Origin of the sequence: Enorma burkinafasonensis (assembly GCF_902150035.1) — a bacterium.
Lineage (GTDB): Bacteria > Actinomycetota > Coriobacteriia > Coriobacteriales > Coriobacteriaceae > Enorma > Enorma burkinafasonensis.
The window spans coordinates 1-48,480 of the sequence record NZ_LR597512.1; the positions used below are offsets into that span (position 1 = coordinate 1).

At 68.0% G+C, this 48,480-nt stretch carries 48 protein-coding genes, 3 tRNA genes and 1 riboswitch; of the genes, 28 read left to right on the forward strand and 23 right to left on the reverse strand.

Translation table 11 applies throughout. The features are described from left to right. Positions 1-74: 74 nt before the first annotated feature. Complete coding sequence (locus tag FS885_RS10045; protein WP_222419897.1) at positions 75-260, reverse strand: hypothetical protein; 186 nt, start codon at positions 258-260, stop codon at positions 75-77. A gap of 19 nt (positions 261-279) precedes the next feature. After that, positions 280-633 (reverse strand): hypothetical protein, encoded by a 354-nt coding sequence (locus FS885_RS07360; RefSeq protein WP_144744417.1) that lies wholly within the window; start codon positions 631-633, stop codon positions 280-282. Positions 634-1,085: 452 nt separating this feature from the next. Between FS885_RS07360 and FS885_RS07365 the strand changes: the two genes are divergently transcribed. The 8 genes from FS885_RS07365 to FS885_RS07400 all read left to right on the forward strand — a co-directional run bounded on the left by FS885_RS07365 (position 1,086) and on the right by FS885_RS07400 (position 9,966). Continuing rightward, on the forward strand, positions 1,086-1,448 hold the full coding sequence (locus tag FS885_RS07365; protein ID WP_144744418.1) for a desulfoferrodoxin family protein: 363 nt from the start codon (positions 1,086-1,088) through the stop codon (positions 1,446-1,448). Positions 1,449-1,580: 132 nt separating this feature from the next. Beyond that, complete coding sequence (locus FS885_RS07370; RefSeq protein WP_186365818.1) at positions 1,581-3,569, forward strand: hypothetical protein; 1,989 nt, start codon at positions 1,581-1,583, stop codon at positions 3,567-3,569. Between the two features lie 100 nt (positions 3,570-3,669). Then, positions 3,670-4,194, forward strand: coding sequence for a crossover junction endodeoxyribonuclease RuvC (gene ruvC, locus FS885_RS07375; protein ID WP_144744419.1), 525 nt, complete (start codon positions 3,670-3,672; stop codon positions 4,192-4,194). Continuing rightward, positions 4,191-4,808, forward strand: coding sequence for a Holliday junction branch migration protein RuvA (gene ruvA / locus FS885_RS07380; RefSeq protein WP_144744420.1), 618 nt, complete (start codon positions 4,191-4,193; stop codon positions 4,806-4,808). Before ruvC ends, ruvA begins: the two co-directional genes overlap by 4 nt. Then, positions 4,808-5,899: a Holliday junction branch migration DNA helicase RuvB gene (gene ruvB / locus FS885_RS07385; protein ID WP_144744457.1), complete on the forward strand. Its 1,092-nt coding sequence runs from the start codon at positions 4,808-4,810 to the stop codon at positions 5,897-5,899. The genes ruvA and ruvB overlap by 1 nt, the downstream gene beginning before the upstream one ends. A 142-nt stretch (positions 5,900-6,041) precedes the next feature. Continuing rightward, positions 6,042-7,562, forward strand: a complete 1,521-nt coding sequence (locus tag FS885_RS07390; protein ID WP_144744421.1) for a C69 family dipeptidase — start codon at positions 6,042-6,044, stop codon at positions 7,560-7,562. Between the two features lie 163 nt (positions 7,563-7,725). Further along, positions 7,726-8,172, forward strand: coding sequence for a hypothetical protein (locus tag FS885_RS07395; protein ID WP_144744422.1), 447 nt, complete (start codon positions 7,726-7,728; stop codon positions 8,170-8,172). A 24-nt stretch (positions 8,173-8,196) separates the two neighbouring features. Next, complete coding sequence (locus tag FS885_RS07400) at positions 8,197-9,966, forward strand: ABC1 kinase family protein (protein ID WP_144744423.1); 1,770 nt, start codon at positions 8,197-8,199, stop codon at positions 9,964-9,966. A 48-nt stretch (positions 9,967-10,014) separates the two neighbouring features. Here the strand turns inward: FS885_RS07400 and FS885_RS07405 are convergent, their stop codons facing one another. From FS885_RS07405 to FS885_RS07415, 3 genes are all read right to left on the reverse strand, one after another. After that, complete coding sequence (locus FS885_RS07405) at positions 10,015-10,605, reverse strand: histidine phosphatase family protein (protein ID WP_144744424.1); 591 nt, start codon at positions 10,603-10,605, stop codon at positions 10,015-10,017. Positions 10,606-10,685: 80 nt separating this feature from the next. Then, a complete protein-coding gene (locus tag FS885_RS07410; protein WP_246060857.1) occupies positions 10,686-11,231 on the reverse strand; it encodes a GNAT family N-acetyltransferase in 546 nt (181 codons plus the stop codon). A gap of 11 nt (positions 11,232-11,242) precedes the next feature. Continuing rightward, positions 11,243-13,309 (reverse strand): class I tRNA ligase family protein, encoded by a 2,067-nt coding sequence (locus tag FS885_RS07415; protein ID WP_144744425.1) that lies wholly within the window; start codon positions 13,307-13,309, stop codon positions 11,243-11,245. A 165-nt stretch (positions 13,310-13,474) separates the two neighbouring features. Between FS885_RS07415 and FS885_RS07420 the strand changes: the two genes are divergently transcribed. The 3 genes from FS885_RS07420 (at position 13,475) to queA (ending at position 16,603) form a co-directional block, all read left to right on the forward strand. After that, positions 13,475-14,131 (forward strand): DUF3267 domain-containing protein, encoded by a 657-nt coding sequence (locus tag FS885_RS07420; RefSeq protein ID WP_144744426.1) that lies wholly within the window; start codon positions 13,475-13,477, stop codon positions 14,129-14,131. Next, the gene (locus FS885_RS07425; RefSeq protein WP_144744427.1) at positions 14,128-14,712 is read left to right on the forward strand and encodes an epoxyqueuosine reductase QueH; all 585 of its coding nucleotides are present in this window, start codon (positions 14,128-14,130) and stop codon (positions 14,710-14,712) included. Before FS885_RS07420 ends, FS885_RS07425 begins: the two co-directional genes overlap by 4 nt. 667 nt (positions 14,713-15,379) lie before the next feature. Then, positions 15,380-16,603, forward strand: coding sequence for a tRNA preQ1(34) S-adenosylmethionine ribosyltransferase-isomerase QueA (gene queA / locus FS885_RS07430; RefSeq protein ID WP_144744428.1), 1,224 nt, complete (start codon positions 15,380-15,382; stop codon positions 16,601-16,603). Between the two features lie 79 nt (positions 16,604-16,682). Here the strand turns inward: queA and FS885_RS07435 are convergent, their stop codons facing one another. Continuing rightward, positions 16,683-18,023 (reverse strand): coiled-coil domain-containing protein, encoded by a 1,341-nt coding sequence (locus tag FS885_RS07435; RefSeq protein WP_144744429.1) that lies wholly within the window; start codon positions 18,021-18,023, stop codon positions 16,683-16,685. Positions 18,024-18,748: 725 nt separating this feature from the next. Next, complete coding sequence (locus FS885_RS07440; RefSeq protein WP_144744430.1) at positions 18,749-19,399, reverse strand: lactate utilization protein; 651 nt, start codon at positions 19,397-19,399, stop codon at positions 18,749-18,751. 258 nt (positions 19,400-19,657) lie between these two features. On the opposite strand from FS885_RS07440, the gene tgt reads away from it, so the two are divergent. Next, positions 19,658-20,797 (forward strand): tRNA guanosine(34) transglycosylase Tgt, encoded by a 1,140-nt coding sequence (gene tgt / locus FS885_RS07445; RefSeq protein WP_144744431.1) that lies wholly within the window; start codon positions 19,658-19,660, stop codon positions 20,795-20,797. Positions 20,798-20,934: 137 nt separating this feature from the next. On the opposite strand, the gene nox is transcribed toward tgt, so the two are convergent. After that, the gene (gene nox / locus FS885_RS07450; protein ID WP_144744432.1) at positions 20,935-22,269 is read right to left on the reverse strand and encodes a H2O-forming NADH oxidase; all 1,335 of its coding nucleotides are present in this window, start codon (positions 22,267-22,269) and stop codon (positions 20,935-20,937) included. Positions 22,270-22,488: 219 nt separating this feature from the next. Here nox and FS885_RS07455 point away from each other — a divergent pair, with 219 nt between their 5' ends. Next, the gene (locus FS885_RS07455; RefSeq protein ID WP_144744433.1) at positions 22,489-23,436 is read left to right on the forward strand and encodes a TIGR02452 family protein; all 948 of its coding nucleotides are present in this window, start codon (positions 22,489-22,491) and stop codon (positions 23,434-23,436) included. Positions 23,437-23,559: 123 nt separating this feature from the next. On the opposite strand, the gene FS885_RS07460 is transcribed toward FS885_RS07455, so the two are convergent. Further along, positions 23,560-24,150, reverse strand: coding sequence for an HdeD family acid-resistance protein (locus FS885_RS07460; protein WP_144744434.1), 591 nt, complete (start codon positions 24,148-24,150; stop codon positions 23,560-23,562). A gap of 145 nt (positions 24,151-24,295) precedes the next feature. Here FS885_RS07460 and FS885_RS07465 point away from each other — a divergent pair, with 145 nt between their 5' ends. Then, positions 24,296-24,802 (forward strand): hypothetical protein, encoded by a 507-nt coding sequence (locus FS885_RS07465; protein WP_144744435.1) that lies wholly within the window; start codon positions 24,296-24,298, stop codon positions 24,800-24,802. A gap of 8 nt (positions 24,803-24,810) precedes the next feature. Here the strand turns inward: FS885_RS07465 and thiD are convergent, their stop codons facing one another. Further along, positions 24,811-25,626 (reverse strand): bifunctional hydroxymethylpyrimidine kinase/phosphomethylpyrimidine kinase, encoded by an 816-nt coding sequence (gene thiD / locus FS885_RS07470; protein ID WP_144744436.1) that lies wholly within the window; start codon positions 25,624-25,626, stop codon positions 24,811-24,813. Positions 25,627-26,001: 375 nt separating this feature from the next. Here thiD and FS885_RS07475 point away from each other — a divergent pair, with 375 nt between their 5' ends. Next, a complete protein-coding gene (locus FS885_RS07475) occupies positions 26,002-27,513 on the forward strand; it encodes a YfcC family protein (protein WP_144744437.1) in 1,512 nt (503 codons plus the stop codon). 196 nt (positions 27,514-27,709) lie between these two features. Here the strand turns inward: FS885_RS07475 and thiE are convergent, their stop codons facing one another. From thiE to FS885_RS09945, 7 genes are all read right to left on the reverse strand, one after another. Further along, entirely contained in the window at positions 27,710-28,402 is a 693-nt protein-coding gene (thiE, locus tag FS885_RS07480; RefSeq protein ID WP_144744438.1) for a thiamine phosphate synthase, read from the reverse strand. 1 nt (position 28,403) lies between these two features. After that, the gene (thiM, locus tag FS885_RS07485) at positions 28,404-29,237 is read right to left on the reverse strand and encodes a hydroxyethylthiazole kinase (protein ID WP_144744439.1); all 834 of its coding nucleotides are present in this window, start codon (positions 29,235-29,237) and stop codon (positions 28,404-28,406) included. A gap of 70 nt (positions 29,238-29,307) precedes the next feature. Beyond that, complete coding sequence (gene thiC, locus FS885_RS07490) at positions 29,308-30,687, reverse strand: phosphomethylpyrimidine synthase ThiC (protein ID WP_144744440.1); 1,380 nt, start codon at positions 30,685-30,687, stop codon at positions 29,308-29,310. After that, positions 30,678-30,795: riboswitch (TPP riboswitch) on the reverse strand. (Overlaps the previous gene by 10 nt.) 416 nt (positions 30,796-31,211) lie before the next feature. Beyond that, positions 31,212-32,171 carry a hypothetical protein gene (locus FS885_RS07495; RefSeq protein WP_144744441.1) on the reverse strand — a complete coding sequence of 320 codons (960 nt, stop codon included), beginning with the start codon at positions 32,169-32,171 and terminating at the stop codon, positions 31,212-31,214. Then, positions 32,161-32,634 (reverse strand): Panacea domain-containing protein, encoded by a 474-nt coding sequence (locus FS885_RS07500; RefSeq protein ID WP_144744442.1) that lies wholly within the window; start codon positions 32,632-32,634, stop codon positions 32,161-32,163. Before FS885_RS07500 ends, FS885_RS07495 begins: the two co-directional genes overlap by 11 nt. A 368-nt stretch (positions 32,635-33,002) precedes the next feature. Continuing rightward, on the reverse strand, positions 33,003-33,140 hold the full coding sequence (locus FS885_RS09940; RefSeq protein WP_186365819.1) for a hypothetical protein: 138 nt from the start codon (positions 33,138-33,140) through the stop codon (positions 33,003-33,005). A gap of 853 nt (positions 33,141-33,993) precedes the next feature. Continuing rightward, complete coding sequence (locus FS885_RS09945; protein ID WP_186365820.1) at positions 33,994-34,158, reverse strand: hypothetical protein; 165 nt, start codon at positions 34,156-34,158, stop codon at positions 33,994-33,996. A gap of 327 nt (positions 34,159-34,485) precedes the next feature. Here FS885_RS09945 and FS885_RS07505 point away from each other — a divergent pair, with 327 nt between their 5' ends. The 6 genes from FS885_RS07505 (at position 34,486) to FS885_RS07530 (ending at position 36,531) form a co-directional block, all read left to right on the forward strand. Further along, positions 34,486-34,671: a hypothetical protein gene (locus tag FS885_RS07505; RefSeq protein WP_144744443.1), complete on the forward strand. Its 186-nt coding sequence runs from the start codon at positions 34,486-34,488 to the stop codon at positions 34,669-34,671. Positions 34,672-34,789: 118 nt separating this feature from the next. Continuing rightward, positions 34,790-35,041, forward strand: a complete 252-nt coding sequence (locus FS885_RS07510; RefSeq protein ID WP_144744444.1) for a hypothetical protein — start codon at positions 34,790-34,792, stop codon at positions 35,039-35,041. Between the two features lie 353 nt (positions 35,042-35,394). Further along, complete coding sequence (relB, locus tag FS885_RS07515) at positions 35,395-35,610, forward strand: type II toxin-antitoxin system RelB family antitoxin (protein ID WP_144744445.1); 216 nt, start codon at positions 35,395-35,397, stop codon at positions 35,608-35,610. Then, a complete protein-coding gene (locus FS885_RS07520) occupies positions 35,607-35,876 on the forward strand; it encodes a type II toxin-antitoxin system RelE family toxin (protein ID WP_144744446.1) in 270 nt (89 codons plus the stop codon). The genes relB and FS885_RS07520 overlap by 4 nt, the downstream gene beginning before the upstream one ends. A 30-nt stretch (positions 35,877-35,906) precedes the next feature. Then, positions 35,907-36,284 carry a fluoride efflux transporter CrcB gene (gene crcB / locus FS885_RS07525; RefSeq protein WP_144744447.1) on the forward strand — a complete coding sequence of 126 codons (378 nt, stop codon included), beginning with the start codon at positions 35,907-35,909 and terminating at the stop codon, positions 36,282-36,284. 52 nt (positions 36,285-36,336) lie between these two features. After that, complete coding sequence (locus tag FS885_RS07530) at positions 36,337-36,531, forward strand: hypothetical protein (RefSeq protein WP_144744448.1); 195 nt, start codon at positions 36,337-36,339, stop codon at positions 36,529-36,531. Positions 36,532-36,680: 149 nt separating this feature from the next. Here FS885_RS07530 and FS885_RS07535 read toward each other — a convergent pair. Next, a tRNA-Val gene (locus FS885_RS07535) sits at positions 36,681-36,755 on the reverse strand. A 74-nt stretch (positions 36,756-36,829) separates the two neighbouring features. Next, positions 36,830-37,756, reverse strand: coding sequence for a putative ABC transporter permease (locus tag FS885_RS07540; RefSeq protein ID WP_246060858.1), 927 nt, complete (start codon positions 37,754-37,756; stop codon positions 36,830-36,832). 177 nt (positions 37,757-37,933) lie between these two features. Here FS885_RS07540 and FS885_RS07545 point away from each other — a divergent pair. Both FS885_RS07545 and FS885_RS07550 read left to right on the forward strand, forming a co-directional pair. Continuing rightward, positions 37,934-38,009: transfer RNA gene (locus FS885_RS07545), tRNA-Gly, on the forward strand. 41 nt (positions 38,010-38,050) lie between these two features. Beyond that, positions 38,051-38,124: transfer RNA gene (locus FS885_RS07550), tRNA-Cys, on the forward strand. Between the two features lie 101 nt (positions 38,125-38,225). Here FS885_RS07550 and FS885_RS07555 read toward each other — a convergent pair. Together FS885_RS07555 and FS885_RS07560 are read right to left on the reverse strand one after the other, a co-directional pair. After that, on the reverse strand, positions 38,226-39,548 hold the full coding sequence (locus tag FS885_RS07555; RefSeq protein ID WP_144744449.1) for an L-cysteine desulfidase family protein: 1,323 nt from the start codon (positions 39,546-39,548) through the stop codon (positions 38,226-38,228). Between the two features lie 117 nt (positions 39,549-39,665). Continuing rightward, on the reverse strand, positions 39,666-40,451 hold the full coding sequence (locus FS885_RS07560) for an HAD family hydrolase (RefSeq protein WP_144744450.1): 786 nt from the start codon (positions 40,449-40,451) through the stop codon (positions 39,666-39,668). Positions 40,452-40,803: 352 nt separating this feature from the next. On the opposite strand from FS885_RS07560, the gene rpsA reads away from it, so the two are divergent. The 4 genes from rpsA (at position 40,804) to FS885_RS09950 (ending at position 44,487) form a co-directional block, all read left to right on the forward strand. After that, on the forward strand, positions 40,804-41,967 hold the full coding sequence (rpsA, locus tag FS885_RS07565; RefSeq protein WP_144744451.1) for a 30S ribosomal protein S1: 1,164 nt from the start codon (positions 40,804-40,806) through the stop codon (positions 41,965-41,967). A 116-nt stretch (positions 41,968-42,083) separates the two neighbouring features. Then, positions 42,084-42,782, forward strand: coding sequence for an HAD family hydrolase (locus FS885_RS07570; RefSeq protein ID WP_144744452.1), 699 nt, complete (start codon positions 42,084-42,086; stop codon positions 42,780-42,782). Between the two features lie 37 nt (positions 42,783-42,819). Beyond that, complete coding sequence (locus FS885_RS07575; protein ID WP_144744453.1) at positions 42,820-44,247, forward strand: Sapep family Mn(2+)-dependent dipeptidase; 1,428 nt, start codon at positions 42,820-42,822, stop codon at positions 44,245-44,247. 78 nt (positions 44,248-44,325) lie between these two features. Then, positions 44,326-44,487: a hypothetical protein gene (locus FS885_RS09950; protein WP_186365821.1), complete on the forward strand. Its 162-nt coding sequence runs from the start codon at positions 44,326-44,328 to the stop codon at positions 44,485-44,487. 96 nt (positions 44,488-44,583) lie between these two features. Here FS885_RS09950 and FS885_RS07580 read toward each other — a convergent pair whose 3' ends face one another. Continuing rightward, positions 44,584-46,413 carry an ABC-F family ATP-binding cassette domain-containing protein gene (locus tag FS885_RS07580; protein ID WP_144744454.1) on the reverse strand — a complete coding sequence of 610 codons (1,830 nt, stop codon included), beginning with the start codon at positions 46,411-46,413 and terminating at the stop codon, positions 44,584-44,586. Between the two features lie 320 nt (positions 46,414-46,733). Here FS885_RS07580 and FS885_RS07585 point away from each other — a divergent pair, with 320 nt between their 5' ends. Continuing rightward, complete coding sequence (locus FS885_RS07585) at positions 46,734-47,501, forward strand: Cof-type HAD-IIB family hydrolase (RefSeq protein ID WP_144744455.1); 768 nt, start codon at positions 46,734-46,736, stop codon at positions 47,499-47,501. 103 nt (positions 47,502-47,604) lie between these two features. On the opposite strand, the gene FS885_RS07590 is transcribed toward FS885_RS07585, so the two are convergent. Further along, positions 47,605-48,234, reverse strand: coding sequence for a DedA family protein (locus FS885_RS07590; RefSeq protein ID WP_144744456.1), 630 nt, complete (start codon positions 48,232-48,234; stop codon positions 47,605-47,607). Positions 48,235-48,480: the final 246 nt, after the last annotated feature.

Here is a 48,480-nt window from a genome sequence, read left to right on the forward strand (position 1 = left end):
TACATGTACTTCACCCCGGCTGAGCTCGCCGCCGTCCAGCTCACCATCGGCGGGGTCGCCGTCGACCCCGCGCTCTACCGGATCGAGCCGGCGGGGGGCGCGCCGGGCGGGGGGGACCCCTCGGTCACCGGCACGGTCACGGGCAGGGGCGCCGGGGCGGGCGCGGCCACCACCGGTGCGGGGCCGGCGGGTGCGCCGACCTCCTCCATCTCCACGAGGTACTGGGTTCCGTCGATCGAGATCTTGAATTTACGCAGCATGGTTCCCCTCCATTGGTTGCTACTTCTTGCGGTAGATGCGCTTCACGGTGAACGAGCTCTTCTCCAGGGCGCCTGCGCCCAGCGCCGTGGCGATGGCGGCGACGCGCCGGTGCTCGGGGTTGGCCGCGAGCACGCGCTTCACCGTGAGCTTGCTTTCAGCCTGCGCGCCGGCAGCGATCGCCGATGCGATGACGCAGGCGGTGAGGTGCTTGTACGGGTCCACCGGCAGGTAGGCGGGCACCTCGTCCCATTCGTCGGCAGGGCAGCCGGGCGCCAGCTCGGTGCGCGCCGGTGCGTCGGCACGGGGCCGCTCGCCTTCCCGCTGCCGGGCCGCACGGGAGGTGCGCCCGCGCAGCCAAGAGCGAAATCCCATATGACCGTCCTTTCTAGCACGCCGCCTGGACTTGCGGAAACGGCGCGGCGTGCACGCATGTGTAGATATTGTATAGGGAGCGTGGCGCGCCTGCGGGGGCGGAGCGCGCCTTATCGGCGGTCGGAGGGCCGGCTACGTCGCGTTTCCCCTGTGTGCAACCGGGAAATGCGCGGGACATGGTCCGGAGACGCTAATCGGCGAACGGTAGGCGGCCCCGCTGCGCAGTGAGGGGTTTTCGGCGAACGGTTTCGCGCCTCACGGCGACGCCGCGCCCTCGAGCGAGGCGGCGGGCGCGCCCGCCTACCCGCCGGCGCCCTCGGCGCACCGTGCCTGCGCGGGCGGCGTCGGGCGCGGGCGCTGTGTGCTCTCGGTGGTCATGATTAGCGTCCACGCCCCCCGGGCATAATCCCCAAGACTCAAGAGCCGTAAAGCGTATTCGTTGGAGGTATGACATGGCGACGTTTTTCAAGGATGCCGATGGCAACATCATCACCGCGCTCAAGGCGGGCACGCCCGTGCCGGCCGGCTTCGAGGCGCTCGAGGCCAACACCACCGACGCCGCGACGGAGAAGCACGTCCCGGTCGTCGAGTCGCAGCGTGACGGCCACGTGCTCTGCGTGACCGTCGGCGAGGTCGAGCACCCCATGGAGGAGAAGCACTACATCGAGTGGATCGCGCTCGAGGCCGACGACCGCCTGGAGGTCCACCACCTCAAGCCCGGCCAGACCCCGCGCGTGTTCTTCCCCGCCGGCCCCAAGAACGGGACGGTCTACGCCTACTGCAACCTGCACGGCCTGTGGAAGGCGGATTTCTAGCCGGCAGCCGCGCACAGCCGATGTCGGGGGCCGTCGCATGACGGCCCCTTTTGCCATACGGGGCGGCGGCGTGCAGGTAAACTGTTTCGTTAAGGTAAGTCAGGGGAACCGAGCGGGGAGGGAAGGCGTTCCATGAAGATCGCGCTCGCGCAGATCGATTGCCGGCTCGGGGATATCGAGCGCATCTGCTCGCGTATCGAGAGCCAGGCCTCGCTCGCCCACGACCAGGGCGCGCGGGTCCTGTGCGTCCCGGCCCCGCTTCTGGGCGGCACCGCGCCCGGCACGCTCGCGGAGTCTGCCGACTACATCCACGACGTGCTCACGGCCCTGACCGACCTCTCCGCGCACTGCGCGCGCCTGGGCGTCGTCGCGCTCGTGCCCGCGGTCGTCGCGCACGAGGGCGCGCCCATCCTCGAGCTCTTCATGCTCAAGAAGGGGCGCGTGATCCCGGTGCGCACCCTTCTGGCCCTGCGCCGCGCCCAGGCCCAGGAGGAGCTCTGGCAGCCACCCGTGTTCGATGTCGACGGGGTGCGCCTGGCGGTCACGTTCGACGCCCACCGCGACCTCGAGGAGCTCCCCCAGGGGGTCGACGCGCTCATCTACTTCCAGATGGACGCGCTCAACCTCGCGGACGAGTCGACGGCGGCGGTCGCGGCGGTCGCCGACGGCCATTTCCGCGAGCAGGTCGCCCGGCGGAGCCTGTGGTTCGCGTGCATGGCGCCCGTCGGCGGGTTCGACGACGCCGTCTTCTGCGGCGGGTCGTTCGTGATGGACGACGGCGGCCGCGTGGTCGCCTGCGCGCCCTGCTTCGAGGAGGCGCTGCTTATCCAGGAGATCTCCCGCGGGGTCGCCGTGCCGTGCATGGAGGACCACGAGCTGCCGCACTTCGAGCGCAACGAATGGCTCTGGGAGGCCCTGAGGCTCGGGCTCGCCGACGCCGTCGCCGCCCAGGCGCGCGGGCGCGCGGTGCTCGTGCTCGCCGGCGACCTCCCCAGCTCGCTGCTCGCGGCGCTCGCCGTGGACGCGCTGGGTCCGCGCAACGTGGTGGGGCTCTTCGTGGCCCGCCAGGGCATTGCCACGCCCGCCCAGGAGGCGGCCGAGGAGGCGCGCGCGTCACGGGCCCGCGAGCTCGCCCGCCATCTGGGCATCCGCCTGGTGGAGCGCACCGAGCCTGACCAGGGCCTCGTGCTCGACGCCGACGGGGCCGTCGCCTCCCGGGCGGGGCGCGCCGCGGGCATCGAGCGGCTGCTTCTGGCCGACCTGGCCCATGCCGAGGCCGCGGTGCCCCTGAGCGCGATCACCAAGACGCACGCGGCCCTCGCCCCCTCCATGGCGGAGGGGGCCCTCGCCGGCCAGATCGCGCCGTTCGGGGACGTGTACCTCACCGCGCTGGAGTTCCTCGCCCGTTCGCGCAACCGCGCCGGCGAGGTCGTGCCCGCCGAGCTGGTCTCGCTCAAGGCGGTCGCCTCGACCATGGGCGATATCGTCGCCCATGCCGTGTGGGCCGAGCGCGCCGACGCCGCCTACGCCGGCAAGATGGCGGCGCTTCTGGCGGAGCTCGAGCCCAACCAGATCGACGGCGTGCTCGAGGCGCACGTCGACCGCGGGCTCTCGCTCGACGAGCTGCCCCTGGCGCCGTCCGCGCCCGAGGCGTGCGCGCTGCTGCTCATGATCGTGCGCCAGGGCGAGACGGCCCGGCGTGCGCTGCCCATGGCGTTCTCGGTCTCGGCCCGCACGTTCGAGGAGCGCGCCTGGCCGCGCGGCCTCGCCTGGTCCGACCTGGGGCTGCGCGACGCCGAGCGCCTGACGCTCGCCGACGTGGCGCAGAAGGAGATCGAGCGCGCCGAGTCGCGTGGCGCCGAGATGGGCGAGCGCATGCGCGGCGAGCTCATGGGCCTCATCAGCGGGCTTTTGGGCATCAGTCCCGAGCAGCTGGAGGAGCTCGGCTCTGAGGAGGGCCAGCGCCGGCTGGGCGAGGGCATCGCGCGCTTCGAGAGCCAGATGCGCGAGGCGTTCGAGCAGATGGCCGAGCAGGATGGGCCGGATGCCGGAGGCGGCCATCCCGGCCAGGCGGGCGGCGCGCCCGGAATGCGCGGCCTGCCGTTCTTCTCCCTCAACTGATGCCCGAGGTGCGTTCGCGCTAGCGCGCTCGGGGCCGCTGTGCTAATCTAGAACAGATGTTCGAAGCGTTAGGGCGCGCGGGCGCCGGGGAAGGGGCCGCATGGTCATCCTGGGGATCGATCCCGGTCTGGCGAACACCGGCTGGGGTGTCGTCGAGGAGCGGCGCGGGTCGTGCCGGTGCCGCGCCTACGGCTGCATCCATACCACGCCCGACGACGACCTCGCGTCGCGCCTGAGGGCCATCGTCGACGACCTCGCCCGCGCCATCGGGCGCTACCGGCCCGATGCCGCCGCGATCGAGGGCATCTACTTCGGCGCGAACGTGCGCTCGGCCATCCCCACGGCGCATGCCCGCGGCGCGGCGCTCGTCGCCTGCAGCCTCGCGGACATCGCGGTGGGGGAGTACACCCCCATGCAGATCAAGCAGGCCGTGGTGGGCACCGGCGCCGCCGACAAGCGGCAGGTCACCTACATGGTGCGCAGCCTCCTCGCGCTCGATCACGACCCCAAGCCCGACCATGCGGCGGACGCGCTCGCCTGCGCCATCTGCCATGCCAACCTCGTCCGTACCGAGGCGCTTACCAGCGGCGCCTACATCCAGGAGAAGGGAAACCCGTACTCATGATCGCTCAGTTGCGCGGAACGCTCGTGGAGGCGACGCTCTCCCAGGCGGTGATCGATGTCTCGGGCATCGGGTTCGAGGTGGGCATCTCGGGCCTCACGGCGGCGGCCCTGCCGGCGCTCGGCGAGGAGGTCCGGCTCTTCACGCGCATGCGCGTGGGCCAGGACGCCGTGGCGGTCTTCGGCTTCGCCACGCGCGAGGAGCGCACGGTCTTCGACCGGCTCGTCGCCGTGGCCACGGTGGGCCCGCGTCTCGCGCTCGCGGTGCTCTCGAAGTACTCCGCCTCGCAGCTCTACTCCATCGTCATGGCCGAGGACGCGGCGGCGATGGCTGCGGTGCCCGGCGTGGGCAAGAAGAAGGCGCAGCGCCTCATCCTGGAGCTCAAGGGGTCGCTCGCCCAGGATACCGAGCTCGCGGGCGCGGCCGCGCCGCTTCCGGGCCAGGCGCCGCTCTCGCTCTCGAGCTCCTCGCCCGCAGACGACGCGCGACAGGCGCTGCTCTCGATGGGCTTCAGCCCGCAGGAGGCCGACCTCGCGCTCGAAGGGTATGATGGTCGGGACATGCGGGTCGAGGACCTCCTCGCCGCAGCGCTCAAGCGACTCGGGATGGATGCATGATGTGGGAAGACACCTCTGAGGACCTCTGGGCGGGTGACGCCGCGCGCAGCCCGCATGCCCCCGCGCCGGCCGCGCCCGCGCCCGGCCAGCACGGCGACCGCTTCGTGACGGGCAACCTCACGGGCGAGGACCTGGATGTCGAGCGGTCGCTGCGCCCGCAGAAGCTCGATGACTACTGCGGTCAGGAGCACATCAAGCAGAGCCTGCGCATCCTCATCGAGGCCGCCCAGAGCCGCGGGGAGACCTTGGACCACGTGATCTTCTCGGGCCCCCCGGGGCTCGGCAAGACCACGCTCGCCGCCGTGGTCGCCAACGAGCTGGGCGCCCAGATCAAGACCACCTCGGGCCCCGCCATCGAGCGCACGGGCGACCTCGCGGCGATCCTCACCAACCTCCAGCCCGGCGACGTGCTCTTCATCGACGAGATCCATCGCCTCAACCGCTCCGTCGAGGAGATCCTCTATCCCGCGATGGAGGATTTCGCGCTCGACATCGTGATCGGCAAGGGGCCCGCCGCCCGCTCGATCCGCCTCGACATCCCGCGCTTCACGCTCGTGGGCGCCACCACGCGCTCCGGCATGCTCACTGGCCCTCTGCGCGACCGCTTCGGCATCTCGTTCAGGCTCGACTACTACAGCGTCGACGACCTCGCTCAGATCGTGCTGCGCTCCGCGGCGATCCTCGGCGTGGAGGTCGACCGCGCCTCGGCGCTCGAGATCGCTTCGCGCTCGCGCGGCACGCCGCGCCTGGCGAACCGCCTGCTCAAGCGCGTGCGCGACTACGCGCAGGTGCGGGGGAGCGGCCCTGTGGACCTGCCGATCGCCCGCGAGGCGCTCGAGTTCTTCGAGATCGACGAGCTCGGTCTGGACTGGATGGACATCCGCATCCTGGAGACGCTCGCCAAGACGTTCCGCGGCCGCGCTGTGGGCCTCACCACGCTCGCGAGCGCCGTGGGCGAGGACCCCTCCACCCTCGAGGACGTCTACGAGCCCTACCTGCTGCAGCGCGGTCTCATCGTGCGCACCCCGCAGGGCCGCATGGCGACCCTGGCGGCCTTCGACCACCTGGGCATGGAGCCGCCGGCACGGTAGGGGCACGTCCCGCCGGGCGCGGGCGAGGCGGTGCCTACCGGGCGCCCTCGGGCGCGCATGCGCCTACGCCGCCCGCCTCGCGCCCCGAGCTTCCCCGCGCTGCTACACTGGGGAGGACCGACGGCGTATCGAGGAGGCCCCCATGCCCTGCACCACCATCCTGATCGGCAAGAACGCGAGCTATGACGGCTCGACCATCGTCGCCCGCAACGAGGACTCGCCCAACGGGCAGTTCGAGCCCAAACGGCTCTGCGTCGTGAAGTCCGAGGACCAGCCGCGCGTCTACACGGCGACGACCTCGAAGGTCACCATCGAGCTGCCCGGCGACCCCATGCGCTACACCGCCGTGCCGGATGCCGTGCCGGGTCACGGGCCGTGGGCGGCCGCCGGCGTGAACGAGCTCAACGTCGCGATGAGCGCGACCGAGACCATCACCTCGAACCCGCGCGTGCTGGGGGCCGACCCGCTCGTCATCTACCGCCCGGCCGAGGGCGCGGAGGGCGAGCCCGGCTACGTGCCCGCCCGGCCGGGCGGCATCGGCGAGGAGGACATGGTGACGCTCGTGCTGCCCTACATCACGAGCGCCCGCGACGGCGTGCGGCGCCTGGGCGCGCTCCTCGAGCGCTACGGCACCTACGAGATGAACGGCATCGCCTTCTCAGACGTCGACGAGATCTGGTGGCTGGAGACCGTGGGCGGCCACCATTGGATCGCCCGGCGCGTGCCCGACGACGCCTACGTGACCATGCCCAACCAGCTGGGCATCGACCGCTTCGACCTCGCAGACGCCGAGGGCGCCGAGGCCGAGCACATGGCGAGCGCCGACCTGCGCGCGTGGATGGCCGAGCACCACCTCGACCTCACGCTCCGCGGCGACGGCGACGCGACGGACGTCTTCAACCCGCGCGAGGCCTTCGGCTCGCACACTGATTCGGACCACGTGTACAACACGCCGCGGGCCTGGTACATGCAGCGCTGCCTGAACCCGCACGACAGCTGGGACGGCCCGGCCGCGCGCCACACGCCCGAGTCCGACGACATCCCCTGGGCGCGCGTCCCCGAGCGCAAGCTCACCGTCGAGGACGTGAAGGACGTGCTCTCGGCGCACTACCAGGGCACCCCGTTCGACCCGTACGGCACCCTGGGCACGCCGGGCTCGCGGGCGCGCTACCGCCCCATCGGTATCAACCGCAGCGGCCAGCTCGCCGTGCTGCAGCTGCGCGACCGGGTGCCCGCGGCCTGGCGCGCCGTGCAGTGGATGGCCTTCGGCTCGAACCCCTTCAACGCGCTCGTGCCCTTCTACACCAATGTGGACGCGCTGCCGGAGTACCTCGGCAACACGACCGCGCGCGTGACGAGCGAGAGCTTCTACTGGGCGAACCGCCTCATCGCGGCCCTGGCGGACGCGCGCTTCCACGAGAACGCAGCCGCGATCGAGGGCTACCAGGAGGCCATGGCCGCCGCGGGCCACGCGATGCTCGGCCGCACCGACGCCGAGGCCGCCGCAGCCTCCGAGGACGAGGTTCCGGCCCTGCTCGCCCGCGCGAACGACGATATGGCCCGCAAGCTCAAGCGCGCCACCGAGGAGCTTCTGGGCAAGGTGCTCTACATCACGAGCTGCGCGATGCGAAACGGCTTCTCGATGTCGGACAACGAGCGGTAGCGTCCCGCGGGCGGACGCCGGGCGCTCGCCGCGCGTCTGCGTCCACCGGCGGCTCGCTCGCCGCGCACCAGCGTCCACCGGCGGCTGCGCCGCCGCGCCCGGCCGTTACGCGCGGGCCGCTTAGGGTACAACAGATGAAATGGACCCGGATGAGGGAGGAAACATGGCCAAGACCTTCGAGGAGCTCGTCACCGACATGCTCGACATGAGCCTGGGCGCCGCCGCCATGGCGGCCGACAAGGGCAAGGAGTTTTTGGACGACCTCACCGCACGCGGCGCGCAGGCGCGCGACGAGGCCGCGCAGAGCGATTTCGGCCGCTCGATGGCCGAGGTCTTCAAGCAGGCCGGCGACGCCGTCGAGGACGCTACCGATCGCCTGAGCGAGCGCGGCGCGACCGTCGCCGAGCGCATCTTGGACGAGCTCATCGCGGCGCGCGTGCGGCCGCTCTCCGCGACCGAGCGCACGGCCTTCATCGCGCACGTGAACGAGCTCGTGGCCTCCGTGCCGGAGGCCGCCGTCTCCGTGCCGGTCGAGTCCGTGGAGGACGAGACCGCACCCGCCGAGGACGCCCCGGCGGACGGCGACGCCACCGCGGCCGACGGGGAGTAGGGGCCCGCGCGTCCCTAGAGCACCATGGATGCCAAGTCGAAGGAGCGGCCCCCTGCGGAACCGCTGATCCCCGAGGAGCCCCTATACGGCGAGGAGCCGCCGCCGGAGCCGGAGCCCGCCGGCCGCCGCCGCGAGCGCGCGGTCGATGAGTTCCCCGACGAGCCTGAGGTCATGGCCGAGACCGAGAAGTACCAGCTCACCATGACCGGCAGGCGGCGCCGTATCGCGCAGATCTTCGATATCGCGCACAAGTACGAGGTGTGGCGCGCGATCACGCCCGTGCGCCTGCGCCGCATGCTCGAGGAGCTCGGCCCCATGTTCGTCAAGATGGGGCAGATTCTCGCCAACCGCTCGGAGATCCTGCCGCAGCGCTACTGCGACGAGCTCAGGCGCCTGCGCACGGAGGTCGACCCCGTCCCCTACAAGGTGGTGCTCGAGTGCCTCGAGGCCGAGTACGGCAAGAAGCTCGGCGAGGTCTTCGACGCCATCGACCCCAAACCGCTCGGCAGCGCCTCGCTCGCGCAGGTGCACCGCGCGCGCCTTGTCACGGGCGAGGACGTCGCCGTGAAGGTGCAGCGCCCCGGCGCGCAGCAGGTCATGGCCCAGGACATCGACATCATGCGCTCGCTCGCGCGCCATATCTCGCGCTTCATCAAGAGCGAGCAGTTCATCGACTTGCGCGACGTGGTCGAGGAGCTGTGGCAGTCGTTCCGCGAGGAGACCAACTTCCTCGCCGAGGCCCGCAACCTCGACGAGTTCTACGCGTTCCACAAGGGCTCCGCCACCATCTCGTGCCCACGCTCGTACATGGACCTCTGCACCGAGCACGTCGTCGTGATGGACTACATCGAGGGCATCTCGATCGCCGAGCCCGATGCGCTCAAGGCCGCGGGCTACGACCTCGAGCAGGTGGGGGAGCGCATCGTCGACGACTACGCCACCCAGGTGCTCGACGACGGCTTCTTCCACGCCGACCCGCATGCCGGCAACATCATCCTCGCGGACGGCGTCATCTACTTCATCGACCTCGGCATGGTGGGCCGCATGTCGGCGCACGACCGCGGCGTGGTGAAGGACATCATCTTCGCGGTCGCCGAGGGCGATGTTCCCAAGCTCAAGGACGCCTTCATGCGCTTCGCGATCTCGCGCGGGGAGACCTCGCAGATCGATCACACGGCGTTTCTCACCGACCTCGACTACATCGTCGAGGACTTCGGCGGGCGCGACCTGCGCGACCTCGACATCGGGCGGTTCCTCACCTCGCTCATCAACCTCGCGCGCAAGAACGACATCGAGCTGCCGAGCGTGGTGACGATGTTCGCCCGCGGCATGGTGACGCTCGAGGGGCTCCTCACCGAGTACATGCCCGACGTGAACATGATCGAGATCATCCAGCTGCACATCGCGCACGAGAAGAGCGGCTACCAGCGCGCCCGCGAGGCCGCCGAGGAGCTCGCGCTGGGCACGGGTCGTGCCGTGAAGGGCGGGCTCGAGGCGATGGAGTACCTGGGGCTCGCGTCGCGCATGCTCACGCGCGGCCAGCTCAAGATCAACGCCGAGGTGCTGGGATCGGAGGAGGTCCTGCGCCGCGTGGGCGGCATCGTGGACCGCATGTCGATGGCCATCGTGATCGCGGGTCTGTTCATCGGGTCCTCGGTGGTCTACTACGCCAAGATCGAGCCGGTCATCTTCGGCATCCCCATCATCGGCTTTCTGGGGTACCTCTCGGCGCTCGTGCTCGCGCTCATGCTCGGGCGCGAAATCTGGCGCAACAGCCGCGGCCGCCATCGCTGACGCGGGGCGCACGGCCCCGGACCCGCCTCGCCGCGCGCCGCTTCGGCGCTACTGGTTGAAGATCTCGATGTTCGCGAAGGTGCGCGCGGCGCGGTCGTACTCGAACACGAGGACGCAGCAGTTGCCGAGCGCGACGTCCTGCTCGCAGCGGGCGGTGTGCGCCCAGATGGTCTTGAAGAGCCGCGTGATGGAGCCGTGGCTCACGGCGAGCACGTCGCCTTCCGCTTTCTGCATGAGGTCGTCGAGGGCGTGCGCGATGCGGTAGCGCGCGCACGCCTGGGTCTCGCCGCCGCCCCTGACGTAGGCGTCGCCGGGGTCCCAGGGGTCCACGGGCAACACGGTCGTCGGTTTGGTCTCGTATGCGCCGAAGTCGCGCTCCATGAGGCCACGGTCCGCGACGCGCGGCAGGTCCTCGAGCCCGGGCACCTCGGCGCACACGATGTCGAGGGTCGTCTGCGCGCGGCCGGACGGGGAGGCCGCGACGAGCGTGAGCTTCGGGTCTTGCTCCCGGAGCCACGCCGCGGTGCGCCGCGCCTGCTCGACGCCCTCGTCGGTGAGGGGCGAGTCCGAGCGCCCCTGGAGGATGTGCTGCGTGTTGAAGACCGTCTGCCCATGGCGCATGAGGTAGAGCTTCTGCATGGTCGCCTCGATTTCCGTCTCTGGTGGTTCGGTCGCGCTGCGAGCTGCCGCCTAGCGCGTTCCTGTGCGGCAGGGTGGCGCTAGATGAGCTTCTCGTAGGCGATGCGCGTGCGGGAGCCCTCCGCCCCGGCGCGGGGCTCGAGCTCGATGACGCCGACCTCGGTATACCCCTGCTTGGCGATAAAGCCGCGCATGGCCCGGTTGCCCGGATGGGTGTCGATGCGGATGCCGCTGCGGCCGGCCGCGCGGGCGATGGTCGCCGCCTGCTCGAACATGGACCCCATCACGCCGCGCCCGAGGGCCTGGCTCGCGGTCGCGCAGCGGTGGATCGCCGCATAGGCGGGCGTCCCGGCACCGCTCGCGGTAAGCCACGGCACGCGCGCCTGCTCGTAGGACGCATCCGCGTCGAAGATGAGCGCGAGCGTGCCCACCGCCGCGCCGTCCGCGTCCTCGGCGACCCAGCAGGTGCCGGCACGGATGTCCTCCTCGACGGCGGCGCGGTCGGGATAGCCGCCCTGCCACTGGTCGATCCCGAGTCCGGCGATCTGGCGCTTGCCGTCCTCCAGGATGGCAAGCACGCGGTCCGTGTCTGCCGCCTCGGCGCGGCGCATGGTGATTCCCTCCACCGCCGTCGCCCCTAGAGCGAGAAGAAGTCGAAGCGCGGGGGCAGCGCCTTCACGCGGTGGCCGCCCGGCTTCTCGCCGAGCGCGCGGGCGAGGTCGTCCATCGTGTCGAAGATGTGCTCCCACGAGAAGAACGTCTCCGGCGCGATGGCGAAGTGCTCGCAGATGAGCTCGCAGCCCTCGGGCACGATGCCGTGCATGAGCACGGTCGCGACGTGCAGCTCGTGGAAGGCGTCCACGAGCGCCCGGTGCATGAGCTCGTCGCCGCGCGCGGCATCCTCGGCACCCGCCGCCTTCGCGGCCTTGCTCGCGTCGCTCCAGCGCTTGTTGGCGGCACGCAGGTACGCGTCGCAGATGCCCAGCGCGCGATGGAGCTCGAAGCGGTGCATGGCGTCCTCGAAGGAGAGGATAGCGGCCTCGGCGGCCTCGATCACCGCGGGCGCAGGCGTGCCGGCGGGGATGCAGCCGCAGCGCACGCGGCTCTCGTCGCCCTCCTTCTCGGCGACACCGTAGAAGCAGGAGCGGGCGAGGCGGTTGAACACGCCCGTGAGGAGCGCGCCCTCCTTGAGCACGGGGTCGATGACGCGCTTGTCGTCGCGGGCCAGAAGCGGCGTTCCGTCCGGGTTCTTGCCGGTCTCGCGCGTGTCGTAGGCTTTGGGGCTGAAGCTCACCGGCTTCTCGCCGAGGCCGAGCGACAGGAAGTGGGCGCGCAGCTGCTCGGGGCGGTAGTGCTCGAGGAGCTCCGAGGCGGGCGGGGGCGGGGTCTTGCTGCTCGAGCTCGCCTTCTTGCCCATGTAGAGCACGTGGTAGTTGGCCACGAGCGTCGACTGCTGCATGCCGCAGCCGAGCGCCTCCCACAGCGCCGTCTGCGCGACGCCGTAGAAGTAGATGTTGTCCTGGCCGATGAACTGGTAGGCGTGCGCGTCGGGCGAGCACCACCAGTCGTGCCAGTCGAGGCTGCTGTAGCGCTCGGGGGCGCCTGCGCGCTCCGCCTCGGCGAGTGCCGTGCGCGTGAAGCTGATGGGCGCCCAGAGGCTCTCGGGCCACACCCAGCAGGTGAGGCCGGAGCAGCCGCAGGAATCGTCCACCGGCACGCCCCACTCGATGTTGCCCGTGATGCGGAACGGCACGAGCGCCTTGCCCGAGCGGAAGCGCACGCCGCCGCGGTTCAGGACCTCGTGGGCCTCGTCGCGCTCGCGCCAGGAGGGGAACTGGACCGTGAAGGAGCTCTTGTTGCCCTCGGCCTCGATGACGGTGTGCTCGGGCAGCTCGGTCTCGATGGCGTCGAAGGCCTCGCGGAATTTCGTCTGGATGTAGAGCTGCGGCGCGCCGAGCCACTCCTCCATGGTCTTCACCACGACGGAGCGGGTGACGCCGTCGTGCGCGAGCTCGGCGGTGTAGCGTTTGAGGTAGTCGAGGTAGGCGGGCAGGTCGAAGTAGAGGTTGTCGACCGGGCGCAGCTCCGGCGTGGTGCCGGTGAGCTGCGAGATAGGCGCGATGAGCTCCTCGGGCTCGAACTGGTGCCCCAGGTCGCACTCGTCCGCATAGGCCTTCTCGGACTTGCAGCCCTGGATGGGGCAGCGGCCGATCACCTGGCGGCCGTTCAGGAACTGCCCGGCCTGCGTGTCGAAGAACTGGAGCGTCGAGCGCTTGTGGAGCACGCCCGCGTCCTTCAGGCGGTGGAGGATCTTGTCGGTCACGCGCTCGTGCACGCCCGCCGCGGGCGCAAGGGCGCTGCCGCCGAAGAAATCGGGCTCAACGCCGTAGCCCGCGAGCGTCGCCGCCTGCTTGTCATGGTTCTCCTGCACGTAGTCCGCGATGCTCGCGGTGTAGCCCTGCTCGTCGCACAGCTTGCGGTAGCTCTCCATGATGGGCGAGCCGTAGCAGTCGGTGCCCGAGACGAAGAGCACGTTCTCGGCGCCCAGGCGGTCGCGGAGGAAGCGCGCGTAGAAGTCCGCGGGGATGAACACGCCCCCCACGTGGCCGAAATGCAGGTTCTTGTTGCCGTAGGGCATGCCCGCCGTCACGACGGCGCGGCGGGGCCACGCGGGGCGGGATGCTTTGCTGAGATGAGCGGCCATGGCGCTCCTTCGGTCTCGATCGGTCGGGTCGCCGCGGGGTGCGCGGCAGCCATCCATTATCGCACATGATGGCTGCATCGCCCGCACGCGGCGGGGTCGCGACAATTAGGACAGGTTTCGCGTGCGGTGCGCTCGGCCGCGGGGCGTTCGAGTATGATGGGTGCCATGAGGAAGATCGCAGACATCCGCACGTTCGACGACCGGGCGTTCCAGCGGCGCATGATGCGCCTTTCGGCCGCCGTGGCCGTGGTGGGCGCCGTTGCCGGCGCGCTGTGGTTCACGGTGGGGGCGCCCCGGCTGGGGCTTTCGGGCAGCGAGTTCGCCGCCGTGGTGCTCGAGGGCTCGGGCCCCCGTCTGGGGTTTCTAGGGCCCGGCGCCCTGTGGTTCGCTGCGGGCGCCGTCGCCGTGCTCGCGTCGCTCGGGGTGCACGAGCTCGTGCATGCCCTCTTCTTCAAGCTGTTCGCCCCGGCGGGCGCGCGCGTGACCTTCGGTGCCAACTGGGATGCGGGCATGCTCTACGCTTGCGCCGAGGGCATCGTGTACACGCGCCGGCAGTACCTGGCCATCGCGCTCGCGCCGACGCTCGCGGTGACGGTCCTCGTGCTCGCGGCGGGGGCTGCCTGCGGGTGGCCGCTTCTGGGCTACATCGTGGCCGTGGCGCACCTCACCGGGTGCACGGGCGACTGGTGCTACGCCGCCACCATCGTCCGTGACGCGCGCATCACGCATTGCGAGGACTGCACCTGGGGGGTCAGGTTCTACGGCGCGGGCGAAGAGGTGCCGGGGCCCGATACGACCGCGGAGGGGGATGGTTCCCGATGACCCGCCTGCTGCTGCACGCCTGCTGCGCCCCGTGCTCGCTTGAGCCGGTGCGCATCCTCGTCGAGGAGGGCTTTGCGCCCACCATCTGCTGGACGAATCCCAACATCCAGCCGCCCGAGGAGCACGACCGCCGCCTCGCGGAGCTTCGCCGCTGGTGCGCCGACGAGGGGATCCCCCTCATCGAGGCCGAGGAGGACCCCACCGCCTGGGAGGCCAAGGTGGCACCCATCGGCGCGCTCCGGCGTGAGACGCGCTGCCGCGCCTGCTACGCGCTGCGGCTCGCCGAGGCCTGCCGCGTCGCGCGGGCGGAGGGGTTCACGCACGTCGCCACGACGCTCGCCGTCTCGCCCTACCAGCTCTTCGACACCTGCAACGACGTGCTCGAGTGTCTCGCCGGCGCGTACGGCCTCACGCCTGTGGTGCGCGACTTCCGCCCCTGGTACCCCGAGGCCACGCGCCGCTCGCGCGAGCTCGGCATGTACCGACAGAACTACTGCGGCTGCCGCTTCTCCGCCGCCGAGGCCGCGCTCGACCGCGCCCGGCTACGCGACGAGCGCAAGGCAGGCCGCGCAAGCGGGTAGCCTTCTGCCTGCGGGCGGGCGCGCGCTGGCCGATCGGGGGCGGCGGGCCTGCCGTGCAGCTCGAAGCGTACGGGGCTGCGCGGTCTCTTCCACGGAATCAAGGCGAGCGACCGCCGAATGACGACCATGCTCGATCCAGGCCCATGGTCCCGGAATGCCGCCGATACAGAAATCGATCGGATGGCATCCGAAGGCAACTCGATTGATTTCTGTACAAATCAGGGCGTTCATTAATCATTCGGATTGCATGGGCCCGGCGCTTCCGCAGGATAACGATGTGGTGCTCAGCGCCATGTTCCTTTGTTTTTATTCATTTTTCAATCGGATGGCTACTAGGAATCATTTCGAGTTCATTGATCAATCGGATGGCAAGATTTGTGCAACTCGGTGTTCAAATGAATGGCGAGTTGCAGCTGCGGTCCACTCGGCAATCAAATGAATGGCGAGTTGCATCTGCAGTCCACTCGGCAATCAAATGAACGGCGAACGGCATCTCACCCCATGCGCCATCCGCCTGGGCGACGGGCGATGAGGTGGCGGCGTCTGGCGAAGCGCGGCTGCCGGGACGCTTCCGCGCTTGTGCTGCGTGTGTTCCGTCCCGCCGGCCGCGTCCGCCTGGCGCATCCGTGCTAAGCTTGACCGTCGGAACACAGAAAGCGAGGCCGCCATGCGCACCGATGATTTCGACTACAACCTGCCCGAGGAACTGATCGCCCAGGCCCCCGCGGAGCCGCGCGACTCGTGCCGCCTGCTCGTCTTGCACCGGGCCGAGCCGCTCGCGACCACGGGTGATGTCGTCCCGCTCGCGGCGGGCGGCAGCGTGGAGCACCGGCATTTCTTCGACATCATCGACTACCTGGAGCCGGGCGACCTACTCGTCGCGAACGAGACCCGCGTCATGCCGGCGCGCCTCATCGGCCGCAAGGCCAGAACCGGCGGCGTGGCCGAGACGCTGCTGCTCAACCGCCGCGAGGACGTGGATCCCTTGGGGCACGTGTGGGAGTGCCTCGTGAACCCAGGCAAGCGGCTCAAGCCGGGCGCCGTGATCGAGTACCGCGCGGGCGGCCCGCACGCCCCCGAGAGCGCGCCCGTGGTGCTCACGGGCGAGGTCATCGACTTCGTGACCGACAGCCGCGGCGGCCGCCTCGTGCGCTTCACGCCCGCGGGCGAGAACGCCGCGGGGGCGCCGCGCACGCTCGACGAGGCGATCCATGCGGCCGGCCACGTGCCGCTGCCACCCTACATCACCGACTACGAGGGCGATCCCGAGAAGTACCAGACCGTCTACGCCATGCGCGAGGAGCACTCGGCGGCGGCCCCTACGGCGGGCCTGCACTTCACGCCCGAGCTCATCGAGCGCATCAAGCAGAAAGGGGTCGGCTGGGCGACGGTCGAGCTCGAGGTGGGCATCGACACGTTCCGCCTCGTGGAGGAGGACGACCCCACCGAGCACGTTATGCACACCGAGCGCTACCACGTGCCGCGCTCGGTCGTCGACGCCGTGCACGCGACGAAGGCCGCGGGCCACCGCGTGATCGCCGTGGGCACCACGGCCGTGCGCTCGCTCGAGAGCGCCTGGGAGGCGGGCGACCCGGCCGGCGAGCCCGCGGTCACGGCGCGCCGCTTCGAGGGTGCCGCCGATTCCGCCGCTGTCACGGGGACGGGTGACATCGTCGAGCGCGCCGATGCGACGACGAACCTCTACCTCATGCCCGGCTCGACCTACCACGTGGTCGACGCGCTCATCACGAACTTCCACGTGCCGCGCTCGACGCTCATGATGCTCGTCTCGGCCCTCGCCACGCGCGAGCAGATCATGGACGCCTACGAGCAGGCGGTCGCGGAGCGCTACCGCTTCTTCAGCTTCGGCGACGCGATGCTCATCGAGTAGGCGGCGCGAGCGGCGAGCGTGCCGCCCAGCGCCCCTCAGCCGAGATGGCGCGCTTTCGTTCCCGTGTGCGGGCGCGGCCCTAGCGGTTCATGAGGAAGATGACGAGCGCCACGATGGCCACGGCCACGACGGCGATTGCGGCGATGACGGCGATGAAGCGCACGCGCGAGCCGCGGGTCCTCATGCGGACGTCATGCTCGACCCCCGCGAGCTGCTCGACCTGGGCGTTCTTGGCCTCATAGGAGGCCTGGTCGCTCTGCAGCTGCGCGGCGATGGCCGCGGTGACCTCGGGATGGGCGTGGATGTCGTTCGCCTCGTCGAGCAGGGCCTGCGCGTCGGCGGCCTCGTCGCCGGCGTCGGCTGCCTGCTGCTCCTGCTCGCGCTTGGCCTTCTCGTTCGCCGAGATCTCGTCGCGGAGCGCCCGCTGCCGCTCGGCGGCGTCGTCCTTCGCCTCGCGGTAGGCGTTGCGCGCCTCGTCGGCCGCGTCGCTGATCTCGCGGAACTGCTTCTTGGCCTCGTCGATGGGCTTCTCCGCCTCGGTGACCGCCCGGCGGGCGCGCTCGAGCTCCTGGGCGAGCTCCTGCGTCACGCGGGGCAGGTCGTCCTGGGCGGCCGTGAGCTCGCGCGCGGCGTCCGAGATCTCGACCTCGAGCTCCTCGGCGCGCACGCTGTAGGCGGCCGAGTTCGCCGAGGGGTTGCGCTGGATATCGGCGTACTCCTCGCGCAGCATGTCGAGCCGGCTCGAGGTGCTCTCGACGGCGGCCTGCGCGGCCGCGACGCCGTTCTTGCTGTCGGCCTCCGCCTTCTCGAGGTTGCGCTTCGCGTCGTCGAGGCGGCGCTGCAGGCGGCTGCCGCTCTCGCGGGCCGACGCCTCGCGCGCCTCGGCGGCGTCGAGGGCTGCCTTCAGGCGCTTCTCGGTCTGGGCGTCGGCGTCCTTCATCTTCTGGAGCTCGTCCTTGAGGCGGTCGATCTCGCCCTGGAGGCGCTCCTGCTCGAGCTCGCAGGCGGCGATCGCCTTCTCGGCCTCCGCCTTGCGCGCGCTCTCGGTGCGGACGATCTCGTCGTAGCGGGCAGCGACGTCCTGGCGGTGCGCGAGTTCTGCCTGCTCGCCCTCGATGGCGTCGCCGATGGCCTCGAGCTCGTCGCGGGCGGCGGCGTGCGCGCGGCGCGCGGCGCTCATCTCGCGCATGGCGTCGGCGCCCTGCGCGAAGAACGTGCCCACGGCGTCGACCGCCGAGGTGAGCTGCTGCTGGGCGTCGGGTGCTGCGGCGGCTCCGGGTTGCCCCGGTTGGCTCTCCGCGGCCTCCGGCGCCGGCGCCTCCAGCGGAGCCTGGTCCTCAGGCGCCGACTCGTGCGGTGCCGGTGCGGCCTCATGGCCGGTGAGGTCCTCGTGCTGCTGCGTGTTCTGGTCGAGATCCATGGCTGCCCCCCGTAGTCGTCGCGGACGGGCCGGCGCGGCCGGCGTTGCGATTGGTGGTTCTATACCCCATACCGATACCTATGATAGCCGGCTTCGCGGACCATTTCCGGGCGGCGCCCATTTACCGTCTTGCCGGTATGGCCCCGTCCCGCCTGGCGCGGCGCGACCCTGCGCATGACGTCGCGCAAGCGGGTCCGTGCCGCCTGCGGCCACCGTTCGCGGGCGTTCCGCTACCGTTCGCGAACTTGCTCGAGAAGATGGCGCCTCGGCGCATAAACACCTGCTAGCGGGGAATATTCAGCAATGAACAGCAGGGTCGCTTCAGAACAGCAAGCGACGACCGAAGGAGGCGATTCCGATGGGCACAGAAGAGATAGCACAAGCGTTCGAGCTCGTTGGATACGGCTCCGAGGCTAGTTCGTAAGGGTGTATGCAGAAGGCAACCCATTGGATTCCGTCGCAACACGGAAAAGGCCGAAGAAGAGACGTAGACAGGCTCGGAGGCATCTAGAGCGGCAGGGCTCCGGTCCCGGAAGGGGCGGGAAGCCGGGGAGCCGGATAGATGCATTGGGGTGAGTCCACCGTAATAGACACGCCGGAGGGGCGGTGACGCGTAAGCGCACCGCCCCTCGTCATGCGCGTCCCGCACCGCCGGAGAAAGCGGGCGCACCGACACCCAGAGGATCGATGCGCCCGCAGCGTATGCGGCGTCTGTGCAGCCGGCTCTAGTAGCCGAGCTCCTCGCCGATGAGGACGACCTTGATGCGGCCCTCGTGGCGCGAGTGGCGGGTCACGACCATCTGGCAGCACATGCAGCTCTTGGCGCGGCACTCGGCGCAGGTCCCCGTGAGCTCGCAGGGGGTGCCGGTGTGCAGACGCGCGGCGTTGAGCGGGCAGGTGATGGTGCGGATGCGCTTGAAGCCGGCCTCGACGTCGGCGACGAGCTTGTTCATGCCGACGAGCACCACGACGTGCTCGGGGCCGTGCAGCAGCAGCGACAGGCGGTCGCTGTTGCCGTCGATGTTCACGAGCTCGCCGTTCACGGTGAGAGCGTTCGTGCTCATGAAGAACCAGTCGGCGCAGACGCGGTCGCGCCACATCGCGCGCTTCTCCTCGGGCGTGGTCGCCGTCGTGCGGTCGAGCATACGGTAGATGCCGGCCTCGTCGAGCGCCGCTTTCATGCCGGTCTCCTTGAAGGTCTCGGTCCCGCCCCAGGTGACGGAGTCGTCCTCGGCCATCCAGGAGCGGACGAGCTCGACGGCTTCGGCGCTCGAGGGGCAGAAGTAGCCCTCCATCCCGTGGTGGCCGAGGTTCTTGATGACGGTCTGGGCGGTCATCGCGTACGCGGCGCGGACGGTGTCGGTGAGCTGGGCCATGGGTTCTCCCTTCGACGATGATGCCCTTATGGTAGCGCATGCCCGCGAGCGGGGCTGCTGCGCGGCGCGTGATAACCAATCCGTAAGGCGCCCATGCCGGCTGCGACGTGGAGCGGGCGCGCGGGCCTCTGGAGCATGCCGAAAGAAGGTCGGCATCTGGTATGATGGCGTATCGCCGCGGCGGGGCGGGGTCTCGGGCGACCGGGCCCATCCACGACCGCCGCCGCATCAACGCCAGCCAAACGAGGAAGGTGCCCCATGGACCAGTCCCTCTTCACCTACGACATCGTCGCCGAGGACTCCTCGACCCACGCCCGCGCCGGCATGCTCCATACGCCGCATGGCGACATCGAGACCCCGATCTTCATGCCCGTGGGCACGCGCGCCACGGTGAAGGGCGTGCCCTGGGAGACCGTGCGCGACCTGGGCGCCCAGATCGTGCTCTCCAACACTTACCATCTCGCCATGCGCCCCGGCGCCGACCTCATCGCCGAGATGGGCGGCCTGCATGATTTCATGAACTGGCACGGCCCCATCCTGACCGACTCGGGCGGCTTTCAAATCTTCAGCCACTCGGACGCCGTCAAGCTGTCCGACAAGGGCGTGCGCTTCATCGCGACCGATTACGACGGCAGCCACGTGTTCTGGAGCCCCGAGGACAACATGGCCATCGCCCAGAAGCTCGGCAGCGACATCTGCATGCAGCTCGACCAGTGCATCGGCTACCCCGCCGAGCGGCGCGACGTCGAGCGCGCCATGGACCTCTCGAGCCGCTGGGCCGAGCGCTGCTATCGCGCGCATACCCGCCCCGACCAGGCGCTCTTCGGCATCGTGCAGGGCGGTATGCACCTCGATTTGCGCGTCAGGAGCCTCGAGCGCCTGGAGGACATGGGCGACTTCCCGGGCTATGGCATCGGCGGGTACTCGGTGGGGGAGAGCCACGAGGTCATGTTCGAGACGCTCGAGCCGCTCGCCGCCGAGTACATGCCGCGGAGCAAACCCCGCTACCTCATGGGCGTGGGCAACCCCACCACGCTCGTGCGCGGCGTGGCGTGCGGAATAGACATGTTCGACTGCGTGCTGCCCACCCGTACCGGCCGCATGGGCACGGCCTTCTCGAGCGAGGGACGGCTGAACTTCCGCAACGCCCGCTTCGCCCGCGACCCGCGCCCCATCGACGAGCGGTGCGCCTGCCCGGTGTGCACCGGGGGCTACACCCGTGCGCACATCCGGCACATGGTCGCGCAGAAGGAGATGCTCGGCGGCATCCTGCTCTCCATGCACAACATCTTCTACCTGCTCGACCTCATGCGCCGCGCGCGCCGCTCGATCATCGAGGGGACCTACGGCGCGTTCGTGCGCGCCTGGATGGACTCGCCGGCAGCCGCCGATTACTAGCGTGCGGGGCGGGCTCGGCGCGGCGGTACCGAGCCCCGGCAAACGGGGCGGGCGCCGTGCTGGACCCTCCAGCCGGCGCCCGCCCTCGCTTCCCGGGTGACCCTCTGGGACGGGCGCCCGCCCGCGGCCCGTCTTGGCTACTCGGCCCCGAGCGCCGCCATGGTGATGTAGTTGTACGGCTGGTTGAAGTGGGGCAGGAAGAAGATGTCGAGGAGCTTCAGCTGGTCGATGGTGTAGCCGACCTCGATGGCGAGCGAGAACAGGTGGATCGTGGGCGACACATCGAGCTCGCTCGCGAGCTGGGCGCCCACGATGCGGCGGCTGCCGCGCTCGTAGACGATGCGGATCTTCACCTCTCCGTTCTCGCGCATGAAGGCGGGGCGCTGCAGGTCCTCGAAGTCGGTGTGCAGCACCTCGAGGCCCGCCCGCTCGGCCGCCGCGACGGAGAGCCCGGTCGAGACGAGGTTGAGCCCGTACACGGAGATGGCGTTCGAGCCCTGCACCCCCGCGGCCTCGAGCGGCGTCCCGCCCGCGTTGTGGCCGGCGACGATGCCGGAGCGCACGGCGTTCGTGGCGAGGGCGATGTAGGTTTCGGCGCGCAGGGCATTGGAATAGATGGTCGCGCAGTCACCGATGGCGTACACGTCCTCGATGCTCGTCTGCTGGTGCCTGTCGACGCGGTACGCGCCCTTCGCGCCGAGCTCGAGCGCATCGCGGCCGAGCTCGGTGTTGGGTACGAAGCCGATGGCGTTCACGACCAGGTCGGCAGGGTAGGTGTCGCGCGAGGTCCTGACGGCCCGCACGTGGCCGTCTTCGTCGCCGATGTACTCCTCGACGCCCTCCCCGAAATGGCACTCGATGCCGTTGCGCTCGAGGCGCTCGTCCATGAGGTGGGCGAACGAGGGGTCGTAGTAGCTCGCGAGCGAGGTCGGGGCGATGTCGAAGAGGCGCACGCGCTTGCCGCGCCGGTGCGCCGCCTCGGCGATCTCGACGCCGATGTAGCCCGCGCCGATGACGGCGACGGTGTCGACTTTGGGATCGCTGACCTGTCGGTCGACCTCCTGGCCCTCCTGGAAGAGCTTGAGGAAGCTGATGCCCGCAAGGTCGTTGCCGGGGATCTTGGGCGCGATGGGCAGCGAGCCGGTCGCCAGGATGAGCTTGTCGTAGGCGACCGTGAACGGTGCGCCCACAAGGGGCTCGCAGCTCACCGTCTTGGCGGTGAAGTCGATACCCGTCACGCTCGTCTCCATGAAGATCTTCGCGCCCTTGGCCTCGAACGCCTCCCTGCTGGTGTAGAAGAGGTTCTGGTATGAATCGATCTGGCGGCCCACCCAGAGCGCCGTGCCGCACCCGAGGTAGCTCAGGTTCGAGTTGCGGTCGATCATGACGACCTCGGCCTCCGGGTAGTTGTCGAGCAGGGTGTTGGCCGCGGCGATACCCGCATGGTTGGTTCCGACGATGACGACGCGCATGGCTCCTCCTTCGCTCCCCACGCGGTGGGGGTGGCAGAAACTGACAGTAACAGTGTAGCATTTATGGACGGACCGCATGGCGGCGTCTCTCAGGCGCGGCGATCCGCGCGCCGGGATTCCCCGCATGCGCTCGGCGATTGCTCGCGAGCGGGCCGCGGCAGATGGCCTATACTCGTCTGGTAGCCGAGCTCAACGCGACATCGATGCGAGGGTGATCACATGGACCATCGAGAGAACCGCAACGCCTCCGGAAACCGATCGAACCCGCGGCGCGACGCGCGCCGCGCCGCCGCCGAGCGCCACACCGCCGAGGTGGCGGAGCGCCTGGCCCGGGATATCGAGCGCTCGAGCGCGGGCGTGGCCAGCTTCGAGGGCGACCCCAAGGCCGAGGTCGCCGAGCCCTGCGTGCCCGAGGTCAAGGTCGCGGCGCAGGACGCCGTCGCCGCGGTGCTGGAGCACGGCCGCGGCTATGCGCAGTTCTGCGACCTCGCGGTGCTCGACTTCGCCTCGTTCGTGAACCCCGGCGGCGGCTACATCCGCGGGGGCCTCGCCCAAGAGGAGGCGCTCTGCACCGAGTCGTACCTCTACAACGTCCTGGACGGCCAGCGCGACTGGTACGGCGAGAACCGCCGCCGCAACATCAACTGCGAGCTCTACCGCGAGCGCGCGCTCGTCGTGCCGGCCGTGCGCTTCGAGCGCGGCAAGATGCACGCCTACGCCGACGTGATCGTGGCGGCCGCGCCCAACGCCCGCCGCGCCCGCGAGGAGTACCGCGTGGCCGACGCCACGCTCGAGGCGGCCATGCGCGACCGCATCCGCTTCGTGCTCGACATCGCCGACGCCCTCGGGCGCGAGAAGATCGTGCTCGGCGCCTACGGCTGCGGCGTCTTCGGGTGGGATGCGGAGCTCGTCGCCGAGCTGTTCCGCGCGGAGCTCGCCCGCGGCGCGCACTGCGTCAAGCAGGCCGTGTTCGCCATCCCGCGCACGCGCTACGACGAGAACCTCGCCAAGTTCGAGCACGCGTTCAGCGCCTTCCCCGACGCGCCGGCGACGACCTACGCCGACGCCGCCCGGGCGGCCGCCGCGGCGAAGGCGGCGGAGGAGTCCGCGCGCGGGGCGCAGGCGGACGACGACGAGGACGAGGACGACTGGCGGAAGTACCTCTGATACCGGCCCGTCACGGGGCGGGGCATCTCCCGGCATGACAGGGGCCCGCGCGGGACAGCTTCCGTGCGGGCCCTTATCTGTGCCGCGGCAACACCGGCGGGCGGCGCTTGGAGCGGCTCGTCTCTAGCGCTCGATGCGCTTGATGGCGATGCTCTCGGCGATGAGCGTGACGCCGGCGACGATGAGGTAGCCCGCGATCAGGTACACGAGCGTGAGGCTCGCCATGAGCGGCGCGAACAGGAAGATCACGCCCAAGACGATGTTGAGGACGCCGGTCGCCGTCCCGGCCGACGAGGCGGGGATCCGGTAGTAGCTCAGCTGACGGGCGAACGTCATGCGCTCGATGCCGCTCAGGATGAGCAGGAAGGCGAAGAGGAAGACGAGCGTGCCGGCGGTGAAGAGCGCGGGCAGCGCGAGCAGCATGATGCCGAGCAGCGCGTTCAAGATGCCCGACGCCACCGAGACGCCGCTGCGGAAGAACTCGGGTGTCTGGAAGTGGCCGACGATCTGCGTGATACCGTGCGCGATGAGCACCGTCGCGGTGACGCCCTGGATGACGGCGTACATGCTCATGGGCGATACCGCCGCGGCGATGCCGGCGAGCACGAGAACGACGCCCAGGACGACCATCCACGCCTTGGCGCGCCCCACCTCCTTGTTCCAGTGGTCTATGTACTCCTCGATGTAGTCGCGATCGGGATCGAAGCTGCTCATGACGAGGCCTCCCTAGAGAAAAGCTCCCGACCGCGGACCGGTCAGGAGCACGTTGCTATATCTCTTCTACCCGGGACGCGCTGCGCTAGACTGGAGACAATGTGACGTTTCGCTTAAGGCCCGGGCGGGCGAGGGGGCGGTGGAGATGACAGGTTCGGGTGACCCGTGCAGGAGGAGCCTTGCGGGCGCGGTCGTCCTGGCGGTGGTGCGGACCGCCATCGCGGTGCTCGACCCGGGGATCGGGCTCTTCGCGCTCTTCGATGCGGTCTCGCTGTTCATCATGGTCGTTTTCTACATCGCGGTACGCGCAAACATCAGGTGCTTCGTTCGAGATGCGCTTCTCGCCCGCGGGGCGGACGGCTGGAGCGCTCGCCCCATCACCCGCGCCCGCTACGCGAGTGTGCGGTCGATCATCTGGCTCTTCGTCTTCATTCTCTCGCTGATCATCCTGGCGTCGAGCGCGCTGCTCGTCCCCGTGGCCATGGTCGCGGTCGATCAGGCCCGCTGCATGTTCCCCGTGCAGCTGCTGCCGTTCGAGACGGCGGTGCCGCTCGCCGTGCTCCACCTGGTGCTCGCGGTGCCGCTCGTGGCCTGCCTCGTGCTCCTCGGCCGCGCGCTGCGCGCGGAGCTGGAGGCCGCCCGGTCCGCTTGAGGGCTCCCTCAGTAGGCCCACATGTGGTTCACGGGGCCGGAGCCGTGGCCGAGGTCGAGCCCGGCGGCTAGCGCGCCCGTGAGGTACTCCTTCGCCTGGTTGATGGCCTCGGGCAGCGTGCGCCCCTGCGCGAGCGCGCAGGCGATCGCCGAGGAGAGCGTGCAGCCGGTGCCGTGGGTGTTCTCGGTCTCGACGCGCGCATGGCGGAACCACGTGATGCGCGGGGCGTCGCACTCGTTCGCGACGGGCTCGGCGAGCACGTCGTTGGCGTCGTTCACGTTGTGGCCGCCCTTGACGAGGACGGCGCACCCATAGCGGCGCGCCAGCTCGGCGGCGACCGTCTCCTGGTCGTGCGACGATTCGATCGCGTGCCCCACGAGCGCCTCGGCCTCCTTGATGTTGGGCGTGATGACGCGGGCGAGCGGGAAGAGGCGCCCGGTGAGCGCCGACACCGCGTCCTCGTCGATGAGGCGCGCGCCCGAGGTCGCGACCATCACGGGGTCGACCACGATGTCGCTCGCCTCCCAATGGGCGAGCCGCTCGGCGATGGCCTCGATGATGGCGGCGGAGGACACCATGCCGATCTTGACCGCCGCCGGCGGGATGTCCTCGAAGACCGCGTCGATCTCATCGGCGACGAACTCCGGCGTCGCGTCCAGCACGGCGCGCACGCCGAGGGTGTTCTGCGCCGTGAGCCCGGTGATCGCGGTCTCGGCGTACAGGCGGTGGGCGGTTATGGTCTTGATGTCTGCCTGGATGCCCGCCCCGCCGCTCGAGTCGGAGCCGGCGATGGACAGGACGGCGGGCACGGTCTTGACGTTCATGGTTACCTCGTTTCCCCGATGCCGTGGCCGCGGTGCGGGACGGGCCCCTCGCCCGACTGCCGTGTCGCGGCCGCTTGGGTAGCTGTACCCGTTTGCGCGCGCGGGTAAGCAGGGCGCGCGGACCTCTCCGTATCGCCAGAACTCCCCGCGGGCGCCGCGTCGCCCCGGATGCGAGCCGCCTGCCGGCTCGATGCGCCCCTCTCGCCCCGGATGCGTGCTGCCCCTCGCGTCAATGGCAGCTTGAAGAGCGTGTTCTTGCAGGTAATCGACGCCGTATGATGCATTGTCCCAACCTGTATCCCCATGTCCTGTTTCAATTCATGCATAAAAGGGCTACCATTATGCGCGCTTTGTCCGCAGCGGTAAGGAGTACGCATGTCTCAAGACCAAGCTGGCTCGAGTCCTGAGGAGCTCGGGTCGAACGGGGGGAACAAGGCCGAGCAGAAGGTCATGATCTCCTCCTACACCATCCTCGTCATCATCACGCTCATCGTCGGCGTGGCGACCGTCTTTTTGTCGCGGGTGCTTCCCGGCGTCACTGCGGCGTCGCTGTCTGACATCCTCGCGTCGCCCGTCATGGGCTTCCTCGACGGCATCGAGGTGTCGCTGTTCCTGCTCATCCTCGGCGGCTGCCTGGGTATCGTGAACAGGCTGGGCGCCCTCGACGCGGGCATCGCCGCGCTCGTGCGCGCGCTCCACGGCCACGAGACGGTGCTCATCGCCGCGATCATGGCCATCTTCGCGCTGCTGGGCTCGACCTACGGCTTCTGCGAGGAGACGATCCCGTTCTACGCGCTGCTCTCGGCGACGCTGTTCGCCGCGGGCTTCGACACCATGGTCGCCGCCGCGACGGTGCTGCTGGGCGCCGGCGTGGGCTGCCTGGGCTCCACGGTCAACCCGTTTGCCGTGGGTGTGGCCATCGACTCGCTCGCGAGCGTGGGGATCGAGGCCAACCAGGGCATCGTCATCGTGCTCGGCTTCATCCTTACCGTGGTGAGCTACGCCATCTCGCTCTTCTTCATCCTGCGCTACGCCAACCGCGTGCGCCGCGACAAGGGCTCGACCATCCTGTCGCTCCAGGAGCAGGCCGCGGCCGAGGAGGCCTACGGCAAGGAGGCCACCGAGAAGGTCGAGACGCTTGAGTTCACCGGCAAGCGCAAGCTCGCGCTCGCGCTGTTCGGCCTGTCCTTCGTGGTCATGATCTGCGGCTTCATCCCGTGGGAGGACTTCGGCGTGAGCATCTTCACCGCCGGCGGCGTGTACGATGCGGCCGAGGAGGTCTGGGCCACCATGCCCTGGAGCGGCATCATCACCGGCAACCCGGTGGGCGAGTGGTACTTCAACGACGCCTCGATCTGGTTCTTCCTCATGGCGATCGTGATCGGCGTGCTCGGCGGCCTGCGCGAGAACGAGATCGTGGACGCGTTCCTCTCGGGCGCCGCCGACATGATCGGCGTCGCGCTGATGGTCGGCCTGTCGCGCGCCATCTCGATCCTGATGGGCGAGACCGGCCTCGACATCGTGATCCTGAACGGCGCCTCCGCGGCGCTCGCCGGCACGAGCGCGCTCATCTTCGGGCCGCTGTGCTACCTCGTGTACCTGGGCCTTTCCGTCGTCATCACCTCGACGTCGGCGCTTGCCACCATCTCCATGCCCATCCTGGGGCCGCTGGCGGCGAACCTCGGCTTCTCGCCCGAGGTCATCATCGCCATCTTCTGTGCGGCGAACGGTCTCGCGAACCTCTTCAGCCCCACGGCGGTGTTCCTGCCGGGCCTGCTGCTCGCCCGCGTGCAGTACCCCACCTGGCTCAAGTGGGCGCTCGTGCCCATCGTGACCATCGCCGTCGCGAGCGTGGTCATCACCACCGCGGGCCTCTTGATTCTGTAGGGGCCCTGCGGGTTGCCTCGCGCAACTCGTTTCGGTATTCGGTGTGAGAAATGGGACTGTCGGGAATACCCGTCAGTCCCATTTTCTTTTCCGCAGGTCAGAGGCCCGCCGATTTTCCGTTTTGGCGCCCTTCTGTCGCATCCGCCGAAACTCGCACCGAATACCGCAACGAGCGTGCGAACGGGCCCGCGCGACCCTAGGGGAGCACGCGGTCGAGGGCGTCCGAGAGCTCGCGCGTGGCCGCCGGGATGTCGTCGGCGGCGAAGATGGCCGAGACCACCGCCGCGCCGTCCACGCCGGTGCCCGCGAGCACGTCGAGCGTGCCCGCATGCAGCCCGCCGATGCCCACCACGGGGATCTCGACCGCCTGGCAGATGCGGGCGAGCTCGTCTTTGGTCACGTCGACGGCGTCGGGCTTGGTCGGGGTGGGGATGAGGGCCCCCACGCCCAGGTAGTCGGCACCGGCGGCCTCGGCCGCGCGCGCCTCCTCGACCGTCTGGGCGGAGACGCCGACGATCGCGTCGGGCCCCAGGATGCGGCGGGCGTCGGAGCAGGCGACGTCGCTCTGGCCCACGTGCACGCCGTCCGCGCCCGAGCGCCGCGCCGCCTCGACGTCGTCGTCGATGAGGAAGGGCACGCGCGCGGTGCGGCAGATGGGCAGGATGGTGGCGGCGAGCTCGACGATCGCATCGGTGCCGAGGTGCTTCTCGCGCAGCTGCACGCAGGTGGCGCCGGCGTCTACGGCCTCCTGCACGCACGCGGCGAGCGTCCGCCCGCGCAGCCAGGCGCTGTCCGTGACCGCGTAGAGCCGCATGGCGCGGCGGATGTCGTCGGGGCCCCAGGCGCCGCGCCGCGCGGGCGCGGCCGCCTGCTCCCGGTCGGCCGCCATGCTAGAGCTCCTCAACGCAGGCGCCGTCCATGAGCTGGGCGGCCGTCATGTTGTAGGCGGCGTCGATGAGGTAGGTGCGGAAGCTCGCGTTGCCGTCGAGCGCGCCCATGCGACCTTCGGCGACCTCGCCCGCAAGGCCCCAGCCGGCGATGGCGGCGACGGTCGCCTCGAGCGCGCGGTCGGGGTTCGCGACGGTGTAGGCGGCGATGATGGTGTCGAGCATGCAGCCGGTGCCGGTGATCTTGCCCATGATGGCGCGGCCGTTGCGCACGGCGACGGCGCGCTCGGCGGTCGCCACGAGGTCGATCGCGCCGGTGACGGCGACGATGCAGCCGAGCTTGCCGGCGAGCTCGCGCACGACGGCGGCGACCTCGGCGAGGTTCTCCTCGGTCACGGCGTCGTCGGGGTTGGCGTCGACGCCGCGCGTGGCCGCCGCGGCGCCGGTGAGCGCCTTGATCTCGCTCATGTTGCCGCGCACCACGGTGACGGGCAGCCCGTCGATGAGGGCGGCCGCCGTGTCGGTGCGCAGCTGGCTCGCGCCGGCGCCCACCGGGTCGAGCACGATGGGGTGGCCGAGCTCGCCGGCGACCTTGCCCGCGGCGTGCATGGTCTCGATGGTGCGGGCGTTCAGGGTGCCGATGTTCAGCACGAGGCCGCCGCAGATGCGGGTGATCGCCGGGGCGTCGTCGATGTCGTCCGCCATGATGGGGCTGCCGCCGCAGGCGAGCAGGGCGTTCGCGCAGTCGTTGACCGTGACGTAGTTGGTGATGCAGTGCACGAGCGGCGTGGTGGCGCGGACGTTGTCGAGCGCGGCGCCGAGCAGGTTCTTGTCCATGGTTGAAATCCCCTTTCAGGTAGGGAGTCGGATCTGGTTTCAGGTAGCGGGTCGATGGTTCGGGTGGCGTCTACTCCGCGTCGAGGTCGATCGTGGTGCCCTCGAACACCTTGTTCACGGTGCGCACGGCGCACATCTTGCCGCACATGGTGCAGGTGCCCTCGGTCGAGGCAGGGGAGGCCTCGTAGCGCGCCCTCGAGGTCACGGGGTCGAGCGCGTACTGCCACATTTCATCCCACGCGAGGCGCCGGCGCGCGTCGCCCATGCGGTTATCGGCCTCCTGCGCACCGGGCACGCCCTTGGCGATGTCCGCGGCGTGCGCGGCGATGCGCGTAGCGATGAGGCCGTCGAGCACGTCCTTCGCGTCAGGCAGGCACAGGTGCTCGGCGGGGGTCACGTAGCAGAGGAAGTCCGCGCCCGCGCTCGCGCTGATCGCGCCGCCGATGGCCGCGGTGATGTGGTCGTAGCCCACGCCGATGTCCGTGACGAGCGGGCCCAGCACATAGTAGGGCGCGCCATGGCAGAGGCTCTTCTCGAGCGCCACGTTCGCCTCGATCTCGTTGATGGGCATGTGGCCCGGACCCTCGATCATGACCTGCACGCCCGCGTCCCAGGCGCGCTTGGTGAGCTTGCCGAGCTCGATCATCTCGGCGGTCTCCACGGCGTCGTTCGCGTCGAAGAGGCAGCCCGGGCGGCACGAGTCGCCGAGCGAGATGGTCACGTCGTACTCGTGGCAGATCTTCAGGATCTCGTCGTAGAACTCGTAGAACGGGTTCTCGTTGCCGGTAACCTCCATCCAGCCGAAGAGCAGCGACCCGCCGCGCGAGACGATGTTCATGAGGCGGCCGGTCTCCTTGAAGGTCTTGACGACGCTCTTGTTGATGCCGCAGTGGATGGTGAGGAAGTCAACGCCGTCCTCGGCATGCGCGCGCGTGACCTCCAGCAGGTCGTCGACCGTGAGCTTGACGAGGGGCTTCTCCATGTAGCCGATGGCGTCGTACATGGGGACGGTGCCCACCATGAGCGGGGTCTTCTGCACGAGCTCCTGGCGGAAGAACCGCGTCTTGCCGGAGTTCGACAGGTCCATGATGGCGTCGGCGCCGAACCGCTCGGCCGTGCGCACCTTCTCCCATTCCACGTCGGCGTCCGCGACGTCACCCGAGATGCCGAGGTTCACGTTCACCTTGGTCGAGAGGCCCTCGCCCACGCCGCGCGGCTCGAGGCCGTACTCGAGGTGGCGGATGTTCGCCGGGATGGCGATGCGCCCGGCGGCGACACCTGCGCGGATGAACTCCGGGTCGCGATGCTCACGCTCGGCGACGGCGCGCATTGCGGGCGTGATCACGCCGGCGCGCGCGAAGTCGAGCTGTGTGACGCACGGGCTTCCGTCGGGGCGGGTGGGCGCGGTGCCCGGTGATTCGGTTGCGGTGGTCGCGTGCTGCGTATCCATGACGCACTCCCTTCGTTGGCATTACCCATATCAGGTTCCGCGGGTCGGGGCGGGCGCCGCCCCCTCTCAGCCTGCCGTCCCATCCTGCAAGCTCCCCGTTATGTCGAGGCTGATTATAGCGCGTTGGGCATACCTGTAAGGTAAAACCGTAACCCGAATGGCGCGTGAGGTCGATTTCGAGCTCTTGCGTCCGTTCATGTTACGGTTTCGATTCGTGATGCACGGCAGCTGGATGGCACGACAGGTCGGGCTTGCGTAGCACGGTTACAACAGCCAAGTGTCGCCCAACCATCCGTCGAAAGGTGCTGCGCCGTGTGGCCGGACTCGAAGCACTCGCCCTCCGTTATAATCACCACCCCACAGGGTTTACCTGCGATTATACCATGTATATATTGTGCTCATCTGTTATGCGCTTCTGGTATGGGCACGATGAGATGCCGGGTGGCCACGACATGAAATAGCGCCGGCCGAAGCCGGGCGGCAAAGAATCAAAGTTCGAAATAGAACTGAAGCAGCCGTCTTTCTTAATGAGGAAGACCGACGAACGACCTCACGCATGGATGCGATAGCGCGGCGCATAGAATCATGATAAGAACGAGGACGGCATTGGAACCAATTAAAAGCCTGACGGGCCAATTGCCTATCTCGATCTTCCCGTTGAACGACATCTTCCAGAGAAAGACAAACAGGATGCTGATGGCATCGATGAGGACGAATCCGACGAGCGCGGTGAGGAACACCAGCGCTCTGAGCCCGGACGCCGTTCCAAGCGCGGAAAGGGACGATGTCGAGAATCCGACGGCACCGTTGAAGGCCAGAACTATGGCTGCGAACACGCCGAGGATGGCGATGTACTCCATTCGCATGCTATCGACCTTATCGGTAAACTTCTCTTCAAGCTCCTTTCGATTGTTGACGGCGTCCCTCTCGAGCTCCTTCCGCCTCTCGTTGAAATCCCTGATTCGGTTGCTCTGCTCTACATAGTGCCTCAATCTTGTTCGTTCGAGCTCTATATGGTCGCAGAGCTTTAAGACGCTTTCCGCCTGCGTGCTGGGTGCGTCGCCGCCGTCCGTCATGCGCGCGTAGACGATGTTGATATTCTCGGCAAGGCTGTTTACCTGATAAGGAACTCCGCAGTCCAGCTCCTCAGATTCCTCGAGGAGGGAAAACATTGTATCGCAGATATCCGCGTAGCTGTGCCGGTACTTTGGCGTTCCGCCGTATAGACGGTTGAAGAACTCGATTGTCGCATCGATATCTGCATCGGATAGAGCATCCTCCGGCCTGACGCTTGCCATCTCCTTAAGAAGAGAACGTAAGGCCTTCCTTCGCTCTCCGTCATCACAGCCTTCACTCAGTTGAGGGATGTTCAGATTCGGCTTATCTATTCCACCAAACTGGTCGACAAGCGATTGAAGGGCGGAGGAGAAGGATCTTAATAACTCGTCCGCCCCCGGATATTGATCGGACTTCCTATCTTCCATGATGAGGCCCCGTCGCAGCGGCGAGAATCATCTCGTTCGGGATAATCCCCTTATGCTCATTTCTTACGTTGTAAACCTCATCCCACGGAGACCCTTTAGCATGGGAGATCCTAACAAGCTCCCATGGAGACTTCTCGCGCAACAGAGCGATTCCCTCATCGATAAACTCGCGATGCGCAGGGGCAATCTGTGCACCAGAGTCGTTAAAAGAAACTCTTATCGGAGCTCCACCGTAGTTGGAAAACTCGATATAAATCTCCCGGATGACCGGGCCGTACGGCCATGCCTCAAACTGATCGGAAAAGAGAAGATCGCCAAACACCCTGGCAAACACAATCTGAAGAAAATACAGCATCTTCTGCAACTGCAAGTTACTGATGGGCTTCTGATCCTTATAGCACTTGTCTATGACATATCGGGCGATTTGACGCACGCGATATGGCGTTCCTGTTGACTTTCCCATGCGATGCCTCTCCTCTCCAGACACATATCATAGCAGTTTGTTATCTCCTCACATCAATTAATATAGTACATATGTTCGTGTTTTACAATGTGAAGCCAAGACAAATTGGGGAAACGCATAAGGACGCCCCTCCTTCGTTGCACGTTACCGATTGCCCTGCGCGCCACGTGGATGCAGTGGCCACCACGTCCCATCGGAGCAAGTGCGCATCTTTCTTCATGTACTGCTGGTCTTAAAACTCCTCAACCAGCGCCGGTAGCACCGAGTGGTCCACGCGTGTTCCTCGGTCGGAATCGAGGGGCGCATCTGAGCGCGTTCTGCCCCTCGCCTGGGCTGATGAGGTCGGTGAGGCGGGTGAAAACCTTCTGTCATGACCACCCGTCGACGTCACCCGCGCCGATGATCACGGCCATGATTTCGCCGATGGCGTCGACGTCGGCGTCCCTGCCGTTATACGCCCTCAGCGTCGAAGCAACGTGCTTGCACCCGTCATTCGTCATGGTCATGTCGGCTCACCTATCCCGATGATTCGATGTCTGCGAGCTGGTTTCGGCTCGAGATGGCTTTCCCGATAACCGGCGGCTTGTTGATGCCCTCGCCAGCAAGGAGATGAGTCGTCCTCCCAGACTGGTACACTATTGATGTTGAGGTGTGGCAGCCGGAACAGACCGCATGGGCTTCCTTGCCGCCAACCAAGGGGTAGTCTCAGTACTGGATGTAGGTCATGCCCCCGCAGAACGGGTGCGGGGCGAGTATGAAGCTGTATGCGCTCTGGCCGGTGCTTTCGATGAGACTCACCATGACCTCGCGGAGGTACGCCATGGTGCGCCTTACCTTTTCGCGCATCTCGGTCGTGGCCATTTCCATGACCTCATCGTTCGGAAGCTCTGTGACGTCGATTATGCATTCTCCTCAACGATTCGAGCACCTCAGTTTTCGCAGAAAATGGGCTCATCATCGTATTTGTGGCGTCCATCGCATTCCGAGCGGCAAAACACGCAACTGTAGTCGACCATGCGGCACGTCCGCTCCGCGCGGCAGTTTCACACGGTGGCCGTGTCTCAGACCGCGGCCATCTTGGAGACGCCAACTCCGCTCGGGCCTTCCTCCCCGCAGCAACCGCAGTGGAAGAACGCGAAGTGCATTACGGACGAGTTGGAGTCCTCATTTTGGAGCAGTGGCATTCTGGTTGGCAATCAAACGGGAGAGTGCGCATACGCCCGGTGCATCCAGTCGCGCAACCGCCTTAAAGCGTCGAATATCGCATCACGGCGGCCCGGTATCCCGCGGCCGCGCATCGCGGTGGGACTCGGCGGCACGGTACAAAAAACGGGCCCCGGTCGGGGCCCGTCTCCTCAATCAATCCCGGTCGATGTGCGACGCGTCGACTATCCGGCGCATCTTCGCGCGTAGCCTCGCGGCGCGCCAGTACGTCACGGCGAGCGATATAGCACCCCATAGCGGGTAGACGAACAGGAGCGCGACGACGAATATAACTATTGCGTATCCGATTACGTATTCCATCGAGTCACCTCATAGACCGTCCGATGTGCACGCCCATGATAAACGCCATGGCGCAGGCGACGAGCGCGAGCGCCGCGGCGATATGCCCATATCCCATTATACAGCCTCCAAACGGGGCTGCCCGGTCGGACCGGGCCACCTGAATCTATCGTCCATTCCCAGGGTGTGGGCTCGGTTGGCCTATAACGTCTTGCTCGTTTTGGGGCAATGGCATTCTGTGTGGCAGGCAAATTCGGAACGCATCGGAGAGGCGGTGTGCAGCGACAGGCCGAAAGCGGTTGCTGCCGAGCTGTACAATTAGAAATACGACCAGATGAGGAGCATGAAATGAGATTTCCCATGCCAGACTTTGTGAGAAGTCCTTACGTGGAGCACGGCAATAGGGCGGGCGACCCGGCATGGGTCGTTCGCGAGGACGCTCCTCAGGCGTTGCGAATCGAGCTGCAGAAGCAGATTGATCAATGGGAGAGAAAGCTCATCGATGCGAGACGCGAACTCGGATACAGAGCGTGATATGTTTTGGAACAGCAGCGCCCTAACTGGCAAGCAAACAGAAGAACGGGGCGTACTGCGTGAGGGTTGACGACAAGCCGTTTTCCGACCTAATCAGGGAAGCGGTGCAGGAGAGCTGATGGAAGGCATGTCCGGAATCATATCCGACAGGCTTCGGGAGCTGCGCGGCGAGCACTCCTGCAAGATCGGCATGAACGAGCCGACGCGTGTGGTAGACGGCATGCTTTATGTGCCGTACTACGACACTAAGGACGGGAACGCTCCGGATGAGCCCCTCCCGATCCTCCTCATCGGTACTGACGGGAGCTTTACGGAAGTGTATGGCCCATCTGAGGAATGGTTCAGGCTCATTGACCAGATTCCAGACTAACTTGTTGCAGGTTGGGGCAGTGGCATTCTGGCTGGTAATCACACTGAGGGATGCTTTGGGATGGTGGTTGATACTCAAGAGCGATGCAAGCGCTGGGCATCGACTATCGAGATAATGCCGAAGTGGTCAGAATCTCGGGCATGTTTTCTTACGGAGCTATGGAGAACGGCGATTGTGGCGCAGGCCGATACATCGAGATCATCATGTCGCTGCTCGAGAAACCTAGGATAGCAACGACCCGCCGCGACGGACCATGCAAGCGATACCCGAAGATGTTCGATCTCGACGGCTACCGACTCGGCACATTTGGGTAAGATATCGGAGAATACGTTGTATTCGTTAGGGAGGTTGCCATGGCCACGATGACGATTAGGATGAGCCAGGAGGAAGCGGCGATCGCGAAGAAGTACGCGGAGTTCACGGGGCAGTCGTTCTCCGAGTTCGCGCGCCGCGCGATCGCGGACGCCATCGACGATGAGTGCGACACGGCGCTCCTCGAGAAGGCGATACGCGAGGATGACGGCGAGCGCGTGAGCCATGCCGAGCTCATGAAGGAGCTCGCGCGATGAGCTGGCGCGTGGAGTACTCGAAGCGGGCCGCCAAGACGCTGAGGAAGATGGACCGGTTCGACCGCACTATGATCCTCGAGTGGGTCGACAGGAACCTCGAGGGTTGCGAGAACCCCAGGGCCCATGGGAAGTCCCTTACGGGAAACTACAGCGGCATGTGGCGCTACCGGGTCGGGAAGTACAGGATCCTATGCCGGATCGAGGACGGCGCCCTCGTCGTTCACGCGCTCGAGATCGGGCACGGGCGCGAGGTCTACCAATCATGAGGCAATCGGAAGCATCACGGAAGAGGGGTCATGGCTGAGTTTCTTGCCGTCGCGATCGGCGGCGCGGTGGGGAGCCTGGGGCGCTGGGGCATCGGCATCGTTCTGGGCTCGTGGCTGCCCGGCATCCCCGCGGGGACCTTCGTCGCCAACGTGCTCGCGGGCCTCATCATCGGCACGGTGACCGGCGCGCATGCTGTGGTGCCGCTTCCCGAACCATGGCGCCTGCTGCTCACAGTCGGCCTGTGCGGAGGTCTCTCGACGTTTTCGACCTTCTCCAACGAGACGGTCCGCATGCTCGAGGTGGGCCAGCTCGGCGGGGCGGCGCTGAACATCGCACTCAACGTCGCGACGTGTTTGGTCGCCGTGTGGCTGGGATCGCGCTTGGGCATGAGAATCGCGGCGTTCTAAGGCGCATGCGTGGTGGGCTGCCGATTTGCTACGGGATCTTAAGGGGGAGCATATGGGGGAGCGGATCTTGATTGACGTCGACCGCCTGCGCGCGGCGCTCATGGACGATACGGGTTCCGCCATGTTCGCCGCGTCGCCCTGGGCGGTCATGGATCTTTCCGACCTCGAGCGTGCGCCCGCCGAGGAGCTGGTCCGCGAGGCCGAGCGCCGCGGCTGGGATCTGCGTCGGTTCGAGGCACGGCAATAGGGGTCCGCGGACCAGCGGTGCAAGTTGCGACCCTGTCTGTCGAGCGACGTCCCCTGGGAGTGCATGTGCGCTGCGCTCTGGGATTTCTGGCTTTTGATGGGCAGATAGCAAAACAGCTCAGAGCGGAGATGCTCTGAGCTGCGAAAGTTTGGTGGGCGTTACAAGATTTGAACTTGTGACCTCTTCCGTGTCAGGGAAGCGCTCTCCCCCTGAGCTAAACGCCCTTGTGCTTTTCAGCGATAGCTATACTACCATGACCGCCCCCGCGTGCCAACGACAAATTTCCGAACTTTCAAAACTACGACGTCCGCGGCTGCTTGTCCTTCGAGAAATTGAGGTTCTGGAAGGTGTCGGCGATGAAGCGGTCGTCGAAATGGCGGTCCACGTACTCCTCGAACGCGTTCTGCGGCGGGACGCCTTCCTGGCGCTGCCCCGAGCGGTAGAAGCACGCCACCGTCATGACGATGTCGAGCGCGATGAAGATACTCAGGAGGCTCACGAGGATCACCTGGCCGCGCCGCGTGGGCTCGCCGATGCGGTAGAGCAGCTCGGGCATGATCGCCTTGCACCACACGATGCCGAGGATGCCCCAGGCGATGAGGAAGCGCCAGGCGACCCATTGCGTGATGTGGTCGGGGAAGTGGAGGTAGGACCACGACCAGGCGTGCATGACGGTCTCCATGCTCCAGCCGGCGATCTGCTCGAGCAGGCCGCCGAGCGCCGCGGAGATGAGGAAGATCATCCAGAGCGGCTGGTCGCGCAGGCGCCAGAGCACGACGGTGAGGAGCACCGCACCGCAGCCGTAGAGCGGCGAGAACGGTCCCCAGACGAGGCCGACCCGGCTCTCCAGCACACCGTAGAGCACGTACATCCAGACGGTCTCGAGCAAAAGGCCCAGGACCGAGGCGACGAGGAACAGCAATATATATTGGTAGAGGCCGGGCTTGTGGTCGTTGAGGAAGTCGTCGCGGAGCTCGAGGCGGGCGGCGAGGATGACCTTGCGCTGCGCCTTGGAGATCTTGGGGCGGAGCTTGTTGCGCCCGAAGCTATCGTTCTCCGTCCAGATCGCGTCCTCGTAGACGCCGGCGTCGATGCGGCCCTGCTTGAGCATGCGCTTGAACGCCTTGCCCTGCCCGCGCCAGTCCTGGTAGCGGGCGACGGCCCCGGTGACGAGCCGCGCGATGAGGAAGAGCACGACGATGACGATGGATATGGTGAACAGCACGGTGCGTCCAATCGGAAGCGGGCGGCCTGCCCGGCAGATGTCGAGGATGTGTAGAGGCGGGTCCAGCCGATGACCAGCGAAAACCCGAGCGGCACACGTGCATCATTGTACCCACGGAACTTTTTTCAAAAACAGGCTTGCACTCGGTTGGGTTCTCGCGTATATTATTTCCCGCAAGCGGACATGGCTCAGTTGGTAGAGCACAACCTTGCCAAGGTTGGGGTCGCGGGTTCGAGCCCCGTTGTCCGCTCCATCGCATGTCAAAGGCCGGATGCAAGTTCGGCCTTTTTCATCGGCGACGTGGCCAAGTGGTAAGGCAGAGGCCTGCAAAGCCTTTACCCCCAGTTCGAATCTGGGCGTCGCCTCCATCGCAAGGAAAGGGCACCGCGCGCGGTGCCCTTTTTGCGTTCGATGGGGGATGCGCCCGCAGGGGGCGGACCTGTGAGGGTGGCCCGGCGGCGCGCCTGCGCTAGCCGTCCACGTCCGTCTTGCCGATCATGATGTTCAGGATCTCGACGTCGGTGGGCTTCATGCCCACGCGCCCCACGTAGCCCATGCTCGCGATGGTCTCCTCGATGGTGTCCTGCACCAGGCCCTCGCCCGCCCGGAAGCTGCGGCCGGCCATCGCCATGTCGTGGCCCAGGATCGCCGCGTCGACGGCGGCCGAGATCTTGGCGGCGCAGCTCGACTTGGCGCCGTCGCAGACGATGCCGCCCACGTTGGCGAGGGTGTTCACCACGGTCGCCCCGATCTGCTCGAGCGTGCCGCCGGCCATCCACGTGATGGCGGCACCGGCCCCGCACGCGGCACAGACCGCCCCGCAGAAGGCCGAGAGCGCGCCGATGTAGCTCTTCACGTGGATCGCCACGAGGTCGGAGAGCGCGGCGGCCCGCAGGAGCCGGTCGCCCTCGACGCCGAGCCGCTCGGCGTACTCCATGACCGGCAGGCTCGCCGTGATACCCTGGTTTCCCGAGCCGCAGACGATGACCACCGGCAGCGCGCACCCGCTCATGCGGGCGTCCGAGCCGGCGGCCGCCCGCGCGCGGGCGCAGCACGACGCGCTGTCGGGATAGGAGGAGAGGATCGTGCGCCCCACCTCGGCGCCCCAGGGATGGGCGAGCCCCTCCCGCGAGATGGCGTCGTTGAGCTCCATCTGCTGCGCGAGGACATCGCGTGCCGCCGTGATGTCGCCCTCGTCCGCGAAGGCGACGATGCCCTCGAGCGAGAGGCGCGCGTCCTCGCTGGCGCGCTCGCTGTCGTCCTCGGCAGCGGCAGCCGCCTCGGCAGAGCCCTCGATCGCTGCGCCGTCGAGCGCGCGGTAGACGACATCGGTGTGGTGCTCGGCGATGACCACCTCGGCGCGGTGCCCCGCCGCGGTCGCGACAACCTTGATATAAAGGTTGGGCACGCCCTCGGCGAGCGTCACCTGGGCGAAACCCGGCTGCGCGAGCAGCTCGCGCGCACGGGCGCGGTCGGCGTCGTCGAGCGACTCGAGCACCTCGAGCGCGCTTTTCGCATCGCCGCCCACGCAGCCCAGCGTCGCCGCGGCCTCGATGCCGCGCATGCCGCCCGAGTTGGGCACCGTCACGCTCATCACGTTCTTGATGATGTTGCCCGAGCAGGCGAGGTCGAGGCGCTCGGGCTCGCGCCCCAGCGTCTCGCGCGCGAGCGCCGCTGCGTAGGCGACGGCGATGGGCTCGGTGCAGCCGAGTGCGCACACGAGCTCGCGGTTCAGGATGGCGCAGAAGAGCTCGTCGCGTTCTGCAGGGGAGAGCGGGGGTTCGCTGGGCATGGGCACGCTCCTGGTCTCGGATGCCGGTGTTCGTGCATAATTCTAGCCTCGACATGCATACTCCGCCTCCAGGCGCCATCGCGCGTCGGGTAATGGAGGGGAATCGCGGGCAGGCGTTCAGCGCCCGCGATGGGTGTCCTGCACGATGTCGAGCAGCCCGCGCTCCTGCCGCTCGCAGAAGCGCTCCTCGACCTCGTCGAAGCGCTCCGCGAACTCGGCCATGGAGCCGCACCAGGTGGCGCGCACCGGCTTGCCCGAGCCCACGTAGGCGGTCTGGATCCCGCAGTCGGGCGTGGGGAAGTCGCGCTTGGGGTCGTTGCCGACCATGAGAACCTCCCCGGGCTCAAGGCCGAGCGCCGCGAGCGCCTCGAGGTAGTAACGGGGGCTCGGCTTGCAGCGCGTGCTGTTCTCCATCGAGGTCACGAGCTCGAACGGCATGTCGAGCATCTCGCCCCAGCCCATGCGGCACTCGATGCAGGCCCGGCTGAAGCTCGGGTTGGTGAGCAGCGCGATGCGGATGCCGCGGTCCGCGAGCATGGCCACGGCCTCGTGCGCGCCCGGGCGCGGTCGCGCGGCGATGATGCTGTCGTTGCGGTGGGGGAGCACGTCGCGCTCGTAGCACGCGAAGGCGTCGGCAATTACCGGGTCGTCGAGGGGGACGCCCGTGCGCTGTCTGATCGCGTCGTTGAAGAAGGCGAGGTTGGTGCGGTCGTCGCCGTCATCGCGCGCGTTGTTGTTGAGGCTGAGCAGCGCGCCGCCGAAGGCGGCGAACGCCGAGAACGGGTTGATGCGCGCGATGTCGCCGAGCAGGCGCGCCTCGTCCCGCGCGTAGACGGCGATGAAGGCGCTCAGGTTGATGCTGAGCAGCGTGTCGTCCATATCGAACAGAACGGCTTTGAGCACCTGGCACCTCCTCGTCAGAGCCGGACGCGGGCGGCTCGCCCGCTCGCGTTCACCTCTTTCTACCCAAAATCGAAGGTGCCCTTCGCGGGGGTGGGGAGCTTCGCGGCGCGCGGCGCGGGGCACCAGCGGGAAATATGGTAATCGCATTGAAAAAAACACCGGTCGACCTTGAATTCGAGAGCAGTTCAACGTAACCTATAGGTCTGTGAACGCAACCGCGCTCACGTACGTATCTGTCGGCCCCCGAGTGTTTCCCAGAGGGTGTGCGTGGGTTATTGGCGCAAGCCGGCCACCCCTGTGCATCTGCAAGGTCCTTGCAATCGGGGCCCCGTACTTCGAAAGGGGTCCACCTTTGAGTGAGATTCAGAACTCGTCCATCTTCTCGCTAGATGACGTCAGCGACGAGGAGATGAGCAGCCTCGTCGACGGCACGATCACCGACTTCGATGAGGGCGATCTCGTGAACGGCACCGTCGTTCAGATCGAGAAGGACGAGGTCCTTGTCGACATCGGCTTCAAGTCCGAGGGCGTCATCCCGGTCCGCGAGCTCTCCATCCGCAAGGATGCCGATCCGTCCGAGATCGTCTCGCTCGGTGACCCGATCGAGGCGCTCGTGCTCCAGAAGGAGGACAAGGACGGCCGTCTCGTGCTCTCCAAGAAGCGCGCCGAGTACGAGCACGCCTGGAACCGCATCGAGGAGAAGTTCCAGTCCGGCGAGAACGTCGAGGGCGAGGTCATCGAGGTCGTCAAGGGCGGTCTCATCCTCGACATCGGCCTGCGCGGCTTCTTGCCCGCGTCCCTCGTCGACCTGCGCCGCGTGAAGGACCTTTCCAGCTACCTCGGCACCTCCATCGAGGCCCGCGTCATCGAGATGGACCGCAACCGCAACAACGTGGTCCTGTCCCGCCGCGTGGTGCTCGAGGAGTCCCGCAAGGCCGAGCGCTCCGAGATCCTCTCCAAGCTCAAGCCCGGCATGCGCCTCAAGGGCACCGTGTCCTCCATCGTGGACTTCGGCGCCTTCGTGGACCTGGGCGGCATCGACGGCCTGGTGCACATCTCCGAGCTCTCCTGGAACCACGTCAACCATCCCTCCGAGGTCGTCAAGCAGGGCCAGGAGATCGAGGTCGAGGTGCTCGACGTCGACCTCAACCGCGAGCGCATCTCGCTCGGCCTCAAGCAGACCACCGAGGACCCGTGGCGCGCACTCGTCAAGAAGTACCCCGTGGGTGCTATCGTCGAGGGCACCGTCACCAAGCTCGTCCCGTTCGGCGCCTTCGTCGACCTGGGCGATGGCATCGAGGGCCTGGTGCACATCTCCGAGATGGCCAAGCAGCACGTCGACCAGCCCTCGCAGGTCACGCATGTGGGCGCTAAGGTGCAGGTCAAGGTCATGGAGATCGACCTCGACCGCCGCCGCATCAGCCTCTCGATGAAGTCCGCCGCCGAGACCCTCGGCTTCGAGATCGAGGTCACCCCGCTCGAGAAGCCCGAGGAGAAGGCCGAGGACGCCGAGTAGCCTCGCGTTTCCCAAGGACGCTTGATCGAAGCCCTGCCGGTTGCGGTGGGGCTTCGTTCGTTTGAGGGGCTGCGGAAGGGCGGCGCGCCCGCACGCGCCCCGGTAGAGGAGGGACCATGCTGGATAGACGTCACGTCCGCGACCGGCTTGCCCGGGCGGCCGTCGTGGTCTTCGACTTCGACGGGACGCTCGTCGACACGGGCCCGGCGATCCTGCGCTGCGCCGCCCGCGCGCTCGAGCTCAACGGCTACGACCTGGATGCCCTGCGCGACCTGCGCCTTATGATCGGGCCTCCCCTGGTGGACGGCTTTCGCGAGGTGGCGGGCGTCTCGCGCAAGGATGCGCTGCCGCTTGTGGCGGCCTATCGCGAGATCTTCCGCCGCGAGGTGACGCCTGCGGACTACCCGCCGTTTCCCGGCGCGGTCGAGCTCCTCGGGCGCCTGCGCGCCCGGGGCGTGCGCACGGCCATCGCCACGTCGCGGCTCGAGGCCTCGGCGCTCGAGATGCTCGCCGCTGCCGACCTGCCGCCGTTCGACGCCGTCGCCGGCCGACTGGAGCCCGGGCGCTCCACGAAGGCCGACTGCATCGCCGCCGCCCTCGATATGCTCGGTTGCACCGCCGACGCTGCTGTCATGGTCGGCGACCGGAAAAACGACGTCGAGGGCGCCCATGCGCTCGGCATCCCCTGCATCGGGGTCTACCGCGACGAGCGCGGCCGCGCGGAGCTCGAGGAGGCGGGGGCGGACGCGCTCGCCGGCGGCATGGCCATGGTGGCCGACCTGCTGGGAGGTTCCCTCCCGGGCGGGGCCGTATAATCATCTGGACCCAAACCCGCCTGACGAAAGGAGCATCGTGAGCGATTCGACCCCTGCCGCGCTCGAGGAGCGCGTCGACGCCTACATCGACGAGGTCTGGGGCGCCCTCGTCGACGACATCGCCGCGCTCGTGCGCTACCCCTCGGTCGCGGACGCCGCCCATGCGCTGCCGGGCGCGCCCTATGGCGCCCCGGTGCGCGAGGCGCTCGACGCCGCGCTCGGTATCGCGCGCCGCCTGGGCTATGCGACCGATGAGGATGAGGGCCATGTGGGCTGGGGCGATATCCCCGGCCGCGAGCCGGGGCAGGTCGCGACGATCGCCCATGTGGACGTCGTGCCCGCCGGTCCCGGCTGGGCGACCGACCCCTTCGAGCTCGTGCGGCGCGAGGGGTGGTTCCTCGGCCGCGGCGTGATCGACGACAAGGGTCCCGCCGTGCTCTCGCTCTACGCCGGTGCGTTCCTGCTGCACGAGGGGATCGTGCCCCGCTACACCTTCCGCGCGCTTTTGGGCTGCGCCGAGGAGGTGGGCATGGGCGACGTCCGCCATTACCTCGAGGGGCACGACGCCCCCGGCTTCCTCTTCACCCCCGATGCCGACTTCCCCCTGTGCAACGCCGAGAAGGGCTGCTTCAACGGCAGGTTCGTGAGTGCCCCCGTCGCGGGCGGCAGGATCGTTTCCTGGAGCGGCGCCGAGGCACCCAACGCCGTGCCGGGTGAGTCGGTGCTCGAGCTCGTGGTCGATGCGTCCGAGCTGCCCCTTCCCGCAGAGCATGCGGACCGTATCGCAATCGAGGCCCTGCGCCCCGGCGTGTGCCGCATCAGCGCGCGGGGTATCGGCGGTCACGCCTCGGCGCCCGCCGGCACGATCAACGCCATCGCGCTCATCGTCGGCTATCTGCGCTCCTGCGACGTGCTCGAGGGCGCGGAGCGCGCCTTTGTCGACCTCATCGACCTCGTGCTCGCCGATACGGCCGGCACGGGGCTCGGCATCGCGTGCGCGGACGACGCGTTCGGGCCGCTCACGCTCAACGGCGGCACGATCGGTGTGCGCGACGACGGCCGGCTCGCCATGAGCGTCGACATTCGCTACCCCGCCTGCATCGACTGCGAGCGCATCCGCTCCGCCTGCGAGGGGTTCGCCCGGCGCTTCGGCGCCTCGTTCGAGATGGACTGGTGCAAGGTGCCGTTCTCGGTCGGCGTCGACCATCCGGCGGTGCGCGCGCTGCTGGACGTCTACCGCGAGGTGACGGGTGAGGAGGCCGAGCCGTTCTCGATGGGCGGCGGCACCTACGCGCGCAACTTCCCCTGCGCGGTCTCCTATGGCCCCGTGGGCCGGTGGTCGACCGTCCCCGCCTGGGTGGGGCACATGCACGGGCCCAACGAGGGTGCACGCGAGGCCGACCTCAAGCGGGCGCTCAAGATCTACATCCTCGCGATCGTGCGCCTCATGGAGGTCGACCTCTAGGCGCCGGTCGCGGCCTGTTTTCCGGGTGGCTCCGCAGGCGCCCAGCGCCCGCGGGCCCCCTTCACGAGGAGGTTTCCCATGGATCAGCTGCTCTGGTTCGCGGTGATCGCGGTGGCCATGGTGTTCGGCTGGTACCTGCACCAGAAGTACTCGGGCGGCGGTGCTGCCGGCAAGGGCTCGGCCCAGGCGGGCTCCGCCGCGCGCCCCAAGCGCAAGAAGCGCCCGCGCAAGCGCTCGTGACAAAACGCCGCGCCTGACGGGCCCTGTGTCGGTTCCGCTTCCTCTGCGCAGCGGGGTTTCGGTTGGGTTCGTTTTCGCGCCTCCGGTGCCGGCGCGCTATCCCTCGAGCCGCTCGGTGACCTCAAGCCAGCTCGTCTCGAGTTCATCGATCGTCCCGCGCGCCGCGTCGATGAGCTTCTGCTGCTCCTCGAGGGCAAGGTAGTCGGTGGGGTCGATCGCGCCCATGGCGTCTTGGAGATCCTGTACTCGACGCTGCTGGGTCTCGAGCCTGCGCTCGAGCGACGCGGCTTCCTTGCGCAGGCGCTGGCGCTCGGCATTGGAGAGGCCGTCGTCTTCGTGCGCGCCCTCGGCGCGTCCCTCGGCCTTGCCGCGCCCTGACGCGCCCGGGGCCGCGGCCCTGGGTGCGACAGCCTTGCGGCCGGCGACGAGCTCGAGGTACTGGTCCACGCCGCCCGGGACGTGCCGCAGGCGGCCGTCGATGAGTGCGAACTGCTGGTCGGTGACGCGCTCCATGAGGTAGCGGTCGTGGGTCACGAGGATGAGGGTCCCGGGCCATCCGTCGAGCAGGTCCTCGACGATCGCGAGCATGTCCGTGTCGAGGTCGTTGCCCGGCTCGTCCAAGATGAGCACGTTGGGCTCCTCGAGGAGCGTGAGCAGGAGCTGCAGCCGCCTGCGCTGCCCGCCGGAAAGGTCGCGTATGCGGCTCCAGAGCTGCTCCGGCGAGAAGCCGAGCCGCTCGAGCAGCTTCTCGGGGCTCGTCTCCTTGCCGTCGACCACGTAGCTGCGCTTGTAGCGCTTGAGCACGTCGCGGATGGGCTCGTCCATGAGCGGGTCGAGCTCGTGGAGCTGCTGCGAGAGGACGCCGAAGCGCACCGTCTTGCCGATCTTGACCCTTCCCGCGAGCGGAGCGAGCTTGCCCTGCACCACGTCGAGCAGGGTGGATTTGCCGGCGCCGTTCTCGCCGAGCAGGCCGAAGCGGTCGCCCGCGCCGATGAGCCAGGTGACGTCCTCCACGACCGCGCCTGCCGAGCCGTCTCCGTAGCCCGCCGTGACGTCGAGCACGTCGATGACCTGCTTGCCCAGGCGGGCGACCGCGAGGCGCTTGAGCTCGAGCTCGTCGCGCAGCGGCGGGACGTCGGCGATGAGCTCGCGCGCCGCCTCGACGCGGAACTTCGGCTTGGTGCTGCGCGCCTGCGCCCCGCGCGAGAGCCACGCGAGCTCCTTGCGGGCCATGTTGCGCCGGCGCTCCTCGGCGACCTGCGCCAGCCGGTCGCGCTCGACGCGCTGCAGGATGTAGGCCGAGTACCCGCCCTCGAACGGGTCGACGGTCGCGTCGTGGACCTCCCACATCGTGGTGCAGACCTCGTCGAGGAACCACCGGTCGTGCGTCACCATGAGCAGGGCGCCCTGGCCGTCCTGCCAGCGCTCCTTGAGATGGCGGGCCAGCCAGTCGATCGTGCGCATGTCGAGATGGTTGGTGGGCTCGTCGAGCAGGAGCGCGTCGTAGGTGCCGATGAGCAGCCGCGCGAGGTCGACGCGGCGCCGCTGGCCGCCCGAGAGCGCTCCGAGCGTGCCCTCCCAGGGGACGTCGGCGATGAGGCCGGCGAGGACCTCGCGGATGCGGGGCGACGAGGCCCATTCGAATTCGGGGAGATCGCCCACGACCGCGTGGCGCACGGTGTCGTCGTCGGCAAGCGAGTCGCGCTGGCCCAGAAGCCCCACCGCGATGCCGCGCCGGTGCGTGACGCGGCCCTCGTCGGGCTCGAGCGTGCCCGCGAGCAGCGAGAGCAGCGTGGACTTGCCGTCGCCGTTGCGTCCCACGATGCCGATGCGGTCGCCCTCGTAGACGCCGAGGGTGACATCGCGCATGACGCGCTTGGTGGGGAAGTCGAGCGAGATGCGGTCGCAACCGAGGAGGATGGCCATGGGGTTCCTTTGATCGAGGCGGGCCCGGGGCGCCGCCGCGTGTCGATGATGGGCGCGGCGCCCTCAAGCTGCGCGGCGCGCCATAGCTATCCTAGCAGACCGCGCCGTTGGCGATCTGGGCGCTGCGCTATACTGGGCGCGTTGGCGGTTCGCATCACGTTCGTTTCGGTATTCGGTGTGAGATTCGTCTCAGTGTTGCGACAGCGCCGGGTGGCACTTCCGCTACCTGGGGTTTTGTTGAGTGCATGCGCCGCTTAGATGGCATGCGCGCAAAACTGACACCGAATACCGAAACGAGCGTGCGATGAAGGGGGACGAACGTGATCAAGGCGGCGTTTTTCGATGTCGACGGGACCTTGCTGAGCTTCAAGACGCATCTGCTGCCCGAATCCACCAAGGCGGCGCTCGCCCGGCTGCGCGAGCGCGGGGTCAAGACCGTCATCTCCTCGGGAAGGCCGACCTACCTGCTGCCCCCGTGCATCCGCGAGAGCTTCGACGCCTACGTCACCTTGAACGGCCAGCTCTGCTACGACGGCGACGGCGTGTTCCGCAGCTGCCCGATTGCCGAGGACGACGTGCAAACCATCGTCGGCCAGGTGCGCGCGGGCCTCTACGACGCGCTGGTCCTGCAGCGGAGCCGCGCGTTCGCGAACAGGCTCTCGCCGCGCATCGTCGCGAACGGCCGCGAGGTGGGCCTCGACTACGAGGCCGATGACATCGAGCGTGCCCTCGACGAACCCGTCTACCAGTTCTGCGCCTATCTCGAGCCGGGGGAGGAGCACGTCATCATGGATGCGACGCACTCGGTGGCGCACACGCGCTGGACGAACCTGTTCTGCGACGTCATCCCCAAGGCGGGCGGCAAGGACCTCGGCGTCCGGTCGGTGCTCGAGCGCCTCGGGATCGAGCCGGAGGAGGCGGTCGCGTTCGGCGACGGCGAGAACGACCTCGCGATGTTCGAGAGCGTGGGCACGAGCGTCGCCATGGGCAACGCCTGGGATTCCGTCAAGGAGCGGGCGACCCTGGTCACCTCGCACGTCGACGAGGACGGCATCTACCGTGCCTGCGAGCGGCTGGGGCTGATCTAGCGGCGCGGGCGATGCGTGCGGATCGCGGGGCGCCCGAGCCGGTCGCGTAGGGCGCGGCCGCAGACGGCGATCTCGGCAGGGACACTCCCACCGCAGGGCGCGTTTAAGCGGACTTCTTCAGGTTGGGGATGATGCGCTTCACGACCCAGACGATCGCGACCACGATCACGATGGCGATGATCACGTACTTCACGATGTCCGAGACCCACTCGGCCTGCTCGCTCACCGTCATCCACGCGCTGCCGGCGGCTGCGCCGAGCGAGCAGAGCACGGTGTTCCACACGGCGGAGCCCACGAGGGTGAAGAGCGTGAATTTCACGGGGTTCATGCGCGCCGTGCCGGCCGGGATGGAGATGAGGCTGCGCACCACGGGGATGCAGCGGCACAGGAGCACGGTGAACTGGCCCTTGCGGTCGAACCAGTCGACGGCGCTCGCGATGTCGGTGCCCTTGAAGCCCAGAAGGCGCATGGGCTTGGTATCGAAGAAGTACATGAGGCGCTCGCGCGAGAGCACCCAGCCGATACCGTAGAGGATGTAGGCGCCGAGGACCGAGCCGGCGGTCGCGGACACGATGACCAGCGGCAGCACCATGTCGGTCGTGGTGGTGAAGAAGCCCGAGAGCGGCAGGATGAGCTCGCTCGGGATGGGCGGGAATATGTTCTCGATGAAGATGAGCGCGGCGACGGCGAAGTAGCCGAACTGGTCGATGAAGTTGAAGAACAGCTCTTCCATCATGGTCCCTTCATGCGGGCGGCCCCGCGCGGGGGCCGTCGTGTGTGCAGGGGAAAGTGTAGCCCAAGCGGCGGGGGTGAGGGCATTTTCCATGGTACCTACGGAAGTTCGCCGCGCACCCTTGATTATCAACTTTATCCGAACACCTCCCACATTCATCCGCACATGTGCGGATGAATGTGGGAACCCGATACCCTGAGGGCCGGATCGGCCGGCCCCGGGAGATCGGAGGACGGCATGTCCGGA

What these genes read in the sequence shown, in the direction of transcription:
- FS885_RS07440 (WP_144744430.1), bottom strand. Translation starts at nt 19,399, where the DNA reads ATGGCCCAGCTCACCGACACCGTCCGCGCCGCGTACGCGATGACCGCC.
- FS885_RS07415 (WP_144744425.1), bottom strand. Translation starts at nt 13,309, where the DNA reads ATGGCCGCTCATCTCAGCAAAGCATCCCGCCCCGCGTGGCCCCGCCGC.
- FS885_RS07370 (WP_186365818.1), top strand. Translation starts at nt 1,581, where the DNA reads ATGAAGATCGCGCTCGCGCAGATCGATTGCCGGCTCGGGGATATCGAG.
- FS885_RS07425 (WP_144744427.1), top strand. Translation starts at nt 14,128, where the DNA reads ATGACCCGCCTGCTGCTGCACGCCTGCTGCGCCCCGTGCTCGCTTGAG.
- FS885_RS07460 (WP_144744434.1), bottom strand. Translation starts at nt 24,150, where the DNA reads ATGAGCAGCTTCGATCCCGATCGCGACTACATCGAGGAGTACATAGAC.
- FS885_RS10045 (WP_222419897.1), bottom strand. Translation starts at nt 260, where the DNA reads ATGCTGCGTAAATTCAAGATCTCGATCGACGGAACCCAGTACCTCGTG.
- thiM (WP_144744439.1), bottom strand. Translation starts at nt 29,237, where the DNA reads ATGGACAAGAACCTGCTCGGCGCCGCGCTCGACAACGTCCGCGCCACC.
- ruvC (WP_144744419.1), top strand. Translation starts at nt 3,670, where the DNA reads ATGGTCATCCTGGGGATCGATCCCGGTCTGGCGAACACCGGCTGGGGT.
- FS885_RS07530 (WP_144744448.1), top strand. Translation starts at nt 36,337, where the DNA reads ATGGGGGAGCGGATCTTGATTGACGTCGACCGCCTGCGCGCGGCGCTC.
- FS885_RS07505 (WP_144744443.1), top strand. Translation starts at nt 34,486, where the DNA reads ATGAGATTTCCCATGCCAGACTTTGTGAGAAGTCCTTACGTGGAGCAC.
- ruvA (WP_144744420.1), top strand. Translation starts at nt 4,191, where the DNA reads ATGATCGCTCAGTTGCGCGGAACGCTCGTGGAGGCGACGCTCTCCCAG.
- FS885_RS07500 (WP_144744442.1), bottom strand. Translation starts at nt 32,634, where the DNA reads ATGGGAAAGTCAACAGGAACGCCATATCGCGTGCGTCAAATCGCCCGA.
- FS885_RS07365 (WP_144744418.1), top strand. Translation starts at nt 1,086, where the DNA reads ATGGCGACGTTTTTCAAGGATGCCGATGGCAACATCATCACCGCGCTC.
- FS885_RS07520 (WP_144744446.1), top strand. Translation starts at nt 35,607, where the DNA reads ATGAGCTGGCGCGTGGAGTACTCGAAGCGGGCCGCCAAGACGCTGAGG.
- ruvB (WP_144744457.1), top strand. Translation starts at nt 4,808, where the DNA reads ATGTGGGAAGACACCTCTGAGGACCTCTGGGCGGGTGACGCCGCGCGC.
- FS885_RS07590 (WP_144744456.1), bottom strand. Translation starts at nt 48,234, where the DNA reads ATGGAAGAGCTGTTCTTCAACTTCATCGACCAGTTCGGCTACTTCGCC.
- FS885_RS07405 (WP_144744424.1), bottom strand. Translation starts at nt 10,605, where the DNA reads ATGCAGAAGCTCTACCTCATGCGCCATGGGCAGACGGTCTTCAACACG.
- FS885_RS07570 (WP_144744452.1), top strand. Translation starts at nt 42,084, where the DNA reads ATGCTGGATAGACGTCACGTCCGCGACCGGCTTGCCCGGGCGGCCGTC.
- FS885_RS07555 (WP_144744449.1), bottom strand. Translation starts at nt 39,548, where the DNA reads ATGCCCAGCGAACCCCCGCTCTCCCCTGCAGAACGCGACGAGCTCTTC.
- FS885_RS07475 (WP_144744437.1), top strand. Translation starts at nt 26,002, where the DNA reads ATGTCTCAAGACCAAGCTGGCTCGAGTCCTGAGGAGCTCGGGTCGAAC.
- FS885_RS07390 (WP_144744421.1), top strand. Translation starts at nt 6,042, where the DNA reads ATGCCCTGCACCACCATCCTGATCGGCAAGAACGCGAGCTATGACGGC.
- FS885_RS07400 (WP_144744423.1), top strand. Translation starts at nt 8,197, where the DNA reads ATGGATGCCAAGTCGAAGGAGCGGCCCCCTGCGGAACCGCTGATCCCC.
- tgt (WP_144744431.1), top strand. Translation starts at nt 19,658, where the DNA reads ATGGACCAGTCCCTCTTCACCTACGACATCGTCGCCGAGGACTCCTCG.
- FS885_RS07465 (WP_144744435.1), top strand. Translation starts at nt 24,296, where the DNA reads ATGACAGGTTCGGGTGACCCGTGCAGGAGGAGCCTTGCGGGCGCGGTC.
- queA (WP_144744428.1), top strand. Translation starts at nt 15,380, where the DNA reads ATGCGCACCGATGATTTCGACTACAACCTGCCCGAGGAACTGATCGCC.
- FS885_RS07360 (WP_144744417.1), bottom strand. Translation starts at nt 633, where the DNA reads ATGGGATTTCGCTCTTGGCTGCGCGGGCGCACCTCCCGTGCGGCCCGG.
- FS885_RS07510 (WP_144744444.1), top strand. Translation starts at nt 34,790, where the DNA reads ATGGAAGGCATGTCCGGAATCATATCCGACAGGCTTCGGGAGCTGCGC.
- FS885_RS07580 (WP_144744454.1), bottom strand. Translation starts at nt 46,413, where the DNA reads ATGGCCATCCTCCTCGGTTGCGACCGCATCTCGCTCGACTTCCCCACC.
- FS885_RS07495 (WP_144744441.1), bottom strand. Translation starts at nt 32,171, where the DNA reads ATGGAAGATAGGAAGTCCGATCAATATCCGGGGGCGGACGAGTTATTA.
- crcB (WP_144744447.1), top strand. Translation starts at nt 35,907, where the DNA reads ATGGCTGAGTTTCTTGCCGTCGCGATCGGCGGCGCGGTGGGGAGCCTG.
- FS885_RS07435 (WP_144744429.1), bottom strand. Translation starts at nt 18,023, where the DNA reads ATGGATCTCGACCAGAACACGCAGCAGCACGAGGACCTCACCGGCCAT.
- nox (WP_144744432.1), bottom strand. Translation starts at nt 22,269, where the DNA reads ATGCGCGTCGTCATCGTCGGAACCAACCATGCGGGTATCGCCGCGGCC.
- FS885_RS09945 (WP_186365820.1), bottom strand. Translation starts at nt 34,158, where the DNA reads ATGGAATACGTAATCGGATACGCAATAGTTATATTCGTCGTCGCGCTC.
- FS885_RS07420 (WP_144744426.1), top strand. Translation starts at nt 13,475, where the DNA reads ATGAGGAAGATCGCAGACATCCGCACGTTCGACGACCGGGCGTTCCAG.
- FS885_RS09950 (WP_186365821.1), top strand. Translation starts at nt 44,326, where the DNA reads ATGGATCAGCTGCTCTGGTTCGCGGTGATCGCGGTGGCCATGGTGTTC.
- thiE (WP_144744438.1), bottom strand. Translation starts at nt 28,402, where the DNA reads ATGGCGGCCGACCGGGAGCAGGCGGCCGCGCCCGCGCGGCGCGGCGCC.
- FS885_RS07395 (WP_144744422.1), top strand. Translation starts at nt 7,726, where the DNA reads ATGGCCAAGACCTTCGAGGAGCTCGTCACCGACATGCTCGACATGAGC.
- thiD (WP_144744436.1), bottom strand. Translation starts at nt 25,626, where the DNA reads ATGAACGTCAAGACCGTGCCCGCCGTCCTGTCCATCGCCGGCTCCGAC.
- FS885_RS07455 (WP_144744433.1), top strand. Translation starts at nt 22,489, where the DNA reads ATGGACCATCGAGAGAACCGCAACGCCTCCGGAAACCGATCGAACCCG.
- relB (WP_144744445.1), top strand. Translation starts at nt 35,395, where the DNA reads ATGGCCACGATGACGATTAGGATGAGCCAGGAGGAAGCGGCGATCGCG.
- thiC (WP_144744440.1), bottom strand. Translation starts at nt 30,687, where the DNA reads ATGGATACGCAGCACGCGACCACCGCAACCGAATCACCGGGCACCGCG.
- FS885_RS09940 (WP_186365819.1), bottom strand. Translation starts at nt 33,140, where the DNA reads ATGACCATGACGAATGACGGGTGCAAGCACGTTGCTTCGACGCTGAGG.